The sequence below is a fragment of the Rhodoplanes sp. genome (genome assembly GCF_013377085.1).
Lineage (GTDB): Bacteria > Pseudomonadota > Alphaproteobacteria > Rhizobiales > Xanthobacteraceae > Rhodoplanes.
Genome location: NZ_JACAAX010000043.1, coordinates 1 through 57033, shown reverse-complemented (window position 1 = coordinate 57033; position 57033 = coordinate 1). Strand labels below are relative to the sequence as shown.

The 57033-nt window shown below is 69.1% G+C and carries 49 protein-coding genes and 1 tRNA gene (1 of these 50 only partly in view); 29 read left to right on the top strand and 21 right to left on the bottom strand.

The genetic code is table 11. The features are described from left to right. Positions 1–346, top strand: the end of a protein-coding gene (locus HXX10_RS23910) for a PilZ domain-containing protein (RefSeq protein WP_296525777.1). It extends 353 nt beyond the left edge of the window; 346 of the gene's 699 nt are visible here — the last part of the coding sequence; the start codon falls outside the window, past its left edge; its stop codon occupies positions 344–346. A gap of 228 nt (positions 347–574) precedes the next feature. On the opposite strand, the gene panC is transcribed toward HXX10_RS23910, so the two are convergent. Continuing rightward, positions 575–1426 (bottom strand): pantoate--beta-alanine ligase, encoded by an 852-nt coding sequence (gene panC, locus HXX10_RS23905; protein ID WP_296525776.1) that lies wholly within the window; start codon positions 1424–1426, stop codon positions 575–577. A 142-nt stretch (positions 1427–1568) separates the two neighbouring features. Here panC and HXX10_RS23900 point away from each other — a divergent pair, with 142 nt between their 5' ends. From HXX10_RS23900 to HXX10_RS23890, 3 genes are all read left to right on the top strand, one after another. Next, positions 1569–2591: a division plane positioning ATPase MipZ gene (locus HXX10_RS23900; protein WP_296525775.1), complete on the top strand. Its 1023-nt coding sequence runs from the start codon at positions 1569–1571 to the stop codon at positions 2589–2591. Between the two features lie 141 nt (positions 2592–2732). Continuing rightward, on the top strand, positions 2733–3482 hold the full coding sequence (locus tag HXX10_RS23895) for a VWA domain-containing protein (protein WP_296525774.1): 750 nt from the start codon (positions 2733–2735) through the stop codon (positions 3480–3482). Next, positions 3479–4180 (top strand): DnaJ domain-containing protein, encoded by a 702-nt coding sequence (locus HXX10_RS23890; protein WP_296525773.1) that lies wholly within the window; start codon positions 3479–3481, stop codon positions 4178–4180. The genes HXX10_RS23895 and HXX10_RS23890 overlap by 4 nt, the downstream gene beginning before the upstream one ends. 219 nt (positions 4181–4399) lie before the next feature. Here the strand turns inward: HXX10_RS23890 and HXX10_RS23885 are convergent, their stop codons facing one another. Beyond that, the gene (locus HXX10_RS23885) at positions 4400–6286 is read right to left on the bottom strand and encodes a D-alanyl-D-alanine carboxypeptidase (protein ID WP_296525772.1); all 1887 of its coding nucleotides are present in this window, start codon (positions 6284–6286) and stop codon (positions 4400–4402) included. A 354-nt stretch (positions 6287–6640) separates the two neighbouring features. Here HXX10_RS23885 and HXX10_RS23880 point away from each other — a divergent pair, with 354 nt between their 5' ends. After that, on the top strand, positions 6641–7000 hold the full coding sequence (locus HXX10_RS23880) for a phasin family protein (RefSeq protein WP_296525771.1): 360 nt from the start codon (positions 6641–6643) through the stop codon (positions 6998–7000). Positions 7001–7205: 205 nt separating this feature from the next. On the opposite strand, the gene HXX10_RS23875 is transcribed toward HXX10_RS23880, so the two are convergent. Both HXX10_RS23875 and HXX10_RS23870 read right to left on the bottom strand, forming a co-directional pair. Then, positions 7206–8603 carry a TadE/TadG family type IV pilus assembly protein gene (locus HXX10_RS23875; protein WP_296525770.1) on the bottom strand — a complete coding sequence of 466 codons (1398 nt, stop codon included), beginning with the start codon at positions 8601–8603 and terminating at the stop codon, positions 7206–7208. 418 nt (positions 8604–9021) lie between these two features. Beyond that, positions 9022–10302 carry a TadE/TadG family type IV pilus assembly protein gene (locus tag HXX10_RS23870; RefSeq protein ID WP_296525769.1) on the bottom strand — a complete coding sequence of 427 codons (1281 nt, stop codon included), beginning with the start codon at positions 10300–10302 and terminating at the stop codon, positions 9022–9024. 428 nt (positions 10303–10730) lie between these two features. On the opposite strand from HXX10_RS23870, the gene clpS reads away from it, so the two are divergent. The 7 genes from clpS to HXX10_RS23835 all read left to right on the top strand — a co-directional run bounded on the left by clpS (position 10731) and on the right by HXX10_RS23835 (position 17140). After that, a complete protein-coding gene (gene clpS, locus HXX10_RS23865; protein ID WP_296525768.1) occupies positions 10731–11132 on the top strand; it encodes an ATP-dependent Clp protease adapter ClpS in 402 nt (133 codons plus the stop codon). A gap of 37 nt (positions 11133–11169) precedes the next feature. After that, positions 11170–13653 (top strand): ATP-dependent Clp protease ATP-binding subunit ClpA, encoded by a 2484-nt coding sequence (gene clpA, locus HXX10_RS23860; RefSeq protein ID WP_296525767.1) that lies wholly within the window; start codon positions 11170–11172, stop codon positions 13651–13653. A 285-nt stretch (positions 13654–13938) separates the two neighbouring features. Continuing rightward, positions 13939–14109: a hypothetical protein gene (locus HXX10_RS23855; protein WP_296525766.1), complete on the top strand. Its 171-nt coding sequence runs from the start codon at positions 13939–13941 to the stop codon at positions 14107–14109. A gap of 224 nt (positions 14110–14333) precedes the next feature. Beyond that, positions 14334–15071 carry an AzlC family ABC transporter permease gene (locus tag HXX10_RS23850; RefSeq protein WP_296525765.1) on the top strand — a complete coding sequence of 246 codons (738 nt, stop codon included), beginning with the start codon at positions 14334–14336 and terminating at the stop codon, positions 15069–15071. Further along, positions 15068–15406, top strand: a complete 339-nt coding sequence (locus tag HXX10_RS23845; RefSeq protein ID WP_296525764.1) for an AzlD domain-containing protein — start codon at positions 15068–15070, stop codon at positions 15404–15406. The genes HXX10_RS23850 and HXX10_RS23845 overlap by 4 nt, the downstream gene beginning before the upstream one ends. 80 nt (positions 15407–15486) lie before the next feature. After that, entirely contained in the window at positions 15487–16494 is a 1008-nt protein-coding gene (locus HXX10_RS23840) for a lytic transglycosylase domain-containing protein (protein ID WP_296525763.1), read from the top strand. A 70-nt stretch (positions 16495–16564) separates the two neighbouring features. Continuing rightward, the gene (locus HXX10_RS23835; protein WP_296525762.1) at positions 16565–17140 is read left to right on the top strand and encodes a YidB family protein; all 576 of its coding nucleotides are present in this window, start codon (positions 16565–16567) and stop codon (positions 17138–17140) included. 283 nt (positions 17141–17423) lie between these two features. Here HXX10_RS23835 and HXX10_RS23830 read toward each other — a convergent pair whose 3' ends face one another. From HXX10_RS23830 to HXX10_RS23815, 4 genes are all read right to left on the bottom strand, one after another. Next, positions 17424–17717: a hypothetical protein gene (locus HXX10_RS23830; RefSeq protein ID WP_296525761.1), complete on the bottom strand. Its 294-nt coding sequence runs from the start codon at positions 17715–17717 to the stop codon at positions 17424–17426. Positions 17718–17846: 129 nt separating this feature from the next. Continuing rightward, entirely contained in the window at positions 17847–18821 is a 975-nt protein-coding gene (locus HXX10_RS23825) for an FkbM family methyltransferase (RefSeq protein ID WP_296525760.1), read from the bottom strand. A 365-nt stretch (positions 18822–19186) separates the two neighbouring features. Further along, positions 19187–19696 carry a copper chaperone PCu(A)C gene (locus HXX10_RS23820; protein WP_296525759.1) on the bottom strand — a complete coding sequence of 170 codons (510 nt, stop codon included), beginning with the start codon at positions 19694–19696 and terminating at the stop codon, positions 19187–19189. Between the two features lie 103 nt (positions 19697–19799). Then, on the bottom strand, positions 19800–20171 hold the full coding sequence (locus HXX10_RS23815) for a hypothetical protein (RefSeq protein ID WP_296525758.1): 372 nt from the start codon (positions 20169–20171) through the stop codon (positions 19800–19802). Between the two features lie 696 nt (positions 20172–20867). On the opposite strand from HXX10_RS23815, the gene HXX10_RS23810 reads away from it, so the two are divergent. The 4 genes from HXX10_RS23810 to glgA all read left to right on the top strand — a co-directional run bounded on the left by HXX10_RS23810 (position 20868) and on the right by glgA (position 27120). Next, the gene (locus HXX10_RS23810) at positions 20868–22289 is read left to right on the top strand and encodes a bifunctional enoyl-CoA hydratase/phosphate acetyltransferase (protein ID WP_296525757.1); all 1422 of its coding nucleotides are present in this window, start codon (positions 20868–20870) and stop codon (positions 22287–22289) included. Between the two features lie 18 nt (positions 22290–22307). Further along, the gene (locus HXX10_RS23805) at positions 22308–23507 is read left to right on the top strand and encodes an acetate/propionate family kinase (protein WP_296525756.1); all 1200 of its coding nucleotides are present in this window, start codon (positions 22308–22310) and stop codon (positions 23505–23507) included. A gap of 310 nt (positions 23508–23817) precedes the next feature. Continuing rightward, complete coding sequence (locus HXX10_RS23800) at positions 23818–25827, top strand: alpha-1,4-glucan--maltose-1-phosphate maltosyltransferase (protein ID WP_296525755.1); 2010 nt, start codon at positions 23818–23820, stop codon at positions 25825–25827. Between the two features lie 48 nt (positions 25828–25875). After that, a complete protein-coding gene (gene glgA / locus HXX10_RS23795; RefSeq protein ID WP_296525754.1) occupies positions 25876–27120 on the top strand; it encodes a glycogen synthase in 1245 nt (414 codons plus the stop codon). 169 nt (positions 27121–27289) lie between these two features. On the opposite strand, the gene HXX10_RS23790 is transcribed toward glgA, so the two are convergent. Together HXX10_RS23790 and HXX10_RS23785 are read right to left on the bottom strand one after the other, a co-directional pair. Continuing rightward, positions 27290–27817 (bottom strand): CBS domain-containing protein, encoded by a 528-nt coding sequence (locus HXX10_RS23790; RefSeq protein WP_296525753.1) that lies wholly within the window; start codon positions 27815–27817, stop codon positions 27290–27292. A 179-nt stretch (positions 27818–27996) separates the two neighbouring features. Continuing rightward, positions 27997–29286: an alpha-glucosidase/alpha-galactosidase gene (locus HXX10_RS23785; protein WP_296525752.1), complete on the bottom strand. Its 1290-nt coding sequence runs from the start codon at positions 29284–29286 to the stop codon at positions 27997–27999. Positions 29287–29720: 434 nt separating this feature from the next. On the opposite strand from HXX10_RS23785, the gene HXX10_RS23780 reads away from it, so the two are divergent. Then, on the top strand, positions 29721–31088 hold the full coding sequence (locus HXX10_RS23780) for a GH1 family beta-glucosidase (RefSeq protein ID WP_296525751.1): 1368 nt from the start codon (positions 29721–29723) through the stop codon (positions 31086–31088). Positions 31089–31104: 16 nt separating this feature from the next. After that, positions 31105–32070 (top strand): glucokinase, encoded by a 966-nt coding sequence (glk, locus tag HXX10_RS23775; RefSeq protein ID WP_296525750.1) that lies wholly within the window; start codon positions 31105–31107, stop codon positions 32068–32070. 37 nt (positions 32071–32107) lie between these two features. On the opposite strand, the gene HXX10_RS23770 is transcribed toward glk, so the two are convergent. Continuing rightward, positions 32108–33229, bottom strand: a complete 1122-nt coding sequence (locus HXX10_RS23770; RefSeq protein WP_296525749.1) for an SbmA/BacA-like family transporter — start codon at positions 33227–33229, stop codon at positions 32108–32110. 159 nt (positions 33230–33388) lie between these two features. Continuing rightward, positions 33389–33556: a hypothetical protein gene (locus tag HXX10_RS23765; RefSeq protein WP_296525748.1), complete on the bottom strand. Its 168-nt coding sequence runs from the start codon at positions 33554–33556 to the stop codon at positions 33389–33391. A gap of 265 nt (positions 33557–33821) precedes the next feature. Here HXX10_RS23765 and HXX10_RS23760 point away from each other — a divergent pair, with 265 nt between their 5' ends. The 3 genes from HXX10_RS23760 (at position 33822) to HXX10_RS23750 (ending at position 37395) form a co-directional block, all read left to right on the top strand. Beyond that, positions 33822–34532, top strand: coding sequence for a GntR family transcriptional regulator (locus HXX10_RS23760; protein WP_296525747.1), 711 nt, complete (start codon positions 33822–33824; stop codon positions 34530–34532). Positions 34533–34582: 50 nt separating this feature from the next. Further along, the gene (locus HXX10_RS23755; RefSeq protein ID WP_296525746.1) at positions 34583–35548 is read left to right on the top strand and encodes a tripartite tricarboxylate transporter substrate binding protein; all 966 of its coding nucleotides are present in this window, start codon (positions 34583–34585) and stop codon (positions 35546–35548) included. Positions 35549–35685: 137 nt separating this feature from the next. Continuing rightward, positions 35686–37395 carry an IlvD/Edd family dehydratase gene (locus HXX10_RS23750; RefSeq protein ID WP_296525745.1) on the top strand — a complete coding sequence of 570 codons (1710 nt, stop codon included), beginning with the start codon at positions 35686–35688 and terminating at the stop codon, positions 37393–37395. Positions 37396–37454: 59 nt separating this feature from the next. Here HXX10_RS23750 and HXX10_RS23745 read toward each other — a convergent pair whose 3' ends face one another. The 5 genes from HXX10_RS23745 to HXX10_RS23725 all read right to left on the bottom strand — a co-directional run bounded on the left by HXX10_RS23745 (position 37455) and on the right by HXX10_RS23725 (position 41646). Further along, positions 37455–38327: a nucleoside phosphorylase gene (locus HXX10_RS23745; protein ID WP_296525744.1), complete on the bottom strand. Its 873-nt coding sequence runs from the start codon at positions 38325–38327 to the stop codon at positions 37455–37457. Then, entirely contained in the window at positions 38324–39109 is a 786-nt protein-coding gene (locus HXX10_RS23740) for a glycosyltransferase family 2 protein (RefSeq protein WP_296525743.1), read from the bottom strand. Before HXX10_RS23740 ends, HXX10_RS23745 begins: the two co-directional genes overlap by 4 nt. Beyond that, positions 39109–40167, bottom strand: coding sequence for a radical SAM protein (locus tag HXX10_RS23735; protein ID WP_296525742.1), 1059 nt, complete (start codon positions 40165–40167; stop codon positions 39109–39111). The genes HXX10_RS23740 and HXX10_RS23735 overlap by 1 nt, the downstream gene beginning before the upstream one ends. Beyond that, a complete protein-coding gene (locus HXX10_RS23730; protein WP_296525741.1) occupies positions 40158–41042 on the bottom strand; it encodes a TIGR04282 family arsenosugar biosynthesis glycosyltransferase in 885 nt (294 codons plus the stop codon). Before HXX10_RS23730 ends, HXX10_RS23735 begins: the two co-directional genes overlap by 10 nt. 187 nt (positions 41043–41229) lie before the next feature. Continuing rightward, entirely contained in the window at positions 41230–41646 is a 417-nt protein-coding gene (locus tag HXX10_RS23725; RefSeq protein WP_296525740.1) for a hypothetical protein, read from the bottom strand. Positions 41647–41972: 326 nt separating this feature from the next. On the opposite strand from HXX10_RS23725, the gene HXX10_RS23720 reads away from it, so the two are divergent. Continuing rightward, positions 41973–42653, top strand: coding sequence for a cytochrome b/b6 domain-containing protein (locus tag HXX10_RS23720; RefSeq protein ID WP_296525739.1), 681 nt, complete (start codon positions 41973–41975; stop codon positions 42651–42653). Positions 42654–42676: 23 nt separating this feature from the next. Further along, a complete protein-coding gene (locus tag HXX10_RS23715; protein ID WP_296525738.1) occupies positions 42677–43468 on the top strand; it encodes a molybdopterin-dependent oxidoreductase in 792 nt (263 codons plus the stop codon). Between the two features lie 13 nt (positions 43469–43481). Here HXX10_RS23715 and HXX10_RS23710 read toward each other — a convergent pair whose 3' ends face one another. Then, entirely contained in the window at positions 43482–45539 is a 2058-nt protein-coding gene (locus HXX10_RS23710; RefSeq protein ID WP_296525737.1) for a hypothetical protein, read from the bottom strand. Between the two features lie 298 nt (positions 45540–45837). Between HXX10_RS23710 and HXX10_RS23705 the strand changes: the two genes are divergently transcribed. Then, positions 45838–47850 (top strand): methyl-accepting chemotaxis protein, encoded by a 2013-nt coding sequence (locus HXX10_RS23705; protein ID WP_296525736.1) that lies wholly within the window; start codon positions 45838–45840, stop codon positions 47848–47850. 258 nt (positions 47851–48108) lie between these two features. Here HXX10_RS23705 and HXX10_RS23700 read toward each other — a convergent pair. Further along, positions 48109–48185: transfer RNA gene (locus HXX10_RS23700), tRNA-Arg, on the bottom strand. Positions 48186–48260: 75 nt separating this feature from the next. On the opposite strand from HXX10_RS23700, the gene HXX10_RS23695 reads away from it, so the two are divergent. The 3 genes from HXX10_RS23695 to HXX10_RS23685 all read left to right on the top strand — a co-directional run bounded on the left by HXX10_RS23695 (position 48261) and on the right by HXX10_RS23685 (position 52634). Then, complete coding sequence (locus tag HXX10_RS23695) at positions 48261–48503, top strand: hypothetical protein (protein ID WP_296525735.1); 243 nt, start codon at positions 48261–48263, stop codon at positions 48501–48503. Between the two features lie 499 nt (positions 48504–49002). Next, a complete protein-coding gene (locus tag HXX10_RS23690; protein ID WP_296525734.1) occupies positions 49003–50694 on the top strand; it encodes a methyl-accepting chemotaxis protein in 1692 nt (563 codons plus the stop codon). A 248-nt stretch (positions 50695–50942) separates the two neighbouring features. After that, positions 50943–52634 carry a methyl-accepting chemotaxis protein gene (locus HXX10_RS23685; RefSeq protein ID WP_296525733.1) on the top strand — a complete coding sequence of 564 codons (1692 nt, stop codon included), beginning with the start codon at positions 50943–50945 and terminating at the stop codon, positions 52632–52634. A 40-nt stretch (positions 52635–52674) separates the two neighbouring features. Here the strand turns inward: HXX10_RS23685 and HXX10_RS23680 are convergent, their stop codons facing one another. Together HXX10_RS23680 and cobS are read right to left on the bottom strand one after the other, a co-directional pair. Then, positions 52675–53256: a histidine phosphatase family protein gene (locus tag HXX10_RS23680; protein ID WP_296525732.1), complete on the bottom strand. Its 582-nt coding sequence runs from the start codon at positions 53254–53256 to the stop codon at positions 52675–52677. A 4-nt stretch (positions 53257–53260) separates the two neighbouring features. Next, on the bottom strand, positions 53261–54043 hold the full coding sequence (cobS, locus tag HXX10_RS23675) for an adenosylcobinamide-GDP ribazoletransferase (protein WP_296525731.1): 783 nt from the start codon (positions 54041–54043) through the stop codon (positions 53261–53263). Positions 54044–54058: 15 nt separating this feature from the next. Between cobS and cobT the strand changes: the two genes are divergently transcribed. Both cobT and HXX10_RS23665 read left to right on the top strand, forming a co-directional pair. Next, positions 54059–55075 carry a nicotinate-nucleotide--dimethylbenzimidazole phosphoribosyltransferase gene (gene cobT / locus HXX10_RS23670; protein WP_296525730.1) on the top strand — a complete coding sequence of 339 codons (1017 nt, stop codon included), beginning with the start codon at positions 54059–54061 and terminating at the stop codon, positions 55073–55075. A gap of 445 nt (positions 55076–55520) precedes the next feature. Beyond that, positions 55521–56963: an aldehyde dehydrogenase family protein gene (locus tag HXX10_RS23665; protein ID WP_296525729.1), complete on the top strand. Its 1443-nt coding sequence runs from the start codon at positions 55521–55523 to the stop codon at positions 56961–56963. Positions 56964–57033 lie beyond the last annotated feature (70 nt).

Below are 57033 nucleotides of genomic sequence, written 5' to 3'. Positions count from 1 at the left end.
GCGCGACGATATTCCCAACACGCGCCAGCACCGGCGGATCGTCCCGACCAGCCCGCATTCGACCCTGATCATGGCGGACGGCAAGACGGTGCCGTGCTTCGTCATCGACATGTCGGCGTCCGGCGTCGCCGTCTCGGCCGAGGTCAGGCCGCCGATCGGCATGCCGCTCGCAGTCGGTTCGGTGGTCGGGCGGGTGGTGCGCCGCTTCGCCGAGGGCTTTGCGGTGCACTTCGTCGAGGCGCAGGATCCGCGCCTGCTCGAGCACGTTCTGATCAGGCCGCCGGCACGGCCGCGCCATGTCCCGGCGGCCGATCCCTTGAGCGAGATCGTGGTGATCGACTGTTAGGGCCGCGGGCTCGAGCGCGACGGAATCAGCGTCTCACACAGAATCCGGGTGATCAGCTCACCGTCATTCCGGGGCGCACCGAAGGTGCGAACCCGGAATCCAGCGACGAATGCCGAGAACGTGGCTGGATTCCGGGTCCGGCGCGGAGCCTGTCCTCGGGCCGGCCGAAGGCCGGACCCGGGGGCGCCGTCCCGGAATGACCACCGAAGGGATCCTCCGGATCCGGTATCACACCGCGAGATTGTCGATCAGCCGCGTGGCGCCGAGTCGCGCCGCGACGAGCAGGCGGATCGGCCCGTCCTTTGCGGACTTCACCGGCGCCAGCGTCTCGGCGTGACGCGCCTCGAGATAGTCGACCGCGAAGCCGTCGCGGGTGAGCGCCGTGAGGCCGCTCGCCATCACGCCCTTGATCGGGCGTCCAGCGGCGATCCGCTCGGCGCACGTCTCGAGCACGCGATGCAGCGCCGGCGCGCGGACACGCTCCTCGGCCGAGAGATAGAGATTGCGCGACGACAGCGCGAGGCCGTCCTTCTCACGCACGGTCGGCAGACCGATGACTTTTACGCGCAGATCCAAGTCTGCGGCGAGCCGCGTCACCACCTTGAGCTGCTGATAGTCCTTCTGGCCGAACACGGCGATGTCGGGCCGCACCTGACCGAACAGCTTGGCCACCACGGTGGCGACGCCGCCGAAGAAGTGCGGCCGGAAGGCGTCCTCGAGCCCGGCCAGCGCTGGGCCCTCGGGTGCGATCCTGGTGGAAAACCCCTGCGGGTACATCACGGCCGTATCGGGCGCCCAGACCAGATCGACGCCTTCGCGGCCCAGCACCCCGACGTCGGCGGACAGGCGCCGGGGATAGCTCGCAAAGTCCTCGTGCGGGGCGAACTGAGCCGGGTTGACGAAGATCGAGACGACGACGCGGTCGGCCTTCTTGCGGGCGAGACGCACCAGCGCCAGATGGCCGGCATGGAGCGCCCCCATGGTGGGGACGAGGGCGACGGTCTCGCGCTTGGCGCGGAAGCGCGCGACAGCGCCATCCAGGGCCTTGAGCGTACGGGTGACGGGCAGGATGGCTTTCATGTTGTTCGATCAGGGTTTGCACGGCGACAAGGCGGCGCGAGGCGCGCGGCCGTCGTGACGTTCACGACTCCATGCGGGTCGAAGGGATAGCTTGACCCCGACAGGCGATCAAAACAAAAATCGACCCTGCGTGGAGGCGTTCATGTGGTCGGATGTAGAGCGTCGGAACAACGTGCGTCGGGGGCCGATCTCGGCGCATGTGATCGTTCTCGGCAACGAGAAGGGCGGGTCCGGCAAGTCGACCACGGCCATGCATCTCGCGGTCGCCCTGATGAAGGCCGGCCAGCGGGTCGCCACCATCGATCTCGATTCGCGCCAGAGCACGCTGACGCATTACATCGACCGGCGCCGCCTGTGGGGCCGGAAGATCAACCAGCCGCTCGAGATCCCGCTGCATTTCTGCATCGCCCGCGCCGAGGGCGTCCGTGTCGACGACAACGAGACCGCCGAGTTCGGTCGCTTCGCCGACGCCATCACGGAGATCGAGCATCGCCACGACTTCCTGGTGATCGACACGCCCGGCGCCGACACGTTCCTGTCGCGGCTGGCGCATTCGATGGCCGACACGCTGGTGACGCCGCTCAACGACAGCTTCCTCGACTTCGACGTGCTCGCCGCCGTCGACCCGCAGACCTTCGAGCTCACCGGAAACAGCCATTATGCCGAGCTGGTGCGCGAGGCGCGGCGCCAGCGCCGCATCGTCGACGGCAAGATGACCGACTGGGTGGTGGTGCGAAACCGGCTCTCGACGCTCGGCTCGCGCAACCGCAAGCTCGTCGGCGAGGGGCTCAACGAATTGAGTGGCCGGCTCGGCTTCCGTTTCGTCGAGGGCTTTGCCGAGCGGGTGATCTATCGCGAGTTCTTTCCGCGCGGCCTCACCGCGGTCGACGAGATCGGCGAGCAGGCGCTCGGGATGCGGCCGAGCCTGTCGCACGTGACGGCACGGCTCGAGGTGCAGGGGCTGTTGTCGAACCTGCGGCTGCCGCTCGACGATCGCGGCCGCAAGCGGGCGGAGGCGCGGGCCGAGTGGTTCATGAGCGCCTATCGGCCGCTCGAGGTCGACGACCTGCTCGACGGCGGCGATGGCGGTGGCGACGGCGATGGCGGCGACGGCCCGGCCACCCTGCCGCCGATGCTGCCGCCCGTTTCCCCGGTGTCCGGCTGAGGGCAGGGGCGTCCTTGTCGGCGCGGCTCCGTGTCGCCCCGTGCCGATGGACCGACGCCATTGCGCCGGGGGGTGTTCGCGGCCAATTGATAGGCATGGTTCGCCGAGGGATTCTCGTCTCCAACATCCGCAGGTGCCGCGATGGCGAAGCCGCCTGATCGCGCGTCCTCCCCCGAAGGGGCTAGCCCCGACCCCCACGCGCCGGCCACGACCTCGTCGCGGCCGGAGATCGATGCGTTCGTGGCCGAGGTGCGTGCGCTGGGCGCTGCGCGCGCGTCGGGAGCGCGCGGTCGCCTGGTCTTCGCGCTCGACGCCACCATGAGCCGCCAGCCGACCTGGGACACCGCCTGCCGGCTGCAGGCCGACATGTTCGCGGAAGCCGCCGCGGTCGGCGGGCTCGACGTCCAGCTCGTCTATTTCCGCGGTCTCTCGGAATGCCGCTCGTCGCGTTTCGTCTCCGATCCGCGCGCGCTCGCCGGCCTGATGGAGAAGATCGACTGCCGCGGCGGCCACACCCAGATCCGCAAGGTCTTGGCCCATGTGCGCCGCGAATCCGAGGCTGCCAGGGTCCAGGCGCTGGTCTACGTGGGCGACGCCATGGAGGAGTCGGTCGACGAGCTGTGTGCGCGGGCCGGCGAGCTCGGACTCGCGGGCGTTCCGGTCTTCATGTTCCAGGAGGGCGGCGATCCGGTCGCCGAGCAGGCGTTCCGCGAGATCGCCCGCCTCTCGGGCGGCGCGTGGTGCCGGTTCAGCGCCGGCTCGGCCCACGAGCTCGGCGAGCTGTTGCGCGCCGTCGCCGCCTATGCGAGCGGTGGCCGGCAGGCGCTGCAGCGCCTCAGCGGGACAAGCCGCTCGGCGGTGCGCCTGCTCGAGCAGTTGAGATCGCCATGACGTTTCTGATTGGACTGGCCCTGCTCGTGATTCTGTTGGGGGGCGCGAAGGTCTTCGCGCGCGCCAATCCGAAGGGAATGGTGAAGGGGGCGAGGATTGCGGGCGGGGTCGCGGCGCTCGGCGGTGCCGCCTTCCTGATGGCGCGCGGGCAGATCTCGATCGGGCTGCCGCTCGGCCTCACCGGGCTCGGCCTGCTGGGCTGGCTGCCCTTCGGCGGCGCCACCTTCGGGCAGCGCACCCGCAAGAGCCCGGGGCAGGTGTCCCGGGTGAGGTCGGCCTTCGTGGAGATGGAGCTCGATCACGACAGTGGCGCGATGCGGGGCACCGTGCTGGCCGGACGCTATGCGGGGACGGCGCTCGACGCGCTCGCCGTGCCGGATCTGGAGAGCCTCCTCGCCGAGATCGACGAGGAGAGCCGCACTCTACTTGCAGCTTACCTTGACCGCCGACGTCCCGGCTGGCGTGAAGACGCGCAGCGTGGTTCGGCAGCGGGGCAAGTCGGAGCGGCGAGTTCCGGCAAAATGACGGAACAGGAGGCCTATCAGATCCTTGGCCTTGAGCCGGGGGCGAGCGCCGAGGACATCGGCCGGGCGCACCGCCTGCTCATGAAGAAACTGCATCCCGACCAGGGGGGGACGACGTACCTCGCGGCCCGTGTGAACGAGGCCAAGGAGGTCCTGCTTCGCGGACATCGATAACAACTCCGAACGCTACGCAACATAAACTCTCGACGTACACGCGCTCTCGGCCGTTCTAGCCGCGGAGCCAGGCCTCCAGTGATCCCCCGTTTCGGGTGGTTCTCGTTGGTCGTCGTCTGGAGCGCGTAAAGCACACGACCCGCTCCAGGCGTTTAGAAAAGTCGGAGCGTTTCCTGCTCACGCCCCTCGGTCCGCTTTACCTCGTGATCGAGCGGGTCCTCAGTTCTTGATGGTCAGACAGGCGAAGTCGTTCCGCTTGAGATACTTGCAGGCGGCTTCGGCGGAGTCCTTCTCGAACCCGGCGAACCGCGCCCGGTAGAACGTCTTGTTGTCGCGCACCACCGCCTCGGTGAAGGGGTCGGCATGGCCGAGCAACGACTTGGCCTTGGCCTGGGCGGAGCTCAGGCGGTCCTTCGCCTCGCGCTCGCCCTCGAAGGCGCCGATCTGGATGATCCAGCCGCTGCGCGCCACCGGCTTGCGGGTGGGCTCGGCCGGCCGGCTCGCCGCGCTGGCGAGCGCGAAGGTGGTCTCGGCATCGGCGCTGGACACCGCGACCTCGCGAACGACGGCCGGGGCCGGGGCAGGCGCTGGGGCCGGAGCAGCCGCCACGGCGATCGGCGCAGGCGCCGGGGCCGCTGCGGCGGCCACCGGGGTCGGGGCAGCCGGGGCGATCGCACCGTGGGCCGCCTGGGCGACCGCGACCGGACGGGCCAGGGCCGCCTGGGCGGCGGCCGACGGGGTCGCGACGGCGACCTGAACGGGAGCTGCCGGCGCGGCGGCCGGCTGGGCCGGGATGGCGGCCACGGCGGCCGCCCGCACGGGCGCCGGCTGCGGCGCCGCGGCCGGCTGCAGGCTGCGGGTGGCGGTGCGCGAGATGTCCTCGTGCGCCGGGACGACCGGCAGATGGGCGAGCGACGGGGTCAGGGCGGCCGTCTGCACGCCGCTGAGCTTCACCTTGATGGTCTTGACCAGGATCGGCTTGATCGGGTCGGCCGTGGTCTGGGCCTGGGCCTGCGCCTTGGCGGGCTCGATCTTGCCGGGGGCGGGCCGCTCGATCTTGGCGGCGGCGACCGGGAAGCGCGTGCCCGGCATCGCCGTGGCGGCAGCCGCGGCGGTCGGCGGCGCGTAGGGCACGCTGCCGGCGGAGGCGAGCATCATCTGGCCGGCCGCGGCGGCCGGGGCCTGGACGTCGGTGTCGCGCGCCTCGGCGATCATCGGGGCGGTCCGCTTGGCCGAGGCCTCGGAGATGTATTTCTCGAGCAGACTACGCATCTTGGCGTCACGGGCGCCGGCCGACGAGCCGCCCAGCACCACCGCCACCAGATGGCGGTTGTTGCGCTTGATCGAGGAGACGAGGTTGAAGCCGGAGGCGTGGACATAGCCGGTCTTGATGCCGTCGACGCCCTGCACCGAGCCGAGCAGCCGGTTGTGGTTGCGGATCGTCTGGCCGCGGAACGCGAAGGACGAGATCGAGAAGTAGCGGTACTGGGTCGGGAAATGGTCCTGGATGGCGCGGCCGAGGATCGCCTGGTCGCGCGCCGTGGTGACCTGGCCGCTGTCGGGCAGGCCCGAAGCGTTGTTGTAGACGGTGCGGCTCATGCCGAGCGCACGCGCCTTGCGGGTCATCATCTTGGCGAAGTCGTCCTCGTCGCCGGCGATCGCCTCGGCGATCACGGCGGCGGCGTCGTTGGCCGAGCGGGTGACCAGGCCGCGGATCGCCTCGTCGGCCGTGATGGTCTGGCCCGGCTTCAGGCCGAGCTTGGTGGGCGCCTGCGAGGCCGCATGGGCCGAGACCTTGAGGGGCGTGTCGGCTTTGATCTTGCCGGCCTCCATCCGCTCGAACAGCAGATAGAGCGTCATGATCTTGGTCAGCGAGGCCGGGTGGCGGATGCCGTCTGGCTCGGCGGCGTGCAGCACCTGGCCGGAATTGGCGTCGACCACGATGGCGGCATAGGGCGGGCTGTAGCCGCCGCCCTTGGCGACGGCGTGGCGCCGGCGCCCGCGCGCGTCTGCCGTGTCCACGACCAGGGCGAGCGCGGCGACGCCGGTGAGCAGGGCGACCGCGATCGTGCGGAATCCACGCGTGTTCCCGAATGTCAGGAGCATTGTTTCCCCTCATCCACCGGTCGCTTTGGCCAGCGCCCGATGTGTCCCCGTGACGTCCTTGGCCGCCGGCCGTTTGCCAAACCTGCGGCGGCTCACGAGACCGTTACCGGTGAATTCGGGCGTCACCGAGACGACGCGCTTTGCTACCGTAGGCAGGGGGGGTTGCGAAAAGGTTAACGAATCCTTTGATCGATCTACGGAATTCACCGTTTATGGTGCAGTGCAAAATAAATTCTTGCGTTTTTGTGCAGTGCGGTATAAGATTTTTCAAGGTCGCAACGCCCGGTAGGTGATCACGACTCGATCACGCGGCCGTGCGGGTTGGCGCCAGAGAATTCAACCGGGAGACGTCCGATGAACCTTCCCCTCGATTCCCTGCCGGGCTTCGGCAAGGACAGCATGGACGCGGCCATGAAGTCGTTCGGCGCCGTGTCGCAGAGCGTTCAGGTGATCGTGGCCGAGACCGCCGATTTCTCGAAGAAGTCGTTCGAGCACGGCGCCGAGACGCTCGAGAAGATCCTCGGGGCCAAGTCGCTCGACAAGGCCGTCGAGCTGCAGTCCGACTACCTGAAGTCGAGCTACGAGTCCTTCGTCGCCCAGTCGCAGCGCCTGAGCGAGCTCTATGCCGACCTCGCCAAGCAGGTCTTCAAGCCGCTCGAAGGCTTCGCCGGCAAGTTCCCGGCCGCGCCGTTCACCAGCCAGGCGGGCAACTGACGACATTTTCCGCGCGCCGACGCATCCGCGCGAACCACACACGAGACAGCCGGGACGCGCGCCGACCAACGGCGCCTGACGCCCGGCCCAGAGGGAGAGCCCGGTCCTTGCGGCCGGGCTTTTCTCGTTGTGCGACGATGTCTCGAGGGGCCGGGCGCCCGAGGCGGGCCCTGGCGGGTCCACAACCCCGACGCGCCCGGACGCGCTACTTGGCGACGCGCAGGCGCGTGAGCTGGGTACCGATCTGGTCGAACGCCGTGATGATCTGGGACGACGAGGTCAACAGGTAGAACTTGCTCGAGTCCGTGGCGCATTTCTGCAGCAGCGTCGAGGTCGGGTCGCCGCCGGTGTTGACCTGGATGGTGTAGATGGTGATGCCGGCGGCCTTGATGTTGTTGCAGGTGCCGGACGTGCAGCTCGACGTGCCCTCGACGCACATGCGGGCGTCGACCGCGGTGGAGGTGCTCGACCCGTTGCCGTACCAGCGGTCCTGCGTATTGAGGCCGTCGCTGAGCAGGATGATGACCTGCTGGTACTGGTAATTGGCGTCCTTCGCGGGGGCCGTGAGCGGGCCGCCGCCGACCAGCGACTGCCAGCCCCACACGAGGCCGATCGGCTGGTTGGTGCTGCCGTTCGGATACATGTTGTCGACCAACGTCTTCATGTTGGTCCATTCGTAGCTCAGCCCCTTCATGGCGAGCGGGCAATAGCCGTACTGGTCGGCCGGGAACAACGTGGCCGTCGTTCCGACCACAGGTGCGTCGATCCTCTGGTCGTAACCGGTTCCGGCGGCGCTCGGGCTGGGCCCGCTCGACGTCCCGCGATCCGTGATGCAGCCGTTCCAGGTGCTGTGGGCGTCTACGGTCCAGGTGCCGCTGTGACTGGTGCAGCTCGACTTGGTCGAGTACTGGGATTTGCTGCAGCTACCGTTGCCGTCGTCGGCATCCCAGGACGTCCAGTCGATCCAGGTCGCACTCGAGTAGCCGGTGCCGACATTGACGTCGCGGCTGAACGGAATGATCGAGACATAGACGTCGCCGTCATTGGTGGCGGCGGCCTGGAGCTGGGTGAGCAGGTTCTTGGTCGCGGTCTGCAGCGCGCCGATCTTGTTGGAGCTCGCCATCGACCCGGTGTTGTCGAGCGCGAGCGCGACCCGCAGCCTGGTGTTGCCCCAGGCCGTGGTCGACGTCACCTTGATGTTCATCTGCGAAAAGCCGAGCAGCCCCATGAAGCGTGTCTTCATGGTACCGGTCGCGTCGACCACGACGTTCGACACCGCGCTCTTGGTATAGGCCGCGGACACGCCCGTGATGGTGGCGTCCTGCTGTGTGATCAGCGCGCGGAAATTCGCGTCGGCGGCGGCCTGGATCTGGTCGGAGGTCTGGCTGGATGCGATCTTGGAGACCGCGAGCGCGGCCGAGTCGGCGGCCGCCTGCATGTTGGCGCGGATGGCGTTGGCGCGGCTGTAGTCGATCGCCGCGCCGACCAGGCCGACGACCGGGATCAACGTCAGCGCGAACATGACGGCGACGTTGCCGCCCTCCGCGCGTCGGAACGCGCGGCACTGCGACGAGGCTCTCGGGAGAAGCGTGTTGGTGCTCATCGGACCCCTGCCGGATCATCCGTTTTGACGATCCGCCATCGTTACCGGGCGAGATCAAACCAATGCCTAATTTGAAACAAGAAAACCGGCCCGATCGAGCCCCGGGGACGCATTTGGGGCCGACAGCGCGAATCAGGGTGAATGCTTCGTCACCGCGATGGTCGGGATTCGGCCTTGACACGCCCGGGAAGGGCCGAGTGACGGGCACCGGCCGCGGCGGGCGTCGTGGGCACGGCTGCGATCACGGTCGCCGAGGTCGGCCGTCGCGGGGGCGGTCGTCGCGGGGTCGGTCGCAGTGTCGGTTCAGTGTCGAAGGGGGTCTCGGCCGACCGTCCGGTGCGGCACCGTGCGGGGCGCGCGCCGCTCTCCGCGGGCGAGCGCCGCCGTCACCAGGGCGCCGCGATCACGTTCGGCCGCGTCACTTCGCCAGGCGCAGCTTGGAGAGCTGGGTGCCGATGGTGTCGAACGTGGTGACGATCTGGTTCGACGCCGTCAGATAGAAATAGTGGTTGGTGTCGGTCGCGCAGGTCTGCAGCAGCGAGGCGTTCCCCTCCATCACCAGCACCGTGTAGATGGTGATTTTCGCCGCCTTGACGTTGGTGCAGGCCTTCTCGGTGCGGGTGTCGACCGCGGTCGAGTGGTTGCTGCCGTCGCCGCTCCAGCGGTTCTGGGTGTTGAGGCCGTCGGTCAAGAGCACGATGACGTCCTGGTACTGGTAGTTCGGGTCCTTGGCCGGGGCGCTGAGCGGCGCCGTCGTGCTCAGGGCCTGCCAGCCCCACACCAGGCCGATGGTGTTGTTGGTGCTGCCGGTCGGCGTCATCGCGTCGATCTTGGCGTCGAGCTTGGTCCAGTCGTTGGTGAGCGGCAGCATGGACGACGCGCAGTAGCCGTACTGCTCGGCCGGGAACTTCGTGCTGCTGTCCGGCGCCGTGTTCATCACGTCCCAGTTCTGGTCGCGGTCCATGACGCAGCCGTTCCAGGTCGAGTGCGCCTTCGGCGTCCAGGTGCCGCTGTTGGCCGTGCAGGTCGACTGCTTCGTGTAGCTGGGCTTGCTGCAGGTGCCGTTGAGGGTGTCCCAGATGGTGAAGTCGACCCAGTCCGGCACGGTGTCGCCGGTCTTGACGTCGACGTCCTTGCTGTAGGGGACGATGGCGACGTAGACGTCCTCCGGCACCCGCGCCGCATTTTTGAGCTGGGCGATCAAATTGTGTGACGCGGTCTTGAGCGCGTCGATCTTGCCGCTCTGCGCCATCGAGCCGGTGTTGTCGAGCACCAGGGCCACCCGCAGGCGGGTGTTGCCCCACACGGCGGTCGAGCTCGCCGCGACGGTGAGCTCGGAGAACCCCATCAGGCCCATGAAATTGGTCTTGACCGACCCGGTGCCGGTGATGACGAGCTGCGAGCCGTTTCCGGTCGTGTAGGCGGTGGTGATCGCGACGCTCTGCACGTCGGCTCGGTTGAACACCGCGTTGAAGATCGTCTGGGCCTGGGTCTGGATGGCGCCGGAGGCGAGCGTCGAGGCGTCCTTGGACACCGCCAGCACGGTCGAATCGAGCGCGGCCTGCATGGAGCTGCGGGCCGCTGCGGCCCGCGAATAGTCGACGGCCGCCCCCACCAGCCCGGTCAACGGTATGATCGAAAGGGCGAAGAGCGGTACGACGCTCGCGCGCCGGTCACGGATGAACCGCTGGAAAGCCATCGCGCACCACCAGGTTGGAAGGGCCCCGGCCATAGTGCCGCGCAGTCGTTCCCGTTCGGTTCAAGAGCCGCCGAACTTTCGCCGGGTTCCCTCAGTGTCCTGTTAACCAAGGCGCGTTCCGGCGTGTTACGGTAGGCGGGTGGCGCAATACCGGGCCGGCCGGTGGTGCCGAACGACTCGCCCGGCGTGTCCCGGCCGGGGCTCGGCCGCCGGCTCCGGTGCGTCGGTGGGGCCTCGGCGAGGCCCTGGAGGGCTTTTCGGACCGCCGGGAATCGCCCGCGCGGCCTGCGGCGGGCCGGCGCCATGTTCGGCTGGTGGCGAAGCGGGGCGTTGCTTATTATTTATGCTCCGGGGCCGCGCTGGGCTGCGGCATGCTTCCTGGTGCCCGTCCCGGACGGGGCCGGTCCCTTCCGTACCGAAACGAGATCATGACGGCCTGCTCGACTGACCCACTCATCGACCCCGTGGCCCGGCGCGACGCTTCGCCGCCGACCGCCGCCAACGGCGATCGCAAACGCCGCCAGGATCCCGCCGGCCCCGGCACGGCGGTCATCACAAAGACCAAGACGCAAACCAAAAGACCGAACCTTTACCGGGTGTTGCTGCTCAACGACGACTACACGCCGATGGAGTTCGTGGTGCATGTGCTGGAGCGCTTCTTCAACAAGGACCGCGAGGCGGCGACCCGCATCATGCTGCACGTCCACCATCACGGGATCGGGGAGTGCGGCATCTTCACCTACGAGGTGGCGGAGACCAAGGTGACCCAGGTGATGGACTTCGCCCGCAAACACCAGCATCCTCTCCAATGCGTCATGGAGAAGAAGTGACGAGCGGCGACTCCCTTCAGGACAGGACCATACGCTGATGCCGACCTTCTCGCGGAGCCTCGAACAATCGCTTCACCGGGCGCTCGCGCTGGCCAACGAGCACCGCCACGAATACGCGACGCTCGAGCATCTCCTGCTCGCCCTGGTCGACGACCAGGATGCCGCCGCCGTCATGCGGGCCTGCAATGTCGACCTCGAGAAGCTCCGGCGCAATCTCGTCGCCTATATCGAGTCCGAGCTGGAGAACCTGGTGACGGACGGCACCGAGGATTCCAAGCCCACGGCCGGCTTCCAGCGGGTGATCCAGCGCGCCGTGATTCACGTCCAGTCCTCCGGCCGCGAGGAGGTGACGGGGGCGAATGTCCTCGTCGCGATCTTCGCCGAGCGCGAGAGCCATGCGGCCTATTTCCTGCAAGAGCAGGAGATGACGCGCTACGACGCGGTGAACTACATCAGCCACGGGATCGCCAAGCGACCGGGGCTCACCGAGGCGCGGCCCGCCCGGGGCGCGTCGGAGGAGGATTCGGACGGCGCCAAGCCGAACGAGGACACCAAGAAGAAAGGTGACGCCTTGGAGGCTTATTGCGTCAATCTCAACAAGAAGGCGCGCGAGGGCAAGATCGACCCGTTGATCGGCCGCGACAGTGAGATCAGCCGCACCATCCAGGTCCTCTGCCGGCGCCAGAAGAACAACCCGCTGTTCGTCGGCGACCCCGGCGTCGGCAAGACGGCGATCGCCGAGGGCCTGGCCCGTCGGATCGTCCACGGCGAGGTGCCGGACGTGCTCAAGGGCGCAACCGTGTTCGCGCTCGACATGGGCACGCTCCTGGCCGGCACCCGCTATCGCGGCGACTTCGAGGAGCGCCTCAAGCAGGTGATCAAGGAGATCGAGGCCTATCCGGGCGCGATCATGTTCATCGACGAGATCCACACGGTGATCGGCGCCGGCGCCACCTCGGGCGGCGCCATGGATGCGTCGAACCTGCTGAAGCCGGCGCTCGCCTCCGGCACGGTGCGCTGCATCGGCTCGACCACCTACAAGGAGTACCGCCAGTACTTCGAGAAGGACCGGGCGCTGGTCCGCCGCTTCCAGAAGATCGACGTCAACGAGCCGACCGTCGCCGACTCGATCGAGATCCTGAAAGGCCTCAAGCCGTATTTCGAGGACTACCACAAGCTCAAATACACCAACGAGGCGATCAAGGCGGCCGTCGAGCTCTCGGCCCGCTATATCCACGACCGCAAGCTGCCCGACAAGGCGATCGACGTGATCGACGAGTCGGGTGCGGCCCAGATGCTGCTGCCCGAGCACCGGCGCAAGAAGACGATCGGCCTCAAGGAGATCGAGACCACCATCGCGACCATGGCGCGGATTCCGCCGAAGACCGTGTCGAAGGACGACGCCGTGGTGCTCGCCAATCTCGAGGAGAACCTCAAGCGCGTCGTCTATGGCCAGGACAAGCCGATCGAGGCCCTGGCAGCGTCGATCAAGCTCGCCCGCGCCGGCCTGCGCGAGCCGGAGAAGCCGATCGGCTGCTACCTGTTCTCCGGCCCGACCGGCGTCGGCAAGACCGAGGTGGCCAAGCAGCTCGCCTTGACGCTCGGCGTCGAGCTGATCCGCTTCGACATGTCCGAATACATGGAGCGCCACACGGTGTCGCGCCTGATCGGCGCGCCGCCCGGCTATGTCGGCTTCGACCAGGGCGGCCTGCTGACCGACAGCGTCGATCAGCATCCGCACAGCGTGCTGCTGCTCGACGAGGTCGAGAAGGCGCATCCCGACCTCTACAACGTGCTCCTGCAGATCATGGATCACGGCAAGCTGACCGACCACAACGGCAAGCAGGTCGACTTCCGCAACATCATCCTGATCATGACGACGAACGCGGGCGCCGCCGACATGGCCAAGGCCGCGTTCGGGTTCCATCGCGCGAAGCGCGAGGGAGACGACTCCGAGGCGATCAACCGGCTGTTCGCGCCCGAGTTCCGCAACCGGCTCGACGCCATCATCGGCTTCAACCATCTCGACGAGTCGATCATCGCCAAGGTGGTGGAGAAGTTCGTCCTCCAGCTCGAGGCCCAGCTCGCCGACCGCGACGTCACCATCGAGCTGTCGGACGAGGCCTCCAAGTGGCTGGTGGTCCGCGGCTACGATCAGCAGATGGGTGCGCGGCCGATGTCGCGGGTCATCCAGGAGTACATCAAGAAGCCGCTCGCCGACGAGGTGCTGTTCGGCAAGCTCAAGAACGGCGGCCACGTCCGGGTCATCGTCGTCAAGGACGAGATCGACGGCGACAAGCTCGGCTTCGAGTTCCTGGAAGGCCCGATCACGCCGAAGCCCGAGAAGCTGCCCTCCGCCCCCAAGGCGAAGCGGCGGCGGGGCGGCAGCGGCGGCCGTGGCGGTACCCGTCGGGCGAAGCCGCCCGGCCCGAAGGGCGAGGGTGGCCCGCCCTCCGGCGGCAACGGGTCGGGTCCCGGCGGAAAGGGCTCGGTGCCGAAGGTGCCGCTGGTCAAGGCCTAAGGTCCGCTCGGGCCTTCGCCGCAGGTCATCGAACTCATCTCGTCGTCACGCGCCCCGGTTCGCCGGGGCGCGCTGCGTTCGGGGCGGCTTCGGACAGCGTGGCTCGGAGGGCGCGCACGCGGCCCCCAACCGGCAGACTCTGCCCTTTGCCCGGTAGAATGTTCCAAGGTCTTGCGGCAGCAACGATTTGTTGACCAACCAAGTCCCTGGACGGCCTCGGGGTGGCGTCTGGCACGGTGGTTGCGAGGTGATCCGCGACACCGCCCCCGAACCCGCGTGAGTGCCATGACCTCCGCCGCCAACGATACCGCCCCCGCCACGACGCCGGCCAGCGTCGTCCTGATGATCGCCATCGTGCTGGTCGCCACCATGCCGGCGGTCGCGACCGGCGCGGCCGTTCTCGGCACCTGGCTCGCTCGCATCGGGTTCTGCTTTCCCGGCGCCGGCGGGTTCTGATCCCGCCTCGCCGCCAGATCTACCGGGCTGACGTCTGAGCGCCCGGTCGAAAGGCCTCGGCCGAACCGATCCCACGCCGGTTCGGCCGGGGCCTTTCCTATTTGTCCGCCTCGCGCGTGGTCGACCTCCGCATTGTCGACGCCGCCGAACGTCCCGCCATCTCCGCATGCCTCGTGCGGCGCGAACCCGATTGCGCCCTGCGGCAGCCTATGGGACAGAACGGCATGGCGCAGGACGGTACGGCTTCCGGCGGCTCTCCGGTGTGGGAGGGCTATCTCGCGGGCTGCAAGGCCGGCGCCGTGTCGGTGTTCCAGATCGTCCTGATCGGCACCTACATCAGCATCGGGGCGCTGGCCCACGATCTCGGCTACTCGGTCGTCTGGGTGGTGCTGTCGACCTTGGTGGTCTGGGCGGCGCCCGCGCAGGTCATCATGATCACGGCACTGGCCGCCGGGGCGGCGCCGATCGAGGTCGCCGTCGCGGTCAGCCTCAGCGGCGTGCGGCTGCTGCCCATGGTGGTGGCGCTGCTGCCGATCCTGCGCACGCCGTCGTCGCGCCTGCCGGGTGTCGTGCTGGCCGCGCATTTCACCGCCGTGAGCATGTGGATGGAGGCGCTGCGGCTCGCCCATCGCCGGCCGCCCGAGCAGCGCATCGCTTTCGCCAACGGGATCGGCACCATGCTGATCGCCAGCGCCTCGCTGGCCAGCGTCGCGGGCTTCTATTTCGCCCGGGTGCTGCCCGAGCCGCTGGTCGGCGGTCTCCTGTTCCTCACCCCGATGTCGTTCCTGGTGTCGGTCGTCCGCTCGAGCCGGATGATCTCGGATCGGATCGCCGCGGTGGCGGGCCTGGTGCTCAGCCCGCTGCTGGCGCTGCTCGGCGTCGGGCTCGACCTGATGTGGACCGGCTTGGTCGGCGGCACCGCGGCCTATCTGGTGCACCGCGTCGCGAGGGCGCGGCGATGACGGCGGATCTCTGGCCCTATCTGATCCTGGTGGTGGTCGGCTTCCTGCCCAACGAGGTGTGGCGCTGGCTCGGCGTCTTTTTCTCGCGCGGGCTCGACGAGACCTCCGAGGCGCTGCTCTGGGTGAGGGCGGTGGCGACCGCGATTCTCACCGGCGTGGTCGCCAAGATCATCGTGTTCGCGCCGGGGGCGCTCGCCGGGGTGCCATTGTGGATAAGGCTGGGGTCGGCGGCGGTCGGCATGGCGGCTTTCGCGCTGTTCCGCCAATCGGTGTTCGCCGGCGTCGTCGCCGGCACGGCTGCGCTGATCGCCGCCGACCTGGTGATCGGGCGCTGACGGCGTCTCCGCAATCCGGTCGACTTTGGCGGGCAGAGGGGACGAGGCGTACCGATCGGGGACACCACCAGCGAGGGCGCATGCGGGTTCTGCCGATCGTGCTGATCGCGGTGTTGGCCGGCCTGGGTGCGGTCCGGGCCGAGCCAGATCCCGTGCCGGCCCCGCCGCCTGCCGCCGAAGCCGCGCCGGCATCCATGCCCGAAGCATCGGCGCCCGAAGCGCCCGCGCCGACCGCCGTGCCGCCGCCGGGGACGCGTCCCCCGGCGCAGCCGGGCAGCGCCATGGACTCGATCTGTCTGATCCTCGAATCGGCGGCGGACGCCAACGGGCTGCCGCTGTCCTTCTTCGCCCGGCTGATCTGGCAGGAGAGTCGGTTCCGGCCGAACGTGGTCGGCCCGATGACGCGGCGCGGCCATCGCGCCCAGGGCATCGCCCAGTTCATGCCGTACACGGCCGAGGAGCGCGGCCTGCTCGACCCGTTCGACCCGGTGGCGGCGTTGCCCAAGTCGGCCGAGTTCCTCAAGGAGTTGCGGGAAACCTTCGGCAATCTCGGGCTGGCGGCGGCGGCCTACAATGCCGGGCCGCGGCGCCTGCGCGATTGGCTCGACGGGCGCGGCACCCTGCCGGGCGAGACCCAGCGCTATGTCCGTGCCATCACGGGCCGCACCGCCGAGGAGTGGGCGGCGCTCGGCCGCTCCGGCCAGGACGGGCTCGCGGAGCCGACCTCCTGCGCGACGCTCGCGGCGCTCCTGAAGGAGCAGCCCAGCATGTTCGTCGGCGAGCTGGAGCGGCGGGTGCGCGAGGGCGCGGCGCGGCCCTGGGGCGTGCAGCTTTCCGCCGGATTCTCGCGCGACAAGGTGCTGGCGGCCTATGCCCGGATCGAGAAACGCTTCCGGACCGAGCTCGACGGCCGCGATCCGATGATCGTCCGCACCGTGCTGCGCAGCCGCGGCCCGAGCGCCTTCTACCAGATGCGGGTCGGCGTCGAGACCCGGGCGGACGCCGTGAAGCTGTGCGGCACGCTGTCGAAGCAGGGCGGCGCCTGCATGGTGCTGAGGAACTCCCGCGGGACGCCGGAGCCGCTGTGACGCGGGTGGCCGCCCGGGCGGCCGGTCCCCCCTCCAACGCGCCGGCTCGGCGAGCCGCCCCACGAACGTCATGAAGTTGAGGCCGTATGCGGGTACGGCGGGAGCGGGTGGTCGGCGCCGACCGACCCGCCAGCCGCCGTCCGCGTCTTTCGGTGCGACCCTCCAGGAGAACCTCATGGGCCTTCTCGACAGCCTGATCGCCGGTGCCATGAAGAGCGCCTTACAGCAGCTCGACACCTCGGCCCTGCCGTCGATCCTCTCGCAGATTCTCGGCCGCACCGATCTCGGCGGCGTCGGCGGCCTGCTCGATGCGCTGCGCCGCGGCGGGCTCGACCAGCAGGTCGGCTCGTGGCTCGGCCAAGGCGCCAACGCGCCGGTGTCGCCGGACCAGCTCCGCAGCGCGCTCGGCAATGGCGATCTGTCCCGGATGGCGCAGGAGGCCGGGCTGCCGCTCGACCAGCTCCTCGCCATCCTGGCCCAGCACCTGCCGCAGACCATCGACACGATGAGCCCGAACGGCCATCTCGTCGAGGACCCGATGGCGATCAACCCGGGCGCCGACCGCGAGGCCGACCAGGGCGGCCCCGGCGACATCGGGGGCGGCTCGCTGGCCCAGAAGGCTGGCTTCGACGACATCGGCCGCTGAGCGAGCCATCGCCCGACAGTCACGCCGCGCAAGACGCCACGGTGGCGCCGGCGATGCTCGCGAAGGCGAGCATCGCCAAGGATATGACGGCAGATATTGAGAGGCGGGCGAAGCCGGCTCGGCGGCGGCTCGGTCGTCCGCCGGCCGGGTGTCGGACACACCGGGCGGGGCGCCTGCAGGCGGCGCGCCGCCGAAGCCGGCGCCCGCCCGCAGCATCTGCAGCACCATCAGGCGCTATTTCGGCGCCCGAGGTGCGTTCGGCACGCGATGTGCCGGAGACGCGTCACTTGCCGACCGCGTCGACCACACACTTCTTGGTGAAGCTCGTCTTGGCGGCACCGGCGAGCTTCTTCTCGGTCGCCGAGGTGTCGCAGGACGCCTTGGCGTCGGTCTCGCACTTCTTGAGGAAGCTGGTCTGAGCGGCGCCGCGGAGCTTCTTCTCGGCGGCCTGCGCCTTGCATGTGGTCGTCGAGGCCGGGGTTGCGGCCGGGGCTGTGGCCGGGGCCGGGGCCGGGCTCTGGGCTTGAGCCGTGGCGGCGATCAGGCAGAGAACGGCAGCGGCAGCGAATGTTCTCACGAGCGAATCTCCCGTTTGGTGGCACGAGATGTGCGAACCAGCCGGTAGCGAGAGATGATGGCAACGTGACGACCGTGCGGGCCGCATACGTGCGGCCGATGCAGAGAATTCACTCGGCGCACCACGGGATCAGCGCACCACGGGCGGCGCGCTGCGCAGCCGCTCGGTCCAGAACGGGCTCTTGGTGACGAACACGTTGTAGCCGACCGCGTGGTTGGTCTTGATGCGGTCGAGGAAGGCCGGCTCGCGGACCTCCTCGAACCGGCCGGTGCGCGGGTCGAGCACGAACTCGCGGCAGCCGGGCTGCGCCAGCACATGGCGGGTGACGCCATGGGTTCGGTCGGCGCCGTGCTCCTCGCACAGGATGATGCTGTCGGCATCGAGCAGCCGCCGGCCGCCCTTCAGGGCCTCGATCTCCACCCCCTCGACGTCGAGCTTGACGACGAAGCGGCCGTCCTGTTTCAGCGTGCCGTCGTCGATCAGGCTGTCGAGCGAGATCACTCCGACCTCCTCGCAGAACACGGCGTCGTCGCCGGCCGCGATCGTGAAGGCCTCGTGCTTGCGCCCGCTCAGGCGGGCCACGCCGCCGGCTGCTTCTCCGATCGCCTGGTGGCGGACGGCGAAGCGCCCGCCATTGATCTCGGCATTGCGGCGGCACTTGACGGCGTTGCGCGACGACGCTTCGATGGCGATCGCCCTGTGGGCGCCGAACGGCTTGCTGGTCACCAGTACGGACCACAGGCCGTAATTCGCGCCGCAATCGACGAACGTGTAATCGACGTCGACGACGTTCATCAGGAAGCGCTCGAGCTCCGCCTCGTAAACGTAGCGCGCGTCGAACAGGACGCTCCAGTAGCCGTCGCCGAACGGAAATGCGAAGCGGGCGTCCTCGTTGAGGTCGACCACGGCCTCGCGCCCGTCGAGCGCGATCGACAGAATCTTGCAGCCGATCGAGAAGCCGCGATGCCAGATCGGCTCGGTCAGCCGCGCGCCGGCCTTCATGGCGAAGGCGGCAAAGCGCTCGGTGAGGCTCGCGCCCCCCAGACGGCCGGTGCGGCGGTCGAAGGTCAGCGGAGGGGTTTGCCGGGGATCGGAAGCGGACATCGAGACGAGGTCTTTCGTTGGTCCGGCTTTATTTGTTGCTGTACTGTAACGAAGTTCGACAAAGCTGGTCCGATAGATCGATGCCTAGTCTATACCCGGAGCGGGCGGCCGAGGAAAGCGCGGCCGCACACGTCCGCGCAGGGTGCCGGACCTCGACTTAAATTTAGGTAAAGTTTGAAGAGGTGCACCCGTATGCGGGATGTGCGGGATGCCGAGGCCGCTCCGGTGGCCTCGGCCAAGTCTGTCAGGCGCGCCTGACAGGTCCCGCGGTGCCGCGCGCCGAGCCGCCCGCCCCTCATGGGCGGAACGGGATCGGCCACGCCGCGGCGCGTACGATCCCGCCACAGGGTCGTTGGTCCTTCTGCTCAGTGGTGCTGATGGCCGCCCGCGGCCGGGGCCCCGCCGGTGCCGGTTCCGGTGGTCGCGCCGATCGCCTGGACCGTGTAGCGGACCGCGACCGTGCCGGCCTTCTCGAACTTGAGCTCGCCCGCCAGCGTCTCGCCCTGCTTCAGGGGCTCCTTCAGGTCCATGAACATCACGTGATAGCCGCCGGGCGCGAGCGTGACGGTGGCGCCCGGCTTGATCTCCAGGCCCTGCGCCAGCGGCCGCATCGTCATCACGCCGTTCTCGGTCTTCATCTCGTGCACCTCGAACCGGCCGGCCTGGGGCAGGGCGCCGCCGACCAGCCGGTCGGGCTCGGTGCCCGTGTTGGTGATGGTCATGTAGCCGCCGGCGACCTTGGCGCCGCCCGGCGTCGCGCGGCTCCACGGCTGCTCGATGCGGAGCGAGCCGGCCTTGAACTCCTCGGCGGTCGCCGGCGCGGCGGCGACGCCGAGCGCGACGGCAAGGGTGCACGCGAGCGTGGTGCGAGTCATGAGCAGTCTCCAGAAAAGTGTCAGCCGCAACGCGCTCGGCGGCGCGCTCGACGGCAAGGGAGGCATGAAAGGCGGGTGGTCGGGTCGGCCGGGGGCCCGTCGCTCAAGCGACCGGCGGAGCGCGCGGTCGGATCGGCATGCGCTCGCTCGCCGCCACCACGGCGACGGCCGGGCGGCCCGAAAGCCGCGTCACGACCCTGGGCCAGGCCGGCCCGTGCCGGACGGGCGCCGCAGCGACCGCGAGCCCTGGAGTCCCGCACAGGACACAGCAGTCGTGCCGGCGGCCGTCTTGTGTCGGGGCGGGTGCGCCGTCGTCGGACGGCGAGGCCGGGTCGGTCCCCGGCACGCCGAAGCAGAATCCATCGGCGCCCGCGAGGCCCGAGAGGACGGCGGCGGAGGCGGTGCGGCCCGGGGCCGAGAGAGACGGCAGGAGAACCTGGACGAGCAGGGCCGCCATCACGGCGACGGCGCCCATGATCCGCGACACCGGGCGTGGCGGTGCGGACGGTGGCGCGGCGTGGGGATGTCGTCTCGTCACACGCCTCGATAGCACGCCGGCTGGCGCGGCGTCACCCGGGTCGCGCCGGGGTGCAAGCCCTTGCGCACCCGGTTGCGCAAGGGCTTGCACTGTGGCGGCGGACCGTCGCGGGCAAGGCCCTCGCGGCTCGCCGGACGATTGCACCGACGCGAGGCCGCGACGATCATCCTGTACGCTCGTACGGGAATTTCCCGATGGGGCTATTTCGGATCGTCGGCGGGCGCGATCCATTGCATCCCGGCATCGGTCGCGACTCGCGATCACGGCGCCCGAGTCGGGGGCAGGACGGTGACGGTGGGGATCGGAAACGCCGCCCAGGTGGTTCTTCTGTCGTGTATTCGACACTTTATGTGTTTCTTATAAGTTCGTCGGTAGACTGACTCGCGGTTCGTTCGAGCTTCGGACTCCGTCGGCTGGTATCTCGCGCTGTGAGTCGTCCGCGTGATACTCACGACGTCTCACGCGTTTATCGGAGGCCATGCGCGTTTGCTCACCCAGCCAAACGCCGAATTCAATTGACCCTCGCACGGTCCGGATGTCTTTCCTGCGCCCTTCCTGGAACGGATTTTGCTCCGGACCCCCAATCGAAGACTCGGTCGGTGCGCCTGCGCACTACCGGAGGTGGACACTCAAATGGCAGACGTGATCAAGAACACGACGTTCAACGAGCTGAAGATCGGCGACAACGCCAGCATCGAGCGGACTTGCTCGATCCAAGACCTCTATCTGTTCGCGCACGTCTCGGGAAACACCAACCCGGTCGTGGTGCCGGACGGATCCCCGGACAGCCGCAAGGTGCAGGCGCCCTTCATGTGGGCGGGCTCGCTGATCTCGGCGGTGCTCGGCAATCTGCTGCCCGGCCCCGGAACGCTCTATCGTTCGCAGGATCTGCGCTTCGTCAACGGCGTGCATGTCGGCGACAAGGTGAAGGCGAGCGTCCGCTGCGTCGCCAAGAAGGATTCGCCCATCGCGGTGTTCGAAACGCGGATCGAGAAGGCTGACGGCACCGTGGTGGCCGAGGGCGCCGCCACCGTCGACGTTCCGGTCGAGCGCATGACCATGGCGGCGCGCGAGCTGCCGACCTTTTTTCTCGACAGCCTCGATCAGTTCACGCCGCTGATCGCGCGCGCCCGCAGCCTCGGCCCGATGGCCACCGCCGTGGTCTGTCCCGACGACCACAACTCGCTCGGCGGCGCCGTGCTGGCCGCGCGCGAAGGCCTGATCGAGCCGATCCTGATCGGCTCCAAGGCGGCGATCCTCAAGGCCGCCGAGGTCAGCGGTCTCGACATCTCGTCCTACAAGCTGATCGACACCGTCTCCGCCGTCGAGGCGTCGGCGAAAGCCGTCGAGCTGGTTCGTCGCGGCGAGGCCGCCTCGGTCATGAAGGGCAACCTCCACACCGACGATCTGCTCGGCCAGGTGGTGAAGAAGGACGGCGGCCTGCGTGCCGGCCGGCGCATCAGCCATGTGTTCGTGATGGACGTGCCGACTCTCGACCACCTGCTGTTCATCTCGGACGCGGCCATCAACATCGCGCCGGATCTCATCACCAAGGTCGACATCACGCAGAACGCCATCGATCTCGCCATCTCCTGCGGCATCGAGAAGCCGCGCGTCGGCATTCTGTCGGCGGTCGAGACCGTCAACCCGAACATTCCGTCGACGCTCGATGCGGCGGCCCTGTCCAAGATGGCCGAGCGCGGCCAGATCAAGGGCGGCATCGTCGACGGCCCGCTCGCGATGGACAACGCCATGGACGTCGCGGCCGCCCGCACCAAGGGCATCACGTCGCTGGTCGCCGGCCACGCCGACATCCTGATCGTGCCGAACCTCGAGTCCGGCAACATGCTGGCGAAGGAGCTCACCTTCGTGGCGCGCGCCGAAGCGGCCGGCTTGGTGGTCGGCGCGAGGGCGCCCGTGATGTTGACGAGTCGCGCCGACAACGATCGGGCGCGGTTGGTCTCGGCGGCGCTGGCGCAGCTCTACGAGTATCGACGGCGCACCGGCCACGCCGTCGCAGTCGACTGCGAAGTCGCCAAGGTCGCTGCAGAATAAGAAACGGGGACGACTTCCATGAGCGACCACATCATCACCCTCAACGCGGGGTCTTCCTCGATCAAGTTCGCGCTGTTCGCCGCCGAGGGCGGCGAGTGGCCGCGCATGATCACGATCGGCCAGATCGAAGGCATCGGCGTTTCGCCGGAGTTCGAGGCCAAGGTCGGCGGCAACAAGGTGAAGCGCGCGCTGACGGGCGCCGAGCTGCCGAAGAACCACGACGACGCGCTCAAGATCATCATCGGCTGGCTCTCGGAAACCTTCCCGGACGCCAAGATCGCCGCGATCGGCCACCGTGTCGTCCACGGCGGCCCGATCTACTCGGCGCCCATGCTGATCGACGCCGCGTCCTTGAAAGTGCTGGAGGGCTTCTCGCCGCTGGCGCCGTTGCACCAGCCGCACAATCTCGCCGGCATCGCGGCGGCCGAGCGGGCCTTCCCGGGCATTCCCCAGGTCGGTTGCTTCGACACCGCGTTTCACCGCACCCAGCCGTTCGTCAACGACACGTTCGGCCTGCCGCCGCAGTATTACGAGGAAGGCGTGCGCCGCTACGGCTTCCACGGGCTCTCCTACGAGTACATCGCCAGCCGGCTGAAAGACCGCGACCCGGCGGCGCTGCGCCGCACCGTGGTGCTGCATCTCGGCAACGGCGCGTCGATGTGCGCGATTCGGGACGGCAAGGCCCAGTCCTCGACCATGGGCTTCTCGCCGCTCGACGGGCTGTCGATGGGCACGCGCTGCGGCCAGATCGATCCGGGCGTTCTGCTCTATCTGATGCAGAGCAAGAAGATGGGGGCGGCCGAGATCTCCGACCTCCTCTACAAGAAGTCGGGCCTCAAGGGCATGTCGGGCGTGTCGAGCGACATGCGCGACCTCGAGTCCTCCGAAAAGCCGGCGGCCAAGCAGGCGATCGAGTATTTCGTAGCGCGCATTCGCCGCGAGCTCGGCGGCCTGATGGCGGTGACGGGTGGCGCCGATGCGCTGGTCTTCACCGGCGGCATCGGGTCGAACTCGAAGTTCATTCGCGAGCAGGTGCTGGTCGGCATGGAGTGGGCCGGCATCGTCTTCGATGCCGCCGCCAACCAGAAGGGCGCCGAGGTGATCTCGGCGGCCGGCTCGGCCGTCAAGGTCTATGTCCTGCAGACCGACGAGGAGGCGATGATCGCCCGCCACACCATCCGGGTGGCGAAGCTCGCGCCGGCGGTCGCCACCGCCTGAGCGGCGGCGCGCCTTTAGGCGCTGGCGCCGGCCTCGGCCGGAACCATCCTGTGATCCGATCCGACGCCCGCGGCGAGCCTCGTCGCGGGCGTCGGCTTTTCGGGGCGGGGGGCCGTCCCGAGCGTCGCTGATTGCCGGTTTTATCGCACCGCGATACGGCCTTGCCGTGCGGCCCGAAAAGAAACATTGTAGGCCGTCGCCGTGCCCCCGCGAGGGTTGCCGCGCCTCTGCGTGCATCCTGCGCGGCGCACCGGACGCAGGCGGGACGACGATCGCCCATAAGCTGCCCTGATTTCTCATAAGGCTGAAGATGAATTTCCCACGCGCCCCACGCTCGACCGTGACGTACGAGCCGCACCTTACGACGGCTCCGGACGCGACGCCGCTCGACTCCGACGTCTTTCAGCGGCGCTTCTTCATCGAGGACGTGTTCCCGAGCATCGATGCCGGCCGCTTCGCGGTGAAGCGCATCGTCAGCGAGCCGGTGGACGTGTGGGCCGATATCTTCCGCGACGGCCACGAGGTGACGTCGGCGGCGCTGCGCTGGCGCCGCGAGGGCGAGCGCGGCTGGCACACGGCGCCGCTGGTGCCTGTCGAAAACGACCGCTGGCACGGCACCTTCGTGCCGATCGAGCTCGGCCGCCACGTGTTCGTCGTCGAGGCCTGGACGGCCGGCTTCGCCACCTGGCGGCGCGACACGCTGGCCAAGCAGAAGGCCGGCGTCGACATCACGCTCGACCTGAAGGAGGGCCGCGAGCTGGTCGCCGCGGTGCTGCCGCGCGCCGGCGACGCGGCAGGACGGCTGCAGGCGGCCGTCAACATGTTCGACACGGCCGGCGACGCGCGGCCGCTGCTCGCCGAGGATCTGGCCGTCGCCATGGCGACCGTCGAGCCGCGGCCGGACCTCACCTGGAGCCACGCCTTTCCGCTGATGATCGAACGGGCGCGTGCCCGCGCCGGTGCCTGGTACGAGGTGTTTCCCCGCAGCCAATCGGACAGCCCCGAGCGCCACGGCACCTTCGACGACGTCATCGCGCGGTTGCCCGATGTCTCCGCCATGGGCTTCGACGTGCTGTATTTCCCGCCGATCCACCCGATCGGCGTCAAGAACCGCAAGGGCAAGAACAACTCGCTGAAGTCCCAACCGGGCGAGCCGGGCAGTCCTTATGCGATCGGCGCGGCCGAGGGCGGCCACGATGCCGTGCACCCGCAGCTCGGCACCATCGCGGACTTCCGCCGCCTGGTGGCGGCGGCGCGCAGCCACGGGCTGGAGATCGCGCTCGACTTCGCCACCCAATGCTCGCCCGACCATCCGTGGATCAAGGAGCATGCCGACTGGTTCAGGTGGCGGCCCGACGGCTCGATGAAATATGCCGAGAATCCGCCGAAGAAGTACGAGGACATCACCAATCCCGACTTCTACTGCGCCGACCGTGTCGCGCTGTGGCAGGCCCTGCGCGATGTCGTGCTGTTCTGGGCCGAGCAGGGCGTGCGGATTTTCCGGGTCGACAACCCGCACACCAAGCCGTTCCCGTTCTGGGAGTGGATGATCCGCGAGGTACAGACGCGCTTCCCGGACTCGATCTTCCTGTCGGAAGCCTTCACGCGCCCGAAGGTGATGAAGGCGCTGGCCAAGCTCGGCTTCAGTCAGTCCTACACGTATTTCACCTGGCGCACCGGCAAGGACGAGCTTTCCTCCTACATGGCCGAGCTGACGCGCCATCCCGAGCGCGAGTATTTCCGGCCGAACTTCTTCGTCAACACGCCCGATATTCTCCCCGTGCATCTGCAGGGCGGCGAGCCGTGGATGTTCAAGTCGCGCGTCGCGCTCGCCGCGATCCTGTCGGGCAGCTACGGCGTCTACAACGGCTTCGAGCTGTTGGAGCACGCGCCGGTGCCCGGCAAGGAGGAGTATCTCGATTCCGAGAAATACGAGATCAAGCCGCGTGACTGGAACGCGCCCGGCAACATCAAGGACTACATCGCGCGGCTGAACGCCATCCGCCGCGCCAATCCGGCCCTGCAACAGACCGCCAACTTCGCCTTCGCGCAGGTCGACGATCCGGCCGTGATGGGCGTCGTCAAGGAGTCGGTGGCGCACGACAACGTCGTCGCCGCCGCGATCGCGGTGGCGCCCGGCCAGCACGATGTCTGGTTTCATTTCGGCGATCTGCGGATCGGCCCGGACGGGGCGCGCCGCCCGGTGCGGGCGGTGGAGAACCTCGTCACCGGCGAGTGGCGGCTGGTCGAGTGGGGTGGCGTCCGCCTCGCCATCGACACCGACAAGGACCCCATCGTGATGCTCCGTTGCGTCGCCTGACGTCGCACCGGCCGACACCGCCGCGCGTCGCGGCGCATGGAGTTGGAAATGCGTATTCTGCTCACCACCAACGAGTATCCGCCCTATGTGTACGGCGGCGCCGGCGTCCATGTGGAGTATCTGTCGCGTGAGCTGGCGAAGCTGACGCCGGTCGAGGTGCGGACCTTTCATGAGCAGACCCTGGACGAGGGGCAGCTCCATGTCCGCGGCATCAAGGTCGACACCACGCTGTTCGCCGGCTGCCCGCAGACTTACGTGTCGCCCCTGAAGGCGCTCTCCACCTGCCTCGCCTTCATGGGGCAGGGCATCGGCAACGAGCTCGACGGCAGCGTCGAGATCATCCACTGCCACACCTGGTACACGCATTTCAGCGGGCTGCTCGCCAAGATTCTCTACAACATCCCGATGGTCATCACGGTCCATTCGCTGGAGCCGCTGCGGCCGTGGAAGCGCGACCAGCTCGGCCACGGCTACGATCTCTCCCGCTGGATCGAGAAGAACGCGCTGGAGACCGCCGACGCCGTGATCGCCGTCTCGCGCAGCACGCGCGACGACATCCTGCGGCTGTTCGAGGTGGCGCCCGAGCGCGTCCACATCATCCCGAACGGCATCGACACCGACGAGTACCGCAAGATCCACGCGCCCGAGGTGCTCACAAGGCTCGGCATCGATCCTGAGCGGCCCTTCGTGCTGTTCGTCGGCCGCATCACGCGCCAGAAGGGCCTCTATTATCTGCTGCAGGCGATCCCGCATCTGGACCCGAGCCTGCAGGTGGTGCTGTGCGCCGGCGACGCCGACACCATCGCGCTGCAGCGTGAGACCGAGGAGATCGTCGCCGAGCTGCAGAGCCGGCGCAGCGGCGTGATCTGGCTGTCTAAGATGCTGCCGCGCGCCGACACGATCGCGCTCTACTCGCACGCCACGGTGTTCTGCTGCCCGTCCATCTACGAGCCGTTCGGGATCATCAATCTCGAGGCGATGGCCTGCGGGACGCCGGTGGTCGGCAGCGCGGTCGGGGGCATCAAGGAGGTGGTGGTCGACGGCGTCACCGGCATCCTGGTCGATCCGAGCCTGTCGCCCGAGCCGCCGCACGATCCGATCTCGCCGGCGCGCTTCGAGCGCGGGCTGGCCGACGGCATCAACCGCATCGCCGGCGATGCCGAGCTGCGCGGCCGCATGGCCGAGGCCGGGCGCGCCCGAGTCGAGCAGAATTATAGCTGGCACAGCGTGGCGAAGAAGACCTTCGACCTCTACCTGCAGCTCCGCGCCGGCCGCAAGGCGACCAGCCAGTAGGGGCTGCACGGCCGGCTCGTATGTCGTTCGTCATGGCCCGTCATTCCGGGGCGCGCCAAAGGCGCGAACCCGGAATCCAGCGGCAAGCTCTGCACTGTCGGTTGGATTCCGGGCCCGGCACTCCGCGCCGTCCCGGAATGACCGGCGAATAGACCTCTCGAATCTCGTCTCACTTCGGCGAGCGGGTCCGCTGCAGCCAGTACTGGCGCTCGAGCTCGATCAGGCGCTCGTCCGTCATCGAGGGATCGTGCTTGGCGGCCGCCTCGGCCCGGCCGAGGGCGCGGGGCAGGGCGCGCAGCAGGTCGGCGCGCGAGATCACCCCGACGACCTGCTGGCCGCGCACCACCGGCAGACGCTTGATGCGGTGCTGCTCCAGGAGCTTGCCGGCGTCCTCGATGGTGGTGGCCTCGGTCACGGTGAGCGGGCTGATGGTCATCACGGCGCCGACCGTGAGGGTGTGGAAGCGCGCCGGCTCCCCTTCGAGCCCACTACGCTCGCTCAGGAGCTGCAGCCAATGGGGCCGCCGCAGCGGCCCTTCGCCGTTGCGCCGCCGGAGAAGATCGCGCTCGCTGACGATGCCGACGAGCCGGCCGCCGCGGTCGACGACCGGCAGGCCGCTGATGCGGTGATCGAGCATGAGCTGAGCGGCGTCGGCGATCGGGCTGTCAGGCGCGACCGTCACGACCGGGCTCGTCATGAAATCCTTGACCCGCACCGGACCTCTCCGATCCCGGCCCCGGGCGACTCCGTCGCCGGCGTCGTGCTGCGCTCAGCCTAATCCAATGCCTCCGCCTCCGTCGAGACACCAGTTCGGGACCGCCCGACTTTCGCAACACGAGACGACGAGCAGTCCCGCTCCGGATGGGTCGGTGGTTCCTAGATGCACGCCCGGATATAGGGCCGGTTGATCTCCCACAGCTCCTCCAGCAGGGCCTCGGCGGCCTTGGCCGAGGAGACCACCGGGTCGATCAGCAGGGCCTCGCGGGCGAGATCCTTCGAGCCCCGCATGGCCGCTTCGACGGCGAGTTGCTGCACGCCGGCCGGCCCGGCCAGGAGCTTGGCGACCGGATCGGGCAGCGGCCCGAGCGAGACCGGGTGCACGCCGGCGGCATCGACCACGATCGGCACCTCGACGGCGAGGTCGGCCGGCAGGTTCGGGATGGTGCCGCGGTTGAGCACGATGCCCGACTCGATAAAGCGCTTCTGGTTGTTGACGACGCCGGTGACGACGGCGGCACCCCGCTCGCCGGATGGGGTGAGCCACCAGCCCGGGACAGGGCTTCGGCCCGCCAGAACCGCCTCGACCTCGGCGTGGAACTGCCGGCGGACCTGCCTGTCGCCGGCGAAGTCGTAGCCCTCCCCTTTGCCGCCGTCCGCCTCCCAGCCGAACGGCAGGTACTCGCCGGTGTGCCCGTCGCCGCAGGTCGGCCACAGGCCGAAGGCGTGGAACAGGGTGCGGGTCAGCGGCGCAAAGCCGGGGTCGTAGGTCGCCTCCGCGGCGCGCAGCCGCGGATAGAGGTCGGCGCCGCCGGCGTGGTCGCGGATCTGCAGCAGCCACTGGAAGTGGTTGAGCCCGGCCGCCCACACGTCCACGGCCTCGGCCGGCAGGCCCATCACGGCGGCGACATGGCCGCGGCTGCCGAACACGCCCTCGCACAGGCCGACGGCGCGGATCCGGCTGTACTTGCCGACCGCCAGGATGATCCGGCTCTCCGGGTTGGAGAAGTTGACGAACAGGGCGTCCGGGCAGAGCGCCTCCATGTCGCGGACGAAGTCGAACACCAGCGGCAGCGTGCGCAGCGTGAAGAACAGGCCGCCGGGGCCGCCGTTCTCGCCGAGCGTCTGGCGGATGCCGTGCTTCTTGGGGATCTCGTAGTCGAGCTGCCACAAATGCAGGCGATCGATGGCGGTGGCGTTGAGCACGAAGCCGGCGCCCGGCAGCGCGGCGCGGCGCTCCGTGGCGGTCTCGATGACGAGCCCGGCGCCGGACTTGTCATTGAGCAGGCGCGCCAGCGCCGCCGAGCGGGCCAGCGCGTCGGGGTCGGTGTCGACCAGCACGAGAGTGCTGCCACGCAGGTTCTCCGCGTAGAAGAGGTCGCGAAACATGCTGAGGCCGAACGACATGCTGCCGGCCCCGATGAAGACGATTTTGGTGATGTTGGCCATGGATGCCTCGACGCCGAACCGCCGTCGGTGGAGCCGGGCACCGACGGGGCGCACGCCACTCGGCACGATCGTTCCGCGCGGCTGCGACGTTCGGGTCCGCGTCGCCGGAGCGGCGGTCCACGCCGAGAGTCTCCGCCGAATGGTCGGCGGGCAAAACTCCGATATGGCCCGTAAGGACATGTCCGCGTGGCTGCCGCTCGAGCGCGATCGGAACGCGTGCTCTCTGTCCATTCGTGGTCGCATGTCGGCGTGGCGGACCGGGGACCACCTCGCCGGGACACGCTCCGGGCCGTCGCGCTCGGCCACTCTCAACAATTCGGAAATCTGCCGGGCGTAATTTTCCCCTGTTACCTCGGAGAGGGTTCGGGCGCATAATTGTAATGGCTGCCTGAACGCGCTCCAGGCCGTCATTGCGACTGCGAGGAAAAACAGACATGAGCAAGCGCGAGCCCGCGACGGCCGCTGCCGCGTCCGCCACCCCGTTTCTCTGGGGAGTCTCCACCTCGAGCTATCAGATCGAAGGCGCCGCAGCCGAGGACGGCAAGGGCCCGAGCATCTGGGACACCTATTGCCGCCAGCCGGGCCGCATCACCGACAACGACACCGGCGACGTCGCCTGCGACCACTATCACCGCTATGTCGAGGACGTCGCGCTGATGAAGACCCTCGGGGTCGGCGCCTACCGTTTCTCGGTGTCGTGGCCGCGGGTGCTGCCGAAGGGACGCGGCGCCGCCAACGAGCCGGGCCTCGCCTTCTACGACCGGCTGATCGACAAGCTTCTGGACGACGGCATCGAGCCGTGGCTGTGCCTCTATCACTGGGATCTGCCGCAGGCGCTCGACGATCTCGGCGGCTGGGCCAATCGCGACTGCGCCTTCTGGTTCGCCGACTACGCCGCCCTGATCGCGCGGCGCTACGGCGACCGGGTGAAGCGCTTCGCCACCTTCAACGAGTCGTCGGTGTTCACGCTGTTCGGCTTCGTGATGGGCGGCCAGGCGCCCGGCATCGCCGACCGCGCCATGCTGCATCGGGCGATCCACCACGTGAATCTCGGACACGGCGAGGCGATCGACGTGCTGCGGGCCCATGTGCGCGACGCCTCGCTCGGCATCGTCCACAACATGCAGCCATGCCGGCCGGCGACCCCGGCGCCCGAGGACGTGAAGGCCGCCGCACTGTTCGACGCCTATTGGAACGGCGCCTTCGCGGATCCGCAGATCCTCGGCGCCTACCCGGCGCTGCTCGCCGACCTGATCGAGCCGTATGTGCAGGCCGGCGACATCGCAAAAATCTGTCGGCCGATCGATTGGTTCGGCCTCAACCACTACTCGCCGCACTACATGAAGGCGTGGGACGGCAACCCGCTCGGGGTCGGCTGGGGCCCGGCGCCAGACAACATCAAGCGCACCAGCATGGGCTGGCCGATCGAGGCGGACGCGTTCCGCGACACGCTGCTGCTCCTGCATGAGCGCTACAAGCTTCCCATCTACGTGCTGGAGAACGGCACCGCCAACCCGGACGTGGTCGACGACAAGGACGAGGTGAACGATACGCCGCGCATCGACTTCCTGAAGGCCTACACTGACGCGCTCGCCGAGGCGCGGGCGAAGGGGGCCGACGTGCGCGGCTATTTCATCTGGTCGCTGCTCGACAATTTCGAGTGGGGCTCGGGCTACAGCCAGCGCTTCGGCATCGTCTATGTCGACTACGCGACCGGCAAGCGCATCCCCAAGGCGTCGTTCCGCTGGTACGCGAACCTGATCAAGGCGACGTCGCCGCGGCGCGTCGCCGCCGCCTCCTGAGCCGGGTGTCTGCGTCGTGAGTGACAGTACCGTCGATGCCATCCTGCTCGCCGACATCGGCGGCACCAATGCGCGCTTCGCGCTGATGACGGATCGCCTCGGCGCGATCCGGCATCTCGCGGTCGTCGACTTTCCGGCCGCCAAGGATGCGGTCGCGACCTTCCTGCGCGAGGACGCGGCCGGCTCGCGGGTCGCCGGCGCCGTGCTGGCGGTCGCGGCGCCCGTGGAGGGCGAGCGCTGCCGCTTCACCAACAGCCCCTGGGTGGTCGACGCGGCCGAGCTGCGCGCCGCCTTCGGCATGGTGCGGGTCCGGCTCGTCAACGACTTCGAGGCGGTCGCCTGGTCGCTGCCGCGCCTGATGGCGGACGATCTCCGTCCGGTCGGCGGCGGCGCGCCCGTGCCGGGCGGTCCCATGGTGGTGCTCGGGCCCGGCACCGGGCTCGGCGTGTCGGCCCTGGTGTCCACACCGTCCGGGTTCGTGGTGGTCCCGACCGAGGCCGGCCACACGACGCTCGCGGCCACCACCGATCGCGAGGCCGCGATCATCGCCGAGCTGCGCCGGCGCTTCGGCCATGTCTCGACCGAGCGGGTGCTGTCCGGCCCGGGGATCGAGGCGCTCTACACGACGATCGCCACGCTCGACGGCATCTTGGTGCCGTCGCGGCGCCCGGCCGAGATCACCCGGCTGGCCGAGCAGGGCGGTTGCCCGGTCTGCCGCGCCGCCGTCGACATCTTCTGCGCCATGCTGGGCAGCGTCGCCGGCGACCTCGCGCTGACGTTCCGGGCCCGCGGCGGCGTCTTCGTCGCCGGCGGGATCGTGCCGCGGCTTGGCGACCGCTTCGGCGCGTCGGAGTTCCGCGCCCGCTTCGAGGCGAAGGGGCGCTTCGCGTCCTATCTGGCCGAGATCCCGACCGCCGTGATCGTCCACCCCGACGTGGCGTTTCTCGGCCTGCAGGCGATCGCGGCGCGGCTGCAGGGGTGAGCCGGCCTGTCGGCGCATCTCGTCGAGCGTCCCGCGGTCAGATCACGTGGTCGGGTTCGGGTGAGACCGGCGCCGGCCGCGGCAGGCCGTCGACGGCGTCGAGTCCATGCATCAGCGTGGCGACGCGGTTTACCGACGAGCGCCATTCGGCCACCCGCTGATAGTTGTCGACGAACCAGTTGAACGCCACCTGCACGGACACGAAGGCGGCCGAGGCCTGGGTGAGCTCGCCGAGCGACATCTCGCCGGCCAGGAATTTCGGCGCGCACAGCATCCAGGCGCAGACCGGCGCCAGCAGGATGTCGGTCTGCGACACCATGGTGGTGCCCATGAGCTGCCAGCAGAGCTGCCGCCAGCGCAGCAGCACCTGGGTGAGGGCGCTGCGGACATCGTGAAGCTCCGCCAGCGCGACGGCGGCCGGTGGAGTGCGCTCGCCGAGCTCGCGGATCTCGTTCGCCGCAGCGCGCAGCTCCGCCTCGGCCTGGTTCTCGGCCTGGATGACGGGCGTGAGGTTGCGCCCGACGAACGCCATGGCGGTGGTGAACAGCGCCGTGTAGACGACCACGGCCAGCACCAGATAGGCCGGGATGGTCAGCGCGCGTCCGGCCAGCACGACGTGAAAGTTGCCGCCGACCGTCCACAGCACGTTGATGAAGACCAGCGCCGTCATCACGGCGTTCAACAGGCCGATCGCCATGTCGACCGGGGCGTCGGTGGCGATGCGGGCATCGAAGGAGATGCGGTACTCGGCGTTGGTGTGCTCGCCGTCGACCGAGACGAGCCGCTGGTAGCGGTCCTCGGTCAGCCACACGGCGAGCAGGTGCGTGGTAAGCCACTCGCGCCATTTGCGCTGGGTGGTCATGCGGGCCCACACCGAGGTCACCGACAGGGAGACGCTGAGCACGGCGAGCGGCACGAACCAGACGACCTGCGACCACAGGCCGGCGGCATCGCGGCGCTCGAGGGCATTGAAGAAGTCGCGGTTCCAGTAGTTGAGCTGGTACTGGACGGTGAGCTGGGCGAGCACGATGGCGACCAGGCCGATGGTCAGCGGCCAGCTCACCTTGGCGGACTGGCCCTTCCAGAAGCCGGACGCGCTCTCCCAGTAGCGCCCGAACAGGCGCTTGGGTTGCTCGTCGGGTCGATCAGGCTCGGACATGCGCCCCCGGCTCGCGCCCCGCAACCGGCGGGACCGAGCCCGGCCGCGCGCGCGACGCGTCCTGCAAGGCATAAACCGCGGCGGGCGGAGATCAAGTGCGGTCGATCCGGGATGCGGACCGAGGCGCGCGACCGTCTCGGGCCTGGAGCAGCCCGCCGTTCAGGGGCGGGGGCGCATGCCGAACGGCCGCCTCACCCGCGCCGGGACCATCTCGGTCCCGAGGCGGTCGAGGCCGATCAACGCGCGGGCCGCGAACGCGAGCATGGATGCGAGCACCAGCGTCAGCTCGATCGTCATCAGCACGTTCGCATCGGTTCCGGCATCCATGGCATGTCCTTTCGGCCTCGTGTCGATTTGGTCTACGCGCCGGAGCCGAGCGCGGATCACCGTGCGACGATGGTGCACACCGGGTCCGCCGGGTGCGCCGGGGGTGCTGGGGCCACCCGCGGCCAAACCGGCCACAATTCTCGATAATCGGCATCCGTACAGTGCGATTGCGCGGATCTCTGGGTGGATTATTGACAATATTCGGCAAAAGGGGGACGGTTCCGTCGCTCGTTGCGCCCCGCGCAGCGGCCCGAGTGGCCCCGCCATGACCGCGGTTTCCCCATCGACGGCCCACGACCTCGCGCTGCGCGAGGTCGTGCGTCGCATCGAGGAGGACGTGATCTTCGGCCGGCTCGCGCCGGGCGCCCGCCTGGTCGAGGACCGGCTGATGACCCGCCATGGCGCCAGCCGCCACTGCATCCGCCAGGCGCTGGTGCAGCTCGAGCAGGCCGGCCTGGTCCGCCGCGAGAAGAACATCGGCGCGACGGTTCGCTCCTATTCGGCCGACGAGGTCGTGAAGATCTACGAGGTGCGCGAGTTCCTGACCCGGCAGGCGGCGCTGTCGATCCCGCTGCCGGCGCCGGACGACGTCGTCGACGATCTCGTCGCCATTCAGGAACGCTACAAAGGCTGCATCCGCGACGACGACCTGCGCGGCGTCCACGAGGCGAACGACGCGTTTCACCTCGTGCTGTTTTCCGCTTGCGGCAATCCCTATCTGGTCCGCACCCTGCAGGAGTATATGGGCCTGACCCTGCCGATGCGCGCCAAGAACCTCGCCGACCGCGCCGGGCGCGAGGTGTCGGTGCGCCAGCACGACATCATGATCGATCTGCTGCGTGGCCGCGACCGCTGGGCGCTCGCGCAACTTTGCGTCGAGCACCTGCAGATCAGCAAGGCCGACTATCTGGCGCGAGTCGCGTCGGGCGCGGGCCGGGCCCGCATCGCCGCCGTGGAGGACGTGTCCGGTTCGTGAGACGTGGTGCCGCTGCACCGAAGCAAGACGAAGAAACAAGGGAGCGAAGAATGCGAAAGCTGATGGCCCTGGCGGTCGGCGTGCTGCTCGCGACAGGGGCGGCGGCGCAAGCCCAGGAGACTTGGCCGACCCGGCCCGTGTCGGTGGTCATCCCGTTCTCGGCGGGCGGCACCACCGACATGTTCGGCCGCCTGTTCGCCCAGGGCATGCAGGAGAAGTACAAGACCTCGTTCGTGGTCGAGAACAAGGCCGGGGCGGGCGGCACGCTCGGCGCCGCCTGGGTGGCGCGCGCCAAGGGCGACGGCTACACGCTCCTGGTCGGCACCGCCAGCACCCACGCCATCGCGCCCTTCGTCTACAAGGACCCGCGCTACGACGCCGACAAGGACTTCGTCGCCATCAGCCTGTTCGCCAAGGTGCCGAACCTGTTGACCGTCACTCCGAGGTTGCCGGTCAAGACCGTGCCGGAGCTGATCGCCTATGCGAAGTCGCGCAAGGACCCGCTGGTGTACGGCTCGTCGGGCGTCGGCAGCGCGACGCATCTGCCGGCCGAGCTGTTCCAGATGATGGCCGGGATCAAGCTGGTTCACGTGCCCTACAAGAGCTCGAACGACGTCGCCGCCGCGCTCGCCGGCGGCCATGTCGACCTCGCCTTCGACAACATCACGTTCGCCTGGCCGCTGGCGAAGTCCGGCACGGTGCGGGCCATCGCCGTCACCAGCACGGAGCGCAGCCCGACGGCGCCGGACCTGCCGACCATCGCCGAGACCCTGCCGGGCTTCGATGCGCCGTCCTGGCACGGACTGTTCGCGCCGGCCGGCACGCCGCGCGCCGTGGTCGAGCAGATCGCCGCCGACATCAAGCGCATCTACGGTACGCCCGAGATGGCCGCGAAGCTGATGGAGATCGGCGCCGTCGCGGCCCCGATCACGCCCGACGCGTTCACGGCGTTTGCCGCCGCCGAGCGGATTCGCTATCGCGACATCGTCGCCAAGGCCGGGCTGGAGCCGTTCTGACGGCCGTCGACGGGCGAGCCCTGCCTCCCCGGAAGGGCTCGCATGAGAAGACCGGAGCCGCCCCGGCGCCGGCGTCCTGTACAGTGATCCGACATGGCGAGGCCCGACCGACGGACGCGGGCCGCAAGGAGACGACAATGAGCAAGGGCTTGCGCAAGGGCCTCACGAGCTATGGTGACGCCGGTTTCTCGCTGTTCCTGCGCAAGGCCTTCATCAAGGCCATGGGCTATTCGGACGATGCGCTCGAGCGCCCGATCGTCGGCATCACCAACACGGGCAGCGACTACAATCCCTGCCACGGCAACATGCCGGCCCTGATCGAGGCGGCCAAGCGCGGCGTCATGCTGGCCGGCGCCATGCCGATGGTCTTTCCGACCATCTCGATCCACGAGAGCTTTGCCCATCCGACCTCGATGTTCCTGCGCAACCTGATGGCGATGGACACCGAGGAGATGATCCGGGCGCAGCCGATGGACGCCGTCATCGTCATCGGCGGCTGCGACAAGACGCTGCCGGCCCAGATCATGGCGGCCGCGAGCGTCGATCTGCCGACCGTCGTGGTGCCGGTCGGCCCCATGGTGGTCGGCCATCACAAGGGCGAGGTTCTGGGCGCCTGCACGGACTGCCGGCGCCTGTGGAGCGCCCACCGGGCCGGCAAGCTCGACGAGGAGGAGATCGAGCAGGTCAACGGCCGGCTCGCACCCTCGGTCGGCACCTGCATGGTGATGGGCACAGCCTCGACTATCGCCTGCATGACCGAGGCGCTCGGCCTGTCGCTGCCGATGAGCGCGACCATCCCGGCCCCGCATGCCGAGCGGGTGCGCCTCGCCGAGGCGAGCGGCCGCCGCGCCGCCGAGATGGCGGTGTCGGGCGGCCCGCGCCCGAGCGAGATCCTCACCCCGGCCGCGTTCCGCAACGCCCAGGTGGTGCTGCAGGCGATCGGCGGCTCGACCAACGGCATCGTCCACCTGACCGCGATCGCCAACCGCACCGTGCACAAGATCGACCTCGACACGTTCGACACGATCGGCCGCGACGTGCCGGTGCTGGTCGACCTCAAGCCGTCCGGCGACCACTACATGGAGCATTTTCACCATGCCGGCGGCATGCCCAAGCTGATGCAGCAACTCGGCTCGCTGATCGATCTCGACGCCCCGACCGTGATGGGCGGCACGATGCGCGACGTGGTCGCCGCCGCCGAGGAGGTGCCGGGGCAGACCGTGATCCGCTCGGCCGCCGATCCGATCAAGCCGGTCGGCGCCGTCGCGGTGCTGCGCGGCAACCTCGCCCCGCGCGGTGCCGTGATCAAGCACAGCGCCGCGACCCCGGCGCTTCTGCAGCACACCGGCCGCGCCGTGGTGTTCGAGTCGACCGCCGACATGGCGGCGCGCATCGACGATCCGGATCTCGACGTCGCGCCCGACGACGTGCTGGTGTTGCGCAACACCGGCCCCAAGGGGGCGCCCGGCATGCCCGAGGCCGGCTATCTGCCGATCCCGATGAAGCTCGGCCGCCAGGGCGTGAAGGACATGGTGCGCATCTCCGACGCGCGGATGAGCGGCACGGCGTTCGGCACCATCGTGCTGCACATCACGCCGGAATCGGCCGACGGCGGGCCGCTGGCGCTGGTGCAGACCGGCGACCAGATCAGGCTCGATGTCGCGGCGCGTCGCATCGACGTGCTGGTCGACGACGCCGAGCTCGCGCGCCGGCGCGCGGCGCAAGGCGCCATCGTCGAACCGGAGTGGGCCGAACGCGGCTATGCGCGGCTGTATTACCGCACGGTGCTGCAGGCGGACGAAGGCTGCGACTTCGACTTCATGCGCCGCAAGCCGGACGAGGCGTGAGCCACGTCGCTGGCGCGCGTTCAGCAGAAGTGGAGTCCGGTTTGGCGTCCGAACGCGCTCTATAAGTTTACAGACAGAGCGCCTTCTTCACGCGAACCGGTTCCCGCTTCGCTCGCAAACGCTCTGCTGGCCCGCCAGGCCGAGGTGAGCGTCGAGATCAGCGCCATCGAGCCGAGCACGCCGTTGCCGTCGCCTTTCTCGAAGTCGCCGTCGACGCAGCCGAGCTGGTTGCTGACATGGGCGAGGCAGACCACCGGCACGTCGCGCGCCTCGGCAAAGGCATAGAGCGCCGCCGCCTCCATCTCCACCGTGAGGATGCCGGCTGACTTGCGGGCCGCGATCATCTCGGCGGTCTCGCGGAACGGCGCGTCGGTGGTCCAGCTCGCACCGACCTGCACGGCGATGCCGGCGTCGCGGAACGCGTTGATCGACAGGGTCTGCAGCGCCGGGTCGAGCCGGGCATACTCGGCCGGCGGCACGTAGTGATGGCTGGTGCCTTCGTCGCGCAACGCCCGCGCGATCAGGATGTAGCAGGGCGGCGGCACCGTGTCGGCGATCTGGCCGGCCGAGGCGATGCTGATCAGGAACTCGCAGCCCGAGACGAAGAGCTGCTCGGCGACCAGCACCGAGAACGAGCCGCCGACCGCGCAGCCGACGATGCCGTGTGGCACGCCGTCCTGCTCCCACTCCCACAGGCGCGTGTGATAGCAGGCCCAGGCGCCGGAGGGACGCGCGTCGCGGTGGCGGCGCACATGGTCGCAGATGTCGCCGTCGGGATCGAGCACGCAGACACGCGGCACGCGGCCGGCACCGAGCCCCTTCTGGCGGCGCGCCTCGCGCAGCATGTTCTCGGGCCGGAACACCGACGGCCGATGATGATCGCGTCGGGCGAGCAGCGGCGTGGCGAAGCGGGCGAGCGAGCCGTCGTTCATGATCGCGGCCCCCGCTGCGGACTGGCCACACCCGCAGCGGCCGGCCCGGCCGCGCCGGTGCCGATGCTCTTGGGCGCGCGCTCCAGCGCCACTCGGGCGAAGGTGGCGACGATGCGGCTGCCGGCCCGCAGCGTCCCGAAGAGGCTGCCGGCGACCTTCGATTCGCCGCCGATCCGGCAGCGATACGACACCGGGATCTCGGCGATGCGAAGTCCCGCCCGGGCGGCCCGCATCTGCATCTCGAGATTCCAGCCGTAGCCGAGTTCGCGCATGCCGAGCGCCATCAGGCGGTCGCGGCGGATCGCCCGCAGGGCGCACATGTCGGTGTAGCGGACGCCGTAGAGGAGGCCGATCAATCCGCCCGCCACCGTTCCGGCCAGCACCTGATGCGCCGCCATGCTGCCCGGCTCGCGTTCGCCGCGGGTGCGCGACGCGATGGTGAAGTCGCAGGCGCCGGCCCGGATCGGCGCGAGCAGGCTCGTCAGCGCGGCCGGATCGTCGGCGCCGTCGCCGTCCATGTAGGCGACGATGCCGGCCTTGGTCGCCTCGGCGCCGAGCAGGCAGGCGCGGCCGTAGCCGCGGCCGGCGTCGACGACGCGGGCGCCCGCCTGCACGGCGGCCTCGGTCGTGCCGTCGGTGCTGCCGCCGTCGGCGACGATGATCTCGTCGATGGTTTCGCGCGAGACGGCGCGGACGACGGCGCCGATCGACTCGACCTCGTTGAAGGTCGGGATCACCAGGGCGACGCCCGGAGCGGGCCGGGTGGAGCGGGACGCCTCCATCACAGGCTCCAGCGCAGGCCGCAGCTCGCGCAGGCGCGCGGCGGCGCGTCGGACATCAGGCCCGACCGGAAGTCCCGATATGACTCGCCGTTCCAAATGTCCCGCAGCGACTCCCGGGTGGCGTCGCCGAGCGTGTAGTTCTCGTAGCCGCGCTGCGAGAACGGCGCGATGCAGCAGGGGAGCGCCCGGCCGTTGGCGGTGAAATACATCACGGTCCAGGGCCGCCGGCACATCGACCACGGCGAGCCGTCGTCGCTGCGCTTGAGGCTCATGCCGGGCTCGGAGGCCGCGCCGGAGGCGCTGAACATCACGCCGAGCGCGCGCGCCAGTTCCGTCGCACGATCGATATGGACCGTTTCGTCGGCCGACAGCTTTTCATAGAGCGCCTGGTCGGGCCGCGCCCGGCCGATGGCGTTCTCCTCGAAGTACACCAGCCGCTGCAGGTAGATTTCCTCGACGCCGGTCTCCGCCGCGACGCGGACGAAGTCGGGCAGCTCGGCGATGGTCTCGCGCAGGCCGGTGAGCCAGGCGGAGACGCGCGGCCGCTCGTGGCCCTCGCGCTTCTGCAGGTCGCGGAACGCGCGGACGTTCTTCAGGATGCGGTCGAAGTAGTTCTTGCCGCGGATCGCCAGATACGATGTCGCGTTGGCGGCGTCGAATGACACCCGCATCTCGTCGAGCCCGGCGGCGATCAGGGCGCGGCCGTTGCGATCGTTCAGCACGGTGCCGTTGGTGTTGAATAGCACGTAGACGCCGCGGTCCTTCAGGTAGCGGACCATGCGGGGCAGGGCCTTGACCAGCATAGGCTCGCCGACGCCGTGCAGCACGGCGCGCTGCAGGTCCGGAATCTGGTCGACGATGCGGACGAACAGATCCCAGCTCATGTCGGCCGGCGGCTCGAGTTCCTCGTAGGTGCGCGGGCAGGTCGTGCACAGAAGATTGCAGCGGTTGGTCGTCTCCAGATAGACGCAGACGGGCGGCCGCTCGGTGCGGTTCTCGCGCGCCTGGACGCTTTCGAAATAGCGACGCGGATCGACGCGGGGCACCATCACTTCCATGCGGCCACCTCGGTCGCGGCAAGGGCAGGGCGACCGGCCGGCGCAGCGGCCAGCTCCGGAAGGTTCAGGCGATGCATGAAGTCTCCTCGTCGACAAAGGTCGGTCAGAAGGGCCGCGCTGTGACGGGCGCGATGCGGCACGAGGCCGTGCGCGGGGGCGGGCTCGGTCCGCTCGGCATCGTTCACCTCGGCGTGCAGGCGCCGCAACGCGTCGACGTCGTCGACGTCGTACCAGGCCGGCAGGATGTGGAGCGCGAGCCCGATCTCGCGGGCCCGCGTGATGGTCTGCTCGGCCACTCTTTCGGTGCTCCAGGCGATGTCGGCGAACATGTGCCGATGCGCCGCCTTCAGGCCGAGCAGATAGTAGCCGCCGTCCGTAGAGGGCCCGAGCACGGCACGGTCGCCGGGCGCGGCGAGCCGCGTGGCCGTCTCGACCAGCAGCGCGGTCGGCAGCGTCGGGCTGTCGGAGTTGAGGACCACGGCGCTGGTATGCCCATGGTCGAGCAGGGCCACGATGGTCTCGTAGAGACAGACGCCGAAATCGCCGCGCCACATCTCGAACAGGCCGATGTCGGGCGGCAGCGACTTACGGAAGAACGACAAGGACTCCGGCCCGGGCGGCCCATAGGCCATGTAGCCGGCGATCGCCGCGTGTCGTGCGGCGGCCTGCCGCGCAGCGGCCCGGAGATTGGCGGCGATGTCCTGCAGGAAAGCCGTGTTGAACCGTGCCGCCTCGTCGGCCGTCAGCGGCGGCGTCAGCCGCGTCTTGGTGCGGCCCGGCGCCGAAGCCTTGGCCATCACGGCGATACCGCAACTCTCGTCTCGGCGCGTCGCGTCGGGGACGAAACCGTTCGCGGAGGTGGCGCCAGCCTGCATCGACGGAGCTCCTCGGATCGGGACGACGTCGGGCGCGCCGATATGAGCTAGCGGCGTGCCCCTGTGAGAGCTACGCACGAGAGGCCGTTTCGTTACGCGCGTCACAGACACGTGATCGCACGGCTTGCGCCGGTGCAGATGTGTGCATGCGGCGCGGGCGGCACGCCGTGCCAGCTTCGAGGCTGTGTCACCGCCGGGTCAGTGCGATCCTGATGGTCTCGCCGGCCGGAATATCGGTCTCCTGCCGTTGCGCCCAGGTCGGCGCGGCGGCGTAGTCGGCCGGCGGCATGTCGAGCGACGCGAGCTGGCGTCCGAAGATCGCCACCACCTCGATCGGCACCGACACGGGCCGAACGCCGAGGCCGAGCCAGCCGAGCCCGTACCACGCATGGTGGTCGACGATCAGCACGATCTTGTCGGCCGGCGTGCGCATCACGCGACGGACGACGCCGAGCGTGCGGTCGTCGTCGTCGAGCACGGGCAGGCCGATCAGCGCGCCGACCTGCACGGGTTGCGGCCAGCGCCGCTCCATCCGGGCCTCGGGCGTGATCTCCTCCGGCCGCGGCGTCGGTTGTCGTGTAGTCTCTCCGCTCGGCGTTGCCATGGTGCCCGTCCTCGTCGTCCGGCGACGATCGCGCCGCCTGTGCGGCCACGCTTCGCCTCACGGTCTATACGCAGCGGCCCGGATCGTTGTTACACGGCGTCGTGCTCACGATCGATCAACACGCAACACGGCGGAGCGCGACGTGACCGGACCGACCTAACATCGGGGCTTTCGATCGTATCACGTCGAGACCGCCGTCACGGTCCGAGGTGACGGGAGACACGAAGTTGTGTTGCGCAGTCGGCTTGGCGGCGCGCGATGCCGGCGATTAGCATCCGCGCCGACGACGGTTCTCGATCGCGCGGCGCGGCAAACGGAGCATCCCGATGGACGGCATGACGATGAAGGTCGCAGAGGTCGAGCCGTCGCCGCCGGCGCGGCTGCATCCGCTGCCGCTGCGGCTGATGCACTGGATCAACGCCGCCGCCATGCTGATCATGATCGCCAGCGGCTGGAAGATCTACAACGACGAGGTGATCTTCGGCTGGCTGCATGTTCCCGACGCGATCACGCTCGGCAAGTACGCCCAGCACGCGCTGCAATGGCATTTCTTCGGCATGTGGGTGATCGCGCTCAACGGCCTCGCCTATCTGATCTACGGCATCGTCACGGGCCGGTTCCGCCGCAAGCTCTTTCCGATATGGCCGCACGAGGTGCTGGCGACCGTGCGGGATGCGCTGACCTTCCGGCTGAGGCACGACGATCTCACCCATTACAACGCGGTGCAGCGTGTGCTCTATGTCGGCATCATCCTGGTCGGCATCGTCGTCGTGCTGTCCGGGCTGGCGATCTGGAAGCCGGTGCAGCTCTCGGGCCTGCTGGTGCTCTTCTACGATTTTCAGACCGCGCGTCTGGTGCACTTCCTGTGCATGGCGGCGATCGTCCTGTTCCTGGCGGTGCATGTCGCGCTCGCGCTGCTGGTGCCGCGTTCGCTGCTGGCAATGCTGACCGGCGGCCCGCGCGTCGATCCGGCGTCCTCGCACAGCGCCGCCATGCCGGCCGAATGACCTCAAAGGGACGGAGACGAGACATGGCCAGGACCACGCCCGCCCGCTCGCAGTTTCGCCCGGCCGCGGGCATCGACCAGAGCATCCTTCGCGAGCACAAGGGGCTGCTCGCCGAGATCGACCGCCGCAAGCTTCTTCGCGGCACGCTCAGTCTCGGCGCCTTGACCATGCTGACCGGCTGCGACGTCGCCGACGACGGTTCGGTCCGCAAGGCGCTGCTCGCCGTGTCGCAGTGGAACGATCGCGTGCAGGCGGCGATCTTCCGCGGCGACCACCTGGCGCCGACCTATCCGGAATCGGCCGTGCTGAAGCCGGCGCGCTTCAACGCCTATTACGACGTCGAGGAGATCCGGCCGCTCGACGGCGCCACCTGGACGCTCGAGCTGGCCGGCCTGATCGGCGACAAGCGGCGCTGGACGGCGCAGCAGATGGCGGCGCTGCCCGAGACCGAGCTGATCGTCCGCCACATCTGCGTCGAGGGCTGGGACTATGTCGGCCAGTGGTCGGGCGTGCGGCTCAAGGACTTCCTCCAGCGGATCGGTGCCGACCTCACCGCCAAATACGTCGCCTTCACCTGCGCCGACGACTACACCGAAAGCATCGACATGGCGACGGCGCTGCATCCGCAGACCATCCTGGCGACGCGCTACGGCCGCGAGCCGATCACCGACCCGTTCGGCTATCCGCTGCGGCTGCGCATGGGCACCAAGCTCGGCTTCAAGAACGCCAAATGGATCACGGCCATCAGCGTGACCAACACGTTCCCCGAGACGTTCTGGAGCAAGCAGGGTTTCAATTGGTTCGCCGGGATTTGAAGCAGCTCGGTGTTCAGGACCGCGGACGGTCGGCCGCCACGTCGCTGCGGCGATAGATCCGCCAGCGGCCGGGCTGCTCCTCGGCCAGCCGATAGAGTGGGCTCGCAGCGAACAGGTCGCGCGTCCAGGCGCCGTCCTGCGGCGTGACGACCGCCACCCGGCAGCCCGAACGCTCCGCCAAGTCGAAAATGTCCTCCGCCGTGCCGGTGCCGGCGAAGACGCGGACGAACTGCGCATCGATGGCGTCGCGGCGCGCCGGCGGCAGCGGCGCGTAGGCGAGCGCCAGCTCGCGTCCCGGAAAGCACGAGCTGCGGTTTGCGAGCAGCGCCCAGGAGAGATTCACGGGCCACGGCGTCAGGTCGGCGAGAAACAGCGGGTTGTTGGCGATGCGCTCGGCCGGGCCGGCATGCCGGCGCACCGCCGCCCACATCTCGGCCGTTCCGGCGAGCGCCCGGCTCGACGCCGTCTCGGTGCCGGCGAGATCGGACCGCACGAGGTGGACGGTGTCGGGCAGGGCGAGCGCCAGCGCGGCCAGGGCGGCTGCCGCGGCGAGGTATTGGCCACGGCTCAGCCACTCTGCGAGGCCAGCCGCCGCGAAGCCGGTGAGGATCAGCACCGCCGGCAGCACGGCACGCAGGCCGAGATCGTTGTTGTCGCCGAGCGTGCTGGCGATCAGCCACGGCACCAGGAGCCCGACTCCCCCGAGCGCGACCAGCGTGAATGTGAGGCTTCGCCCAGGCTCGCTGCGCCGGGCGAAGAGCGCGATGGCCATTGCCGCGAGGCCGGCCGGGTAGATGGCCGGCAGCTCGATGGGGAGTTCGATGAGCCAATAGGCCGCGAGATCGAGGGCGCGGTGCAGCGTCTCGGGTATGTTCAGTGCCGCGTTCAGCACCGGGAAGGGGCGCAGAACCAGAGGCGCCGCGTTCCCGCGCGCCCCCACCGTGCCGAGCTGGTCGACGATCAGTGGTGCGGCGAGCACCAGTGCTGCCGCGCCCGCGACCGCCGCCAGCGCCAGGAGCCGCGGCCGGTCGGCCGGCGCGGCGCGCCACAGCAGGACGACGCACGCGACGACGAGGGCGGGCGGCAGCACCACGGCGCCGATCCAGGTCGACAGCGCGAAGCTCGCCGCGATCAGCAGCGCCAGCGTCACCACGGTGGCGAGATCGCGCCGGATCCCGCGACGTTCGGCGAGCCGCGGCAGCACCAGCACGGCGAGGACCGCCGTGCTGGCGGCCGACAAATGCTGCGGCACCCAGGCGCTCTGGAACATCCAGCCGGAAAATCCCGATGGCCAGTCGAGAATTTCCGCGACCCGATCGCCGCCCAGCAAGGCCGACACAACAGGCCGCATCGATCCCGCCGCCGCGAGTGGCAGCACCAGGGCCGCCGCAAGCATTCGGCCGGACAGCCGGGCGGCGACGCCCATCATCACGCCGAGCGAGGCGAAGGCCGAGAACCAGGTGAGGCCGATGTCGGCCGCCCAGCCCGTGATGCCGAGGCCGGCCGACAGCTCGGCCGCCGCGACATGCCAGAGATAGTAATAGGCGAGCCGTCCGGCCTCGCCCTGCTCGCCGAAGAACGGGTTTGCCGGCGGCAGGCCGAGCCGGACGATGCCGTCGATGATGGCGACCTTGGCGTGGTCGAAGATCGGGGCCGACAGCAGGACGGCGCCGTCGGAAATTTTCGGGGCGACCGCCGCGGCCGGCACGACGGCGAGGAGGGCGGCCGCCAGCACCAGTGCGAGCACGGCCCGGACGGAGGTCGTCTCGCGATCCGACGATGCGGCTCGCAGGCACGCCGCGCGGCGGTCGCTCGCGACCATGCCGATCGCGACGAGTCCGGCGACCATAAGTGCGGCGATCGCCACGGCGGCCACCGTCGTGCGCGAAAAACCGAAAAGCAGGAACACCGGCAGGGCTGCGGCCGAATGCGCTGCGAAACCGAGTGCCGGCGCGGCCGGCAAAACGACGGCGCGCGGCAGCACGAGGCGGGCAATCGGAAAACCCACTGCCGTACAGAAGACGGCGGCCACCGACGCGGCAAGCACGGACTCGAAAGTCGTTGCGATCACGGCTGATCCGCGTTCCGGCAACAAGATCGTCCCGCTGCCGCTGGTCAGAGTATAGCGCTGAGCATGGTGGCTGCGAAGATCGCCTGCCGGTAAGACATGGCGCCGGAGAGAATCGTCCAAATCCAGGCTACGGATAGTGTAGGTATTAAGCCCTACCGAAGATTATACGGCATTTTAATAAATCCCGATCAGCAATACGCTGTCAGGCGCAGCCACGTGCGCTTTATTTTTCCAATGGCTCTATCCGGTTGTCTCCCCGAACAACAGCCTCGAACAACCGGCAGCCCTCAGGTGCATCATGCGAAAGTCGATCTGGTCCGCCACGATCAGGGCGAAGCTCTATCTCGGCTTCGGCTCTCTCGTGATGGTTGCGATGGCCGTCGCCGCGGTCTCCATCTACAAGTTCTCCGAAGTCCGCGTCGGTGTCGACGCAGCCAACAAGCTCGGCGCGAACGTGGTCCGCATCGTGGCGATCGACAGTGACCTCGAACGCGTCCGGCGCAGCACCCTGAGGTATCTGTTCGACTATCAGGAGCAAGCGCTCAAGGAGAACGCCGAAGCCGCGCAGAGCGCGACCCGAGAGCTCGAGATCGCGGTCCGTGAGACGCCGAGCGAGGCGCGCCGTGCCATGTACCGTGGCCTCGTGCAGGGCATCGCCCAGGTTCGCGACAAGGTCCAGCAGATCGCGACCGCGGTCGACCAGGAGAGGTCCGGAAAGGACAAGCTCTACAAGGTCGGCGACGAGCTGACGGCAGCCACGCGCGCGATCGTCGCCGCGGTTCGAGCCGAGAGCGACCCGGCCCTGTCGGCCCTCGCCGCGAAGGTCGACTCGTCGCTGTTGAGCGTGCGCGTGGCAAACTGGCGCGGCCAGGCCACCCGCGATCCGAAAGGCGCCTCCATCTTGAAGCAGACGCTGCAAAGCGCGTCGGGCGACATCGCTGCGTTGGAGAAGGACGCTCCTGCAGCCATTCGGACCCTGATCCAGCCCGTCAAGAAGATCCTCGCCGATTACGGCGCCGCCAGCGAGGTGGTCATGGCCAGCCTGGTCTCCGGCAGGGGCATCTATATCGACGACATCGCTCCGAAGATTCTGAGCATGCAGGCCGATCTGGACAAGGCGAAGTCGTTCCTGGTGACCATGTCCCAGGAGTCGAAGGACCGCGAGGACGCGCTCGTCAGCAGCACGATCCTGGTGCAGCAGATCATGGGCCTCCTGGCCGTGCTGCTCGGAGGCGCGATCGCCTACGTGGTCGCGCGGGGGATCGCTACTCCGGTCGTCGGGATGACGCATGCCATGGAAAAGCTCGCGGCCGGAGATCTGGCGACCGCGGTTCCGGGGCTCGGGCGTTCGGACGAGATCGGCAAGATGGCCGGCGCCGTCGAGGTGTTCAAGCAGAACGCCGTGGAGCGGAGTCGCCTGGAAGCCGAGCAGGCGCAGATGGAGCAGCGGGCCGGCGAGCGGCGCAAGGTGGAGATGGCGCGGATCGCCGACGATTTCGAAGGCGCGGTCGGCGAGATCATCGAGACGGTGTCGTCGGCTTCGACGGAGCTCGAGGCCGCCGCCGGCACGCTGACCCGCACGGCCGAGACCACCCGCCAGCTCTCGACCCAGGTCGCGGCCGCGTCCGAGCAGGCATCGGCGAACGTTCAGAGCGTTGCCTCGGCCACCAACGAGATGTCGTCCTCGGTGCAGGAGATCGGCCGCCAGGTGCAGGAGTCGAGCCGGATCGCCGGCGAGGCGGTCAGGCAGGCCGAGAAGACCGACGGTCGCATCACCGAGCTGTCGCACGCCGCCGCCCGCATCGGCGATGTGGTGAAGCTGATCACGGCGATCGCCGAGCAGACCAACCTCCTGGCCCTCAACGCCACCATCGAGGCGGCGCGCGCCGGCGAGGCCGGCAAGGGCTTCGCGGTCGTCGCCCAGGAGGTGAAGGCGCTCGCCGCCCAGACCGGGAAGGCGACGGGCGACATCGCGGCCCAGATCTCCGGCATGCAGGCGGCGACGAACGACTCCGTCACGGCCATCAAGGAGATCGGCGGCACGATCGGGCGCATCGCCGAGATCGCGGCGACGATCGCCGCGGCCGTGGAGGAGCAGGGCGCGGCGACCGGCGAGATCGCCCGCAACGTCCAGCAGGCCTCGACCGGCACCAGCGAGGTGGCGAACACCATCACCCAGGTCGATCGCGGCGCCGCCGAGACCGGCTCCGCCTCGTCGCAGGTGCTGTCCTCGGCCCAGTCGCTGTCGAGCGAGAGCAGCCGGCTCAAGCTCGAGGTCGGAAAGTTCCTGCAGACGGTCCGCGCCGCGTAACCATCCGGTCGGCGGTCGCTGTCAGCCAAGGTCAGGCGCGGTGTCGAGAGGCACCGCGTCTGCTGTTTATTGGGGATGTGACTGCGTCGGGTCGTGCCCCCATCGATGCGTCCGTGCGTAAAAGTCGGAAGACCACGCGACCTGGAGAGCGGGTACGCATCGAGTTCGCCGCCCACCCGGATGCGGTCGTGTGCCGGTCGGCCCGCGTCGGGATTTCAGAATCTCTTTTATCTTCAGAGTATTGGGCCAGCGCGAGAGTGGCGACCCCGGGAGGACTCGAACCTCCGACCTTCAGCTTAGAAGGCTGCTGCTCTATCCGACTGAGCTACGGGGCCATGCGCCCGGCGTTGACCGGGCCCGGCAGGCCTCGGCGCAACCGATGCTTGCGCTGGCGCGCCGCGGATTGCCGCGTGGCAGCCCGTATAACCCATCGGGCGGCGCGGCGCATCAACCGTCCGCAAGGCGTAGGGCAGCCTCGTGCAGGCCGGCCGGCGGGCGAGATCGCCCGCAACATCTCCGACCTGAGCCGCGGTGCCGGCGAGACCGGCGCGGGTAAGGCGCGGCTGCTGTCCTCGGCACGGTCGCTGGCGAGCGAAAGCAACCGCCTCGAGCTCGAGGTCGAGAAATTCCTGCAGACCGTGCGAGCTGCCTGACAGCCGCACGTCCCTGATCGGCCTGGAGCGTGTTCCGTTCGGTTGAAACCGGAACGCTCTCCTTCTCTGTCGACATGAACGCATGGTCCACGGCGGCCCCGTTCCCACGTCGCCGGGCCATGTTCCAGCCGAGGCGATGACGCGCGGTCCGATCTGCCGGCCATGCATCGTCATGCTTCGTCTGCGCGGGGCGCCGGCGAGTTCTTTGACCAGCATGAAAGGTATCATCATACAAAGATCTCGCGGATGTAGTACGATCTGGTGGTCGATCTAAGCCCTCGTTACGAAAGCAATATTTGGCTCCGCCGCATCGTCGTTGCATTCAATTTTAAGAATTCTCGCCAACTCTGAACGTCGTGGTCCGTTACCTCCCGTCGTTCGCTCGCCTGGTTATGCGCTGGCCTCGTCCGGACGCATCTGTCCGTCGGCAGATCGCGTCAAGACCGCCTGCCGCATCGGGCCGAACAGTCGACGGCCCCATCGAACCGGAGACGACGCGATGCGCTCGCGACTCGACATGACCATCGGCCGGAAGATCTACGCCCTCATCGGCCTGGCATTTCTCGGCCTGCTCGGCGTCACCCTTCTCGATTCGCGAGAGCTCGCCTCGAGCCTGAAGGAGCAGAAGCAGATCGAGCTTCGTCATCTCGTCGAGCTGGCCGTCGGGGTCATCAAGGAGGAGCACGCGGCCGCCGAGAAGGGCGACGCCACCGTCGCCGACGCTCAGGCGCGGGCGCTCGCCCGCCTCTCCAAGATGCGCTACGGCAACAACGACTACTTCTTCGTCCAGAACATGAGCAACACGATGCTCATGCATCCGCTGTCGCCGCAGATCGTCGGCAAGGATCTCTCCAACCTCAAGGACGCCAACGGCGTCCTCATCACGGTGGCCCTGAACGACACCGTCCGCAAGAACGGTGCCGGCTATCTCGACTATATCTGGTCGAAGCCGGGCGCCGAGACGCCGCAGCCGAAGCTCACCTATGCGGCGGCCTTTGCCCCGTGGCAGTGGGTGGTCGGCAGCGGCGTCTATGTCGACGATCTGCAGGCGCAGACCTGGGCCGCGACCCAGCGCACCCTGATCGCCGCCGCGCTGGTGCTCCTGATCACGCTCGCCATCTCGATCGTCATGGCGCGGCGGATCACCAGGCCGTTGCGTCAGATGACCGGCGCCATGAAGGAGCTCGCGGCCGGCAAGCTCGACGTCGCGATCCCCGGAGTCGGCCGGCGCGACGAGGTCGGCGAGATGGCCGAGGCGGTCGCCGTCTTCAAGTCCAATGCGGTCGAGCGTGGGCAACTCGAAGCCGAGCGGAAAGAGGCGGAGGCGCGCGCCGTGGCCCAGCGCAAGGACGACATGCATCGGCTCGCCGGCGAGTTCGAGGCGGCGGTGGGCGGCATCATCGGCACGGTGTCGTCGGCGGCGACCGAGCTGGAGGTGACCGCCACCACGCTGACCCGCACGGCCGAGATGACCCAGCAGATGTCGGCGACCGTCAGTGCCGCCTCGGAGGAGGCATCGACCAACGTCCAGGCGGTCGCCGCGGCGACCAACGAGATGACCTCGTCGATCGGCGAGATCGGTCGCCAGGTGCAGGCGTCGAGCCGCATCGCCGAGGAGGCGGTGAGCCAGGCGGCGAGGACCGACGCCCGCGTCGGCGATCTGTCGCAGGCGGCGAGCCGCATCGGCGACGTGGTCAAGATGATCACGGCGATCGCCGAGCAGACCAATCTTCTGGCGCTCAACGCCACCATCGAGGCGGCGCGGGCCGGCGAGGCCGGCAAGGGATTCGCGGTCGTCGCCTCCGAGGTGAAGGCGCTCGCCGCCCAGACCGCCAAGGCGACGGGCGACATCGCGGCGCAGATCTCCGGCATGCAGGCGGCGACGCAGGACTCGGTCAGTGCCATCAAGGAGATCAGCGGTACCATCGGCCAGATCGCCGAGATCGCCTCGGCGATCGCGGCGGCCGTCGAGGAGCAGGGTGCGGCGACCTCCGAGATCTCGCGCAACATCCAGCAGGCGTCGGCCGGAACCACGCAGGTCGCCGAGAACATCGTCGAGGTGAGCCGCGGCGCCGGCGAGACCGGCGCGGCCTCCGGAGAGGTGTTGAGCGCCGCCGGCCAGCTCGCCGACGAAAGCAAGCGCCTCCGCTCCGAGGTGGAGAGGTTCCTCGCCACCGTGCGGGCGGCGTGAGGACGACATGCATCGGCGTGCCGCCGCGGTGATGCGGCGGCGGAGCCTCGGGCCGAGTCCTGGTCGCAATCATTAAAGCAACTAGCTTAGTCGTTTCACGAAGTGCAACAGAATATAGTAATAACAGACTATCGATTTCGGTCGCCGGATACTGAATGTCGATCGTGTTTATCGTATTAAATATACTTAAATATATCTGTGTTTCCGTCAGGCTAGGCATCTCTCCATACTCTTAGATCGGCCTGACCATGACGCGACATCTCTCGTTCTCGATCCGCCAGAAGGTCATTGCGGCATTCGCCGCCGCGGCGCTGACGACCGCAGGGCTCGGCTGGTTCGCGATCGATCGCATCGGCAATGTCAACGCCGCAGCGGCCGAGATCCGCGACAACTGGCTCCCGGCCACCGGCCTGCTCGCGACCGTCGCCAAGTCCACCGAGCAGTATCGGGTCAATCAGGGCACCCATGTGCTCGATCGCTCGGACGACGCGATGGATCGTCAGGAGGCCGCCATGGCGGTCGCCCTCAAGGCGATCGACGAGGCGTGGCGCGCCTACGAGCCGATGGCGAGGACGCCCGAGCAGCAGGCTCTCGCGCAGGCGTTCAAGAAGGAGTGGGGCGACTATCAGGAGAAGAGCCGGACCCTCCTGTCGCTGTCGCGGAAGAACGACGTCGCGGCCAGCACGGCGCTCTACATCGGCCCCATGCGCGAGAACTCGGTGCGCATGCGAAAGGTGCTCACCGACACGCTGGCCCTCACGGTGCGTGAAGGCCAGGCGGAGGCGAGCCGCGGCGCCGAGGTGTACGTCGCCTCCCGCACCATGATCCTCGGCGCGCTCGCCTTCGCGACGCTGCTCTGCATCGGCGCCGGCTGGGCGATCGTCTCCGGCGTGTCGGGTCCGATCGCTCGGATGACGGCGGCCATGCAGCGGCTCGCCGACCGTGACCTCTCGGTCGCCATCGAGGGAGTTGGCCGCAAGGACGAGATCGGTGGCATGGCGAACGCCATGCAGGTCTTCAAGGACAATCTCGTCCGGGTCCAGGCCATGGAGGCCGAGCAGAAGGAGGCCGAGGCGCGCGCCGCGGCGCAACGCAAGGCCGACATGGTTCGGCTGGCCGATCAGTTCGAAACTGCGGTCGGCGGCATCATCGGCACGGTGTCGTCGGCGGCGACCGAGCTGGAGGCGACCGCGACCACGCTGACCCGCACGGCCGACACGACCCAGCAGATGTCGGCGACCGTCAGCGCCGCATCGGAGGAGGCCTCGACCAACGTCCAGGCCGTCGCGGCGGCGACCAACGAGATGACGTCGTCGGTGCACGAGATCGGCCGCCAGGTGCAGGCGTCGAGCCGCATCGCCGACGCGGCGGTGAGCCAGGCGGCCAAGACCGATGCGCGCGTCGGCGCGCTGTCGGTGGCGGCCAACAAGATCGGCGACGTGGTCAAGCTGATCACGGCGATCGCCGAGCAGACCAACCTGCTGGCGCTCAACGCCACCATCGAGGCGGCGCGCGCCGGCGAGGCGGGGCGCGGCTTCGCCGTGGTGGCTCAAGAGGTGAAGGCGTTGGCGGCGCAGACCGCCAAGGCGACGGGCGAGATCGGCGCCCAGATCGCCGGCATGCAACAGGCGACGCAGGAGTCGGTCGGCGCCATCAAGGAGATCAGCGGCACGATCGGCCAGATCGCCGAGATCGCTTCCGCCATCGCGGCGGCGGTCGAGGAGCAGGGCGCGGCGACCTCGGAGATCTCGCGCAACATCCAGCAGGCGGCGGCCGGCACCACCCAGGTGGCCGAGAACATCACCGAGGTCAGCCGCGGCGCCGAGGAGACAGGTGCGGCCTCCGGTGAGGTGCTGAGCGCGGCCGGCCAGCTCGCCGTCGAGAGCAATCAGCTCCGCTCCGAGGTGGAGAGGTTCCTCGCCACCGTGCGGGCGGCGTGAGCGACAGCCGGCCCGAGCCACGACGCGGCACCGGTCCTGATCAGCGGCGGTTGACGTAGCGGATGCGCCAGCCGCCGCCGCTGCCGCCGCCGACACGGTCGATGCGGGTGAGCGACAGCGGCGCGATGACGAAGCGCAGCGCGCTCTCGGGCGGCACGTCCAGCGCGATCGCCAGCACGGCCCGGATGGTGCCGGAGTGCACCACCAGCACGGCCTCGCCTTCGGGAAGGGCCTTGAGGCCGCGCCGGACCCGCTCGATCTGATCGACGAAGCTCTCGCCCCCCGGGGGGCGGCGGCGGGCCGGCGAACGCCAGAACGTGGCGTAGGCGGCGCCCAGCTCGGTTTCGAGCTCGGCATGCCGGCGGCCCGTCCAGGCGCCGAAACCCTGCTCGCGAAAATCCGGCTCCGGCGTCGGTTCGAGGCCGAGCGCCTGGGCGGTCGCCAGCGTGCGCTGCGCCGGGCTCGCATAGACGGCGGCCCCGGGCGGGAGCTGCTCCTTCACGGCCGCGATCGCCGCCGCGTCGCTGGTGTCGGCCGGGGCGTCCGGCGGATGGATGATGTCGCGCGGGCCGGCGACGGGCGCGTGACGGATCAGCCAGAGGCGCAGTTCGGGATCCGACATGGCCTCACCCGAACCGCGCCGCGGCCATCACCAGCACGGCGATCTCGACGGCCTGCTCGGCGGCGCCGAGCACGTCGCCGGTCTGGCCGCCGATCTGGCGCATCGCCAGCGCCGCGATGGCCGCCGCGGCCGCGGCCGCGAGGGCCATGGCGAGCAGGGCCTCCTTGACGGGCAGCATGATCAGCGTGACCAGCACGGCGAGGACGGCGGCCGTGACGGCGACGGCCTTGCTCGGGGCGCCGACCTTGGCGCCGAGCCCGTCGGTGCGGGCCGCCGGCAGCTTCACCGACAGGGCCGGGATGGCGGCGCGGCCGAGCGCATGCGCCGTCACCAGCACGGGCAGCACGGCGATCCGGGGCAGGGCGGCGAGCGCGAACAGCTTGACCGCGAAGGCCACGATCAGCGCGAGCGCCCCGTAGGTGCCGAGCCGGCTGTCGCGCATGATCTCGAGCTTCCGGGCCTTGTCGCGGCCGCCGCCGAAGCCGTCGCCGACATCGGCGAGCCCGTCCTCGTGCAGGCCGCCCGTCAACAGCGCGCCGATCCCGAGCGCCAGCGCCGCCGCCGGCAGCGACGGCACGCCGGCCAGCAGGATACCCAAATAAGCAACCCCGATGACCCCGCCGATCAGCGCCCCGACGAGCGGGAAGACTCGCAGCGCCCGGGCGAGGTATGACGGCGCCGCCCCGTCCGGATGGGGCATCGGGATTCGGGTCAGCAGGCCGATCGCCAGACGGAGGTCGTCCTGCCAGTCGCGGAGCGTGTTTCCAGTCCCGAACGTGTTGGTCATTGAAAAGGACTCACCTTGATCTTCCCCACTTTAGACGACCTCCGCGCCGCCTGTCGCGACCTGCCGGCCGGCGACGAGACCGCCGCCGCGGCCGCCCTGGCGCGCCAGGCCGTGCTCACCAAGCCGCCGGGCAGCCTCGGCCGGCTGGAGGATCTCGCGGTCTGGCTCGCCCGCTGGCAGGGCCGGCCGATCCCCACGCTCGACCGCATCTCCATCGTGGTGTTCGCCGGCAATCACGGCGTCGCGGCGCGCGGCGTCTCGGCCTTCCCGATCGACGTCACGGCCCAGATGGTGGCCAACTATGCGGCCGGCGGCGCTGCGATCAATCGTCTCGCCGAGACGGCCGGGGCGGCCCTGAAGGTGGTGTCGCTCGAGCTCGACCGGCCGACCGGCGACTTCACCAAGGGGCCCGCCATGGACGAGGCCGCCTTCCTGGCCGCCGTCTCGGCCGGCTGGGAGGCGGTGTCGCCCGAGGACGACCTTTTGGCGGTCGGCGAAATGGGCATCGGCAACACCACGGCGGCGGCCGCGCTCTGCGCGGCCCTGCTCGGCGGCGGCGCCGCCCGTTGGGTCGGCCGCGGCACCGGGGTCGACGACCAGGGCCTCGCCCGCAAGCGCGACGCGATCGAGGCGGGCCTCCAGCGCCACGGGTCGCGGGTCGGCGATCCGCTCGCCGTCGCGGCGGCGCTCGGCGGTCGCGAGCTCGCCGCCATGATGGGGGCGACGCTGGCGGCGCGCCGCCACGGCGTGCCGATGCTCCTGGACGGCTACGTGGCGAGCGCCGCCGTGCTGCCGCTGGCGCGGATGTCGGCCGACGCGCTCGCCCATTGCCGCGCCGCCCATGTCTCGGCCGAGCCCGGTCACAAGGCGCTGCTGGTGGCGCTCGGCCTCGTGCCGCTGCTCGACCTCGGCATGCGGCTCGGCGAGGCGACGGGGGCGGCGACTGCGATGCTGCTCGCCCGCGCCGCGGTGTCGTGCCACGCCGGCATGGCGACCTTTTCGGAAGCCGGCGTGGCGGAGAAGAGCTGCTGAGCCGGGTGCATGTTTCGCCGAGTTCGACCCACACTCCGTTCATTCCCGCGAAAGCGGGAATCCAGGGCCACGTGTCGAGCGGCCACTGGGTCCCCGCTTTCGCGCTACGGGATGCACACAAGGCTTGCCATGCATGAGAGCGTCATGCGCGGGCTCGACCCGCGCATCCATCGATTTTCGCAAAAATGCTTTGTTCGCAGGATGATGGATCGCCGGGTCAAGCCCGGCGATGACGACGGTGGGGAAGGCGCTCTTTTTGCCGTACCACCAGATGGTCTCGACAAAACGAGATCTGTGCATCCCGTAGCGCTTTCGCGGGGACGAGCGGAGATGGGAGCCGATTCATCTCCACTGAAAAGCGCTGCGGCGTGTCGGGGCGCCGCGTTGCGCTGGCGCCGCGAGCCTCTATGATCGCCGCCCCCAACCCGAAGAAACGAAGATCCCCATGACCGTGCATCAGAATCTCATCGGCGGCGACTGGATCCCCGCCGGCAATGCCGCCCCCGACATCAACCCGTCGGACGTCTCCGACGTTGTCGGCGAGTACGCCCGCGCCAGCCGCGCCGAGGCGAACGCCGCCATCGCGGCCGCCAAGGCGGCGTTCCCGGCTTTTTCGCGCTCCAATCCGCACGACCGTTACGAGGCGCTGATGAGGATCTCGACCGAGATCCTCGCCCGCAAGGAGGAACTCGGCCGCCTGCTGGCTCGCGAGGAGGGCAAGACGCTCGGCGACGGCATCGGCGAGGTGACGCGGGCCGGCCAGGTGTTCGGCTACTTCGCCGGCGAAGCGGTGCGGGTGGCGGGCGAAAAATTCGCCTCGACCCGGACCGGCATCGAGGTCGACGTGACGCGCGAGCCGGTCGGCGTCGTCGCCATGATCACGCCGTGGAACTTTCCGATTGCCATTCCGGCCTGGAAGATCGCGCCGGCGCTGGCCTACGGCAACTGCGTCGTCATCAAGCCGGCCGATCTGGTGCCCGGCTGCGCCTGGGCGCTCGCCGACATCATCTCGCGCTCCGGCCTGCCCAAGGGCGTGTTCAACCTGGTGATGGGCCGCGGCTCCGAGATCGGCGACGTGCTGCTCAATCACGACGACGTCGCCGCGATCTCGTTCACCGGCTCGGTCGCCACCGGACGAAAAGTCGCGCAGGCCGCCGTCATGGCGCCGGTGATGAAGAAGGTGCAGCTCGAGATGGGCGGCAAGAGCCCGCTGGTCGTGCTCGACGACGCCGATCTCGCGGTGGCGGTCGAGGCTGCGTCGAACGGCGCCTTCTATCAGACCGGCCAGCGCTGCACGGCCGGCACCCGCCTCGTCGTGACGCAAGGGATCCACGACAGGTTCGTCGAGGGCCTGGTCGCCCGCATGAAGCAGCTCGTCGTCGACGACGCGCTCAAGCCCGGCACCAGCATCGGCCCGGTCGTCGACCAGAACCAGCTCGACCAGGATCTGCGCTATATCGCCATCGGCCAGAAGGAGGGCGCCAAGCTGGCCTGGGGCGGCGAGCGGCTGAACCGCGACAAGCAGGGCTTTTACCTGCAGCCGGCGCTGTTCACCGAGTGCTCGACCGACATGCAGATCGTCCGCGAGGAGATTTTCGGCCCCGTCGCCGCCGTCATCCGGGTGAAGGACTACGACGAGGCGCTCGGCGTCGCCAACGACACGACGTTCGGTCTGTCGTCCGGCATCTGCACGACCAGCCTGAAGCACGCGACCCACTTCAAGCGCAACTCCGACGCCGGCATGGTCAACGTCAACCTGCCCACCGCCGGCGTCGACTATCACGTCCCGTTCGGCGGCCGGAAGGGCTCGAGCTACGGCCCGCGCGAGCAGGGCCACTACGCCATCGAGTTCTACACCACGGTGAAGACCAGCTACACGCAGGCTTGAGGCGGCGTGCCCTTCACCCTCCCCTGGAGGGGGAGGGTCGGGCGCGAGCGCAGCTCGCGACCGGGGTGGG

Coding starts and splice junctions, on each gene's coding strand:
- panC (WP_296525776.1), bottom strand. CDS start 1,426: ATGAAAGCCATCCTGCCCGTCACCCGTACGCTCAAGGCCCTGGATGGC.
- HXX10_RS23900 (WP_296525775.1), top strand. CDS start 1,569: ATGTGGTCGGATGTAGAGCGTCGGAACAACGTGCGTCGGGGGCCGATC.
- HXX10_RS23895 (WP_296525774.1), top strand. CDS start 2,733: ATGGCGAAGCCGCCTGATCGCGCGTCCTCCCCCGAAGGGGCTAGCCCC.
- HXX10_RS23890 (WP_296525773.1), top strand. CDS start 3,479: ATGACGTTTCTGATTGGACTGGCCCTGCTCGTGATTCTGTTGGGGGGC.
- HXX10_RS23885 (WP_296525772.1), bottom strand. CDS start 6,286: ATGCTCCTGACATTCGGGAACACGCGTGGATTCCGCACGATCGCGGTC.
- HXX10_RS23880 (WP_296525771.1), top strand. CDS start 6,641: ATGAACCTTCCCCTCGATTCCCTGCCGGGCTTCGGCAAGGACAGCATG.
- HXX10_RS23875 (WP_296525770.1), bottom strand. CDS start 8,603: ATGAGCACCAACACGCTTCTCCCGAGAGCCTCGTCGCAGTGCCGCGCG.
- HXX10_RS23870 (WP_296525769.1), bottom strand. CDS start 10,302: ATGGCTTTCCAGCGGTTCATCCGTGACCGGCGCGCGAGCGTCGTACCG.
- clpS (WP_296525768.1), top strand. CDS start 10,731: ATGACGGCCTGCTCGACTGACCCACTCATCGACCCCGTGGCCCGGCGC.
- clpA (WP_296525767.1), top strand. CDS start 11,170: ATGCCGACCTTCTCGCGGAGCCTCGAACAATCGCTTCACCGGGCGCTC.
- HXX10_RS23855 (WP_296525766.1), top strand. CDS start 13,939: ATGACCTCCGCCGCCAACGATACCGCCCCCGCCACGACGCCGGCCAGC.
- HXX10_RS23850 (WP_296525765.1), top strand. CDS start 14,334: ATGGCGCAGGACGGTACGGCTTCCGGCGGCTCTCCGGTGTGGGAGGGC.
- HXX10_RS23845 (WP_296525764.1), top strand. CDS start 15,068: ATGACGGCGGATCTCTGGCCCTATCTGATCCTGGTGGTGGTCGGCTTC.
- HXX10_RS23840 (WP_296525763.1), top strand. CDS start 15,487: ATGCGGGTTCTGCCGATCGTGCTGATCGCGGTGTTGGCCGGCCTGGGT.
- HXX10_RS23835 (WP_296525762.1), top strand. CDS start 16,565: ATGAAGTTGAGGCCGTATGCGGGTACGGCGGGAGCGGGTGGTCGGCGC.
- HXX10_RS23825 (WP_296525760.1), bottom strand. CDS start 18,821: ATGTCCGCTTCCGATCCCCGGCAAACCCCTCCGCTGACCTTCGACCGC.
- HXX10_RS23820 (WP_296525759.1), bottom strand. CDS start 19,696: ATGACTCGCACCACGCTCGCGTGCACCCTTGCCGTCGCGCTCGGCGTC.
- HXX10_RS23815 (WP_296525758.1), bottom strand. CDS start 20,171: ATGGGCGCCGTCGCCGTGATGGCGGCCCTGCTCGTCCAGGTTCTCCTG.
- HXX10_RS23810 (WP_296525757.1), top strand. CDS start 20,868: ATGGCAGACGTGATCAAGAACACGACGTTCAACGAGCTGAAGATCGGC.
- HXX10_RS23805 (WP_296525756.1), top strand. CDS start 22,308: ATGAGCGACCACATCATCACCCTCAACGCGGGGTCTTCCTCGATCAAG.
- HXX10_RS23800 (WP_296525755.1), top strand. CDS start 23,818: ATGAATTTCCCACGCGCCCCACGCTCGACCGTGACGTACGAGCCGCAC.
- glgA (WP_296525754.1), top strand. CDS start 25,876: ATGCGTATTCTGCTCACCACCAACGAGTATCCGCCCTATGTGTACGGC.
- HXX10_RS23790 (WP_296525753.1), bottom strand. CDS start 27,817: ATGACGAGCCCGGTCGTGACGGTCGCGCCTGACAGCCCGATCGCCGAC.
- HXX10_RS23785 (WP_296525752.1), bottom strand. CDS start 29,286: ATGGCCAACATCACCAAAATCGTCTTCATCGGGGCCGGCAGCATGTCG.
- HXX10_RS23780 (WP_296525751.1), top strand. CDS start 29,721: ATGAGCAAGCGCGAGCCCGCGACGGCCGCTGCCGCGTCCGCCACCCCG.
- HXX10_RS23770 (WP_296525749.1), bottom strand. CDS start 33,229: ATGTCCGAGCCTGATCGACCCGACGAGCAACCCAAGCGCCTGTTCGGG.
- HXX10_RS23765 (WP_296525748.1), bottom strand. CDS start 33,556: ATGGATGCCGGAACCGATGCGAACGTGCTGATGACGATCGAGCTGACG.
- HXX10_RS23760 (WP_296525747.1), top strand. CDS start 33,822: ATGACCGCGGTTTCCCCATCGACGGCCCACGACCTCGCGCTGCGCGAG.
- HXX10_RS23755 (WP_296525746.1), top strand. CDS start 34,583: ATGCGAAAGCTGATGGCCCTGGCGGTCGGCGTGCTGCTCGCGACAGGG.
- HXX10_RS23750 (WP_296525745.1), top strand. CDS start 35,686: ATGAGCAAGGGCTTGCGCAAGGGCCTCACGAGCTATGGTGACGCCGGT.
- HXX10_RS23745 (WP_296525744.1), bottom strand. CDS start 38,327: ATGAACGACGGCTCGCTCGCCCGCTTCGCCACGCCGCTGCTCGCCCGA.
- HXX10_RS23740 (WP_296525743.1), bottom strand. CDS start 39,109: ATGGAGGCGTCCCGCTCCACCCGGCCCGCTCCGGGCGTCGCCCTGGTG.
- HXX10_RS23735 (WP_296525742.1), bottom strand. CDS start 40,167: ATGGAAGTGATGGTGCCCCGCGTCGATCCGCGTCGCTATTTCGAAAGC.
- HXX10_RS23730 (WP_296525741.1), bottom strand. CDS start 41,042: ATGCAGGCTGGCGCCACCTCCGCGAACGGTTTCGTCCCCGACGCGACG.
- HXX10_RS23725 (WP_296525740.1), bottom strand. CDS start 41,646: ATGGCAACGCCGAGCGGAGAGACTACACGACAACCGACGCCGCGGCCG.
- HXX10_RS23720 (WP_296525739.1), top strand. CDS start 41,973: ATGGACGGCATGACGATGAAGGTCGCAGAGGTCGAGCCGTCGCCGCCG.
- HXX10_RS23715 (WP_296525738.1), top strand. CDS start 42,677: ATGGCCAGGACCACGCCCGCCCGCTCGCAGTTTCGCCCGGCCGCGGGC.
- HXX10_RS23705 (WP_296525736.1), top strand. CDS start 45,838: ATGCGAAAGTCGATCTGGTCCGCCACGATCAGGGCGAAGCTCTATCTC.
- HXX10_RS23690 (WP_296525734.1), top strand. CDS start 49,003: ATGCGCTCGCGACTCGACATGACCATCGGCCGGAAGATCTACGCCCTC.
- HXX10_RS23685 (WP_296525733.1), top strand. CDS start 50,943: ATGACGCGACATCTCTCGTTCTCGATCCGCCAGAAGGTCATTGCGGCA.
- HXX10_RS23680 (WP_296525732.1), bottom strand. CDS start 53,256: ATGTCGGATCCCGAACTGCGCCTCTGGCTGATCCGTCACGCGCCCGTC.
- cobS (WP_296525731.1), bottom strand. CDS start 54,043: ATGACCAACACGTTCGGGACTGGAAACACGCTCCGCGACTGGCAGGAC.
- HXX10_RS23665 (WP_296525729.1), top strand. CDS start 55,521: ATGACCGTGCATCAGAATCTCATCGGCGGCGACTGGATCCCCGCCGGC.